This window comes from Pseudovibrio sp. WM33 (genome assembly GCF_001623165.1).
In the GTDB taxonomy this organism is placed as follows: domain Bacteria; phylum Pseudomonadota; class Alphaproteobacteria; order Rhizobiales; family Stappiaceae; genus Pseudovibrio.
Map to the genome: position 1 here is coordinate 1 of NZ_LMCK01000025.1, position 57,671 is coordinate 57,671.

At 50.7% G+C, this 57,671-nt stretch carries 50 protein-coding genes and 1 riboswitch; of the genes, 19 read left to right on the plus strand and 31 right to left on the minus strand.

From position 1 onward, the window contains the following. Positions 1 to 342, plus strand: a 342-nt coding sequence (locus tag PsWM33_RS27285) for a hypothetical protein (protein WP_193778366.1), incomplete at its 5' end; no start/stop codon positions are given. Between the two features lie 163 nt (positions 343 to 505). Here PsWM33_RS27285 and fbaA read toward each other — a convergent pair. Together fbaA and PsWM33_RS06600 are read right to left on the minus strand one after the other, a co-directional pair. Then, positions 506 to 1,576 carry a class II fructose-bisphosphate aldolase gene (gene fbaA, locus PsWM33_RS06595; RefSeq protein WP_063287135.1) on the minus strand — a complete coding sequence of 357 codons (1,071 nt, stop codon included), beginning with the start codon at positions 1,574 to 1,576 and terminating at the stop codon, positions 506 to 508. Positions 1,577 to 1,855: 279 nt separating this feature from the next. Then, positions 1,856 to 2,671: a (Fe-S)-binding protein gene (locus PsWM33_RS06600; RefSeq protein WP_063299630.1), complete on the minus strand. Its 816-nt coding sequence runs from the start codon at positions 2,669 to 2,671 to the stop codon at positions 1,856 to 1,858. Between the two features lie 215 nt (positions 2,672 to 2,886). Here PsWM33_RS06600 and PsWM33_RS06605 point away from each other — a divergent pair, with 215 nt between their 5' ends. The 3 genes from PsWM33_RS06605 (at position 2,887) to PsWM33_RS06615 (ending at position 5,148) form a co-directional block, all read left to right on the plus strand. Further along, positions 2,887 to 3,663 (plus strand): glycoside hydrolase family 16 protein, encoded by a 777-nt coding sequence (locus tag PsWM33_RS06605; RefSeq protein ID WP_063299631.1) that lies wholly within the window; start codon positions 2,887 to 2,889, stop codon positions 3,661 to 3,663. Between the two features lie 194 nt (positions 3,664 to 3,857). Beyond that, a complete protein-coding gene (gene nfsB, locus PsWM33_RS06610; RefSeq protein WP_063299666.1) occupies positions 3,858 to 4,514 on the plus strand; it encodes an oxygen-insensitive NAD(P)H nitroreductase in 657 nt (218 codons plus the stop codon). Positions 4,515 to 4,701: 187 nt separating this feature from the next. Further along, positions 4,702 to 5,148 carry a GNAT family N-acetyltransferase gene (locus tag PsWM33_RS06615; protein WP_063299632.1) on the plus strand — a complete coding sequence of 149 codons (447 nt, stop codon included), beginning with the start codon at positions 4,702 to 4,704 and terminating at the stop codon, positions 5,146 to 5,148. 65 nt (positions 5,149 to 5,213) lie between these two features. On the opposite strand, the gene PsWM33_RS06620 is transcribed toward PsWM33_RS06615, so the two are convergent. After that, positions 5,214 to 5,612, minus strand: a complete 399-nt coding sequence (locus tag PsWM33_RS06620; protein WP_063299633.1) for a c-type cytochrome — start codon at positions 5,610 to 5,612, stop codon at positions 5,214 to 5,216. 340 nt (positions 5,613 to 5,952) lie between these two features. Between PsWM33_RS06620 and PsWM33_RS06625 the strand changes: the two genes are divergently transcribed. The 3 genes from PsWM33_RS06625 to glcF are packed head-to-tail and all read left to right on the plus strand — an operon-like array spanning position 5,953 to position 9,998. Further along, entirely contained in the window at positions 5,953 to 7,449 is a 1,497-nt protein-coding gene (locus PsWM33_RS06625) for an FAD-linked oxidase C-terminal domain-containing protein (protein ID WP_063299634.1), read from the plus strand. Between the two features lie 35 nt (positions 7,450 to 7,484). Next, positions 7,485 to 8,684, plus strand: coding sequence for a glycolate oxidase subunit GlcE (glcE, locus tag PsWM33_RS06630; RefSeq protein ID WP_063295446.1), 1,200 nt, complete (start codon positions 7,485 to 7,487; stop codon positions 8,682 to 8,684). A gap of 3 nt (positions 8,685 to 8,687) precedes the next feature. Next, complete coding sequence (gene glcF, locus PsWM33_RS06635) at positions 8,688 to 9,998, plus strand: glycolate oxidase subunit GlcF (protein WP_063299635.1); 1,311 nt, start codon at positions 8,688 to 8,690, stop codon at positions 9,996 to 9,998. 27 nt (positions 9,999 to 10,025) lie between these two features. On the opposite strand, the gene PsWM33_RS06640 is transcribed toward glcF, so the two are convergent. Both PsWM33_RS06640 and PsWM33_RS06645 read right to left on the minus strand, forming a co-directional pair. Beyond that, on the minus strand, positions 10,026 to 10,796 hold the full coding sequence (locus tag PsWM33_RS06640) for a hypothetical protein (protein WP_063295448.1): 771 nt from the start codon (positions 10,794 to 10,796) through the stop codon (positions 10,026 to 10,028). A 207-nt stretch (positions 10,797 to 11,003) separates the two neighbouring features. Beyond that, a complete protein-coding gene (locus tag PsWM33_RS06645) occupies positions 11,004 to 11,714 on the minus strand; it encodes a L,D-transpeptidase (protein WP_063299636.1) in 711 nt (236 codons plus the stop codon). Positions 11,715 to 12,162: 448 nt separating this feature from the next. On the opposite strand from PsWM33_RS06645, the gene PsWM33_RS06650 reads away from it, so the two are divergent. Then, a complete protein-coding gene (locus PsWM33_RS06650; RefSeq protein ID WP_063287144.1) occupies positions 12,163 to 12,912 on the plus strand; it encodes a protein phosphatase CheZ in 750 nt (249 codons plus the stop codon). 155 nt (positions 12,913 to 13,067) lie between these two features. Beyond that, positions 13,068 to 13,724 (plus strand): DNA-3-methyladenine glycosylase I, encoded by a 657-nt coding sequence (locus PsWM33_RS06655; RefSeq protein ID WP_082826904.1) that lies wholly within the window; start codon positions 13,068 to 13,070, stop codon positions 13,722 to 13,724. Positions 13,725 to 13,790: 66 nt separating this feature from the next. Here the strand turns inward: PsWM33_RS06655 and PsWM33_RS06660 are convergent, their stop codons facing one another. The 7 genes from PsWM33_RS06660 to hisS all read right to left on the minus strand — a co-directional run bounded on the left by PsWM33_RS06660 (position 13,791) and on the right by hisS (position 25,648). After that, a complete protein-coding gene (locus PsWM33_RS06660) occupies positions 13,791 to 14,624 on the minus strand; it encodes a GNAT family N-acetyltransferase (protein ID WP_208994424.1) in 834 nt (277 codons plus the stop codon). Positions 14,625 to 14,831: 207 nt separating this feature from the next. Continuing rightward, positions 14,832 to 16,229 (minus strand): calcium-binding protein, encoded by a 1,398-nt coding sequence (locus tag PsWM33_RS28625; protein WP_063299637.1) that lies wholly within the window; start codon positions 16,227 to 16,229, stop codon positions 14,832 to 14,834. A gap of 313 nt (positions 16,230 to 16,542) precedes the next feature. Further along, complete coding sequence (locus tag PsWM33_RS28630) at positions 16,543 to 20,454, minus strand: calcium-binding protein (protein ID WP_063299638.1); 3,912 nt, start codon at positions 20,452 to 20,454, stop codon at positions 16,543 to 16,545. Continuing rightward, positions 20,403 to 21,782: a calcium-binding protein gene (locus PsWM33_RS28635; RefSeq protein ID WP_082826902.1), complete on the minus strand. Its 1,380-nt coding sequence runs from the start codon at positions 21,780 to 21,782 to the stop codon at positions 20,403 to 20,405. The genes PsWM33_RS28630 and PsWM33_RS28635 overlap by 52 nt, the downstream gene beginning before the upstream one ends. Before the next feature lie 257 nt (positions 21,783 to 22,039). After that, positions 22,040 to 23,005 carry an ATP phosphoribosyltransferase gene (gene hisG / locus PsWM33_RS06680; RefSeq protein ID WP_063299639.1) on the minus strand — a complete coding sequence of 322 codons (966 nt, stop codon included), beginning with the start codon at positions 23,003 to 23,005 and terminating at the stop codon, positions 22,040 to 22,042. Further along, positions 23,005 to 24,102: an ATP phosphoribosyltransferase regulatory subunit gene (locus PsWM33_RS06685; protein WP_063295590.1), complete on the minus strand. Its 1,098-nt coding sequence runs from the start codon at positions 24,100 to 24,102 to the stop codon at positions 23,005 to 23,007. The genes hisG and PsWM33_RS06685 overlap by 1 nt, the downstream gene beginning before the upstream one ends. A gap of 25 nt (positions 24,103 to 24,127) precedes the next feature. Then, complete coding sequence (hisS, locus tag PsWM33_RS06690) at positions 24,128 to 25,648, minus strand: histidine--tRNA ligase (RefSeq protein WP_063299640.1); 1,521 nt, start codon at positions 25,646 to 25,648, stop codon at positions 24,128 to 24,130. 261 nt (positions 25,649 to 25,909) lie between these two features. Here hisS and PsWM33_RS06695 point away from each other — a divergent pair, with 261 nt between their 5' ends. The 7 genes from PsWM33_RS06695 (at position 25,910) to PsWM33_RS06725 (ending at position 31,901) form a co-directional block, all read left to right on the plus strand. Further along, entirely contained in the window at positions 25,910 to 27,058 is a 1,149-nt protein-coding gene (locus PsWM33_RS06695; RefSeq protein ID WP_063299641.1) for a glycosyltransferase, read from the plus strand. An 85-nt stretch (positions 27,059 to 27,143) separates the two neighbouring features. Further along, positions 27,144 to 28,649: an ArnT family glycosyltransferase gene (locus tag PsWM33_RS06700; protein ID WP_063299642.1), complete on the plus strand. Its 1,506-nt coding sequence runs from the start codon at positions 27,144 to 27,146 to the stop codon at positions 28,647 to 28,649. Positions 28,650 to 28,730: 81 nt separating this feature from the next. Further along, positions 28,731 to 29,528: a ChbG/HpnK family deacetylase gene (locus PsWM33_RS06705; RefSeq protein ID WP_208981724.1), complete on the plus strand. Its 798-nt coding sequence runs from the start codon at positions 28,731 to 28,733 to the stop codon at positions 29,526 to 29,528. Positions 29,529 to 29,747: 219 nt separating this feature from the next. Next, the gene (locus PsWM33_RS06710) at positions 29,748 to 30,437 is read left to right on the plus strand and encodes a Crp/Fnr family transcriptional regulator (RefSeq protein WP_063295455.1); all 690 of its coding nucleotides are present in this window, start codon (positions 29,748 to 29,750) and stop codon (positions 30,435 to 30,437) included. A gap of 80 nt (positions 30,438 to 30,517) precedes the next feature. Then, a complete protein-coding gene (locus tag PsWM33_RS06715; protein WP_063299643.1) occupies positions 30,518 to 30,931 on the plus strand; it encodes a group III truncated hemoglobin in 414 nt (137 codons plus the stop codon). A 59-nt stretch (positions 30,932 to 30,990) separates the two neighbouring features. Continuing rightward, complete coding sequence (locus tag PsWM33_RS06720; RefSeq protein ID WP_063299644.1) at positions 30,991 to 31,419, plus strand: acyl-CoA thioesterase; 429 nt, start codon at positions 30,991 to 30,993, stop codon at positions 31,417 to 31,419. A gap of 32 nt (positions 31,420 to 31,451) precedes the next feature. After that, complete coding sequence (locus PsWM33_RS06725) at positions 31,452 to 31,901, plus strand: group III truncated hemoglobin (RefSeq protein ID WP_244276659.1); 450 nt, start codon at positions 31,452 to 31,454, stop codon at positions 31,899 to 31,901. Between the two features lie 29 nt (positions 31,902 to 31,930). Here the strand turns inward: PsWM33_RS06725 and PsWM33_RS06730 are convergent, their stop codons facing one another. Beyond that, positions 31,931 to 32,311 carry a hypothetical protein gene (locus PsWM33_RS06730; protein WP_208860115.1) on the minus strand — a complete coding sequence of 127 codons (381 nt, stop codon included), beginning with the start codon at positions 32,309 to 32,311 and terminating at the stop codon, positions 31,931 to 31,933. Positions 32,312 to 32,358: 47 nt separating this feature from the next. Then, a riboswitch (SAM-I-IV-variant riboswitch) is annotated at positions 32,359 to 32,489 on the minus strand. Between the two features lie 287 nt (positions 32,490 to 32,776). Here PsWM33_RS06730 and PsWM33_RS06735 point away from each other — a divergent pair. Next, positions 32,777 to 34,018 (plus strand): PQQ-dependent sugar dehydrogenase, encoded by a 1,242-nt coding sequence (locus tag PsWM33_RS06735; RefSeq protein WP_063299646.1) that lies wholly within the window; start codon positions 32,777 to 32,779, stop codon positions 34,016 to 34,018. An 85-nt stretch (positions 34,019 to 34,103) separates the two neighbouring features. On the opposite strand, the gene msrA is transcribed toward PsWM33_RS06735, so the two are convergent. Continuing rightward, a complete protein-coding gene (gene msrA / locus PsWM33_RS06740) occupies positions 34,104 to 34,733 on the minus strand; it encodes a peptide-methionine (S)-S-oxide reductase MsrA (protein ID WP_057463732.1) in 630 nt (209 codons plus the stop codon). Positions 34,734 to 34,851: 118 nt separating this feature from the next. After that, the gene (locus PsWM33_RS06745; RefSeq protein ID WP_063299647.1) at positions 34,852 to 35,319 is read right to left on the minus strand and encodes a GNAT family N-acetyltransferase; all 468 of its coding nucleotides are present in this window, start codon (positions 35,317 to 35,319) and stop codon (positions 34,852 to 34,854) included. A gap of 296 nt (positions 35,320 to 35,615) precedes the next feature. On the opposite strand from PsWM33_RS06745, the gene PsWM33_RS06750 reads away from it, so the two are divergent. Beyond that, positions 35,616 to 37,004, plus strand: coding sequence for a sugar porter family MFS transporter (locus PsWM33_RS06750; protein ID WP_063299668.1), 1,389 nt, complete (start codon positions 35,616 to 35,618; stop codon positions 37,002 to 37,004). A 572-nt stretch (positions 37,005 to 37,576) separates the two neighbouring features. On the opposite strand, the gene PsWM33_RS06755 is transcribed toward PsWM33_RS06750, so the two are convergent. From PsWM33_RS06755 to PsWM33_RS06785, 7 genes are all read right to left on the minus strand, one after another. Next, entirely contained in the window at positions 37,577 to 38,170 is a 594-nt protein-coding gene (locus PsWM33_RS06755; RefSeq protein ID WP_063299648.1) for a hypothetical protein, read from the minus strand. Between the two features lie 182 nt (positions 38,171 to 38,352). Beyond that, positions 38,353 to 39,006, minus strand: a complete 654-nt coding sequence (locus PsWM33_RS06760; protein ID WP_063299649.1) for an NAD(P)H-binding protein — start codon at positions 39,004 to 39,006, stop codon at positions 38,353 to 38,355. Positions 39,007 to 39,131: 125 nt separating this feature from the next. Continuing rightward, positions 39,132 to 39,578 (minus strand): DUF4268 domain-containing protein, encoded by a 447-nt coding sequence (locus PsWM33_RS06765; protein WP_063299650.1) that lies wholly within the window; start codon positions 39,576 to 39,578, stop codon positions 39,132 to 39,134. 94 nt (positions 39,579 to 39,672) lie between these two features. Then, positions 39,673 to 41,325: a chaperonin GroEL gene (gene groL, locus PsWM33_RS06770; RefSeq protein ID WP_063299651.1), complete on the minus strand. Its 1,653-nt coding sequence runs from the start codon at positions 41,323 to 41,325 to the stop codon at positions 39,673 to 39,675. A gap of 65 nt (positions 41,326 to 41,390) precedes the next feature. Beyond that, the gene (gene groES, locus PsWM33_RS06775; protein ID WP_057464068.1) at positions 41,391 to 41,678 is read right to left on the minus strand and encodes a co-chaperone GroES; all 288 of its coding nucleotides are present in this window, start codon (positions 41,676 to 41,678) and stop codon (positions 41,391 to 41,393) included. A gap of 377 nt (positions 41,679 to 42,055) precedes the next feature. Beyond that, the gene (locus PsWM33_RS06780; protein WP_063299652.1) at positions 42,056 to 42,631 is read right to left on the minus strand and encodes a hypothetical protein; all 576 of its coding nucleotides are present in this window, start codon (positions 42,629 to 42,631) and stop codon (positions 42,056 to 42,058) included. A gap of 174 nt (positions 42,632 to 42,805) precedes the next feature. Beyond that, entirely contained in the window at positions 42,806 to 44,257 is a 1,452-nt protein-coding gene (locus tag PsWM33_RS06785; protein ID WP_063299653.1) for a sigma-54-dependent transcriptional regulator, read from the minus strand. A 380-nt stretch (positions 44,258 to 44,637) separates the two neighbouring features. Here PsWM33_RS06785 and PsWM33_RS06790 point away from each other — a divergent pair, with 380 nt between their 5' ends. Continuing rightward, positions 44,638 to 46,080: an EAL domain-containing protein gene (locus PsWM33_RS06790; protein ID WP_063299654.1), complete on the plus strand. Its 1,443-nt coding sequence runs from the start codon at positions 44,638 to 44,640 to the stop codon at positions 46,078 to 46,080. A gap of 44 nt (positions 46,081 to 46,124) precedes the next feature. Here PsWM33_RS06790 and PsWM33_RS06795 read toward each other — a convergent pair whose 3' ends face one another. The 9 genes from PsWM33_RS06795 to PsWM33_RS06835 all read right to left on the minus strand — a co-directional run bounded on the left by PsWM33_RS06795 (position 46,125) and on the right by PsWM33_RS06835 (position 57,615). Beyond that, entirely contained in the window at positions 46,125 to 47,480 is a 1,356-nt protein-coding gene (locus PsWM33_RS06795) for a M16 family metallopeptidase (RefSeq protein WP_063299655.1), read from the minus strand. A 13-nt stretch (positions 47,481 to 47,493) separates the two neighbouring features. Continuing rightward, entirely contained in the window at positions 47,494 to 48,903 is a 1,410-nt protein-coding gene (locus PsWM33_RS06800; protein ID WP_063299656.1) for a M16 family metallopeptidase, read from the minus strand. A gap of 186 nt (positions 48,904 to 49,089) precedes the next feature. Next, the gene (locus PsWM33_RS06805) at positions 49,090 to 49,827 is read right to left on the minus strand and encodes a hypothetical protein (RefSeq protein WP_208994426.1); all 738 of its coding nucleotides are present in this window, start codon (positions 49,825 to 49,827) and stop codon (positions 49,090 to 49,092) included. Positions 49,828 to 50,025: 198 nt separating this feature from the next. Next, positions 50,026 to 50,532 (minus strand): signal peptidase II, encoded by a 507-nt coding sequence (lspA, locus tag PsWM33_RS06810; RefSeq protein WP_063299658.1) that lies wholly within the window; start codon positions 50,530 to 50,532, stop codon positions 50,026 to 50,028. A gap of 27 nt (positions 50,533 to 50,559) precedes the next feature. Beyond that, positions 50,560 to 53,493: an isoleucine--tRNA ligase gene (gene ileS / locus PsWM33_RS06815; RefSeq protein ID WP_063299659.1), complete on the minus strand. Its 2,934-nt coding sequence runs from the start codon at positions 53,491 to 53,493 to the stop codon at positions 50,560 to 50,562. Positions 53,494 to 53,832: 339 nt separating this feature from the next. Further along, positions 53,833 to 54,807, minus strand: coding sequence for a DMT family transporter (locus PsWM33_RS06820; protein WP_063299660.1), 975 nt, complete (start codon positions 54,805 to 54,807; stop codon positions 53,833 to 53,835). Between the two features lie 162 nt (positions 54,808 to 54,969). Beyond that, complete coding sequence (locus tag PsWM33_RS06825; RefSeq protein ID WP_063299661.1) at positions 54,970 to 55,908, minus strand: DMT family transporter; 939 nt, start codon at positions 55,906 to 55,908, stop codon at positions 54,970 to 54,972. A gap of 24 nt (positions 55,909 to 55,932) precedes the next feature. Further along, positions 55,933 to 56,934 (minus strand): bifunctional riboflavin kinase/FAD synthetase, encoded by a 1,002-nt coding sequence (locus tag PsWM33_RS06830; protein WP_063299662.1) that lies wholly within the window; start codon positions 56,932 to 56,934, stop codon positions 55,933 to 55,935. A gap of 234 nt (positions 56,935 to 57,168) precedes the next feature. Beyond that, positions 57,169 to 57,615: a MaoC family dehydratase gene (locus tag PsWM33_RS06835; RefSeq protein ID WP_057464057.1), complete on the minus strand. Its 447-nt coding sequence runs from the start codon at positions 57,613 to 57,615 to the stop codon at positions 57,169 to 57,171. Positions 57,616 to 57,671 lie beyond the last annotated feature (56 nt).

A 57,671-nucleotide genomic window follows, 5' to 3' on the forward strand; every position in this document is an offset into this window, starting at 1 on the left:
ATCGTATCAGAAGGCTCTCCAGTTTTCCTGAGCCAGTCCAAGCAGCCCGTCGATGACCTGATGGACAACACCTACTACGCACACAACGAGGTGATTGTCTCATCGAAGGAAGGCGTTCAACATAAACAAGGCGTAGATGCAACTGAGCCCATCAAGATCAAAGGCATCTTTCTCATAGATGCTGAACCCTCACCCGACACCATCGCGTTTCAGGAGTTTGAAGGTAAAAAGGCCCTGACTAAGGAAGAAAAATACCAGATCTTCATGGAACACGTCGAAAAGGTAGCCAAAAACCTCGGCGTACCGATCCTGTTTTTAGATGGCGAGAGCACGATGGCTTAATCTGATCGTTGATTTCCCGGTGAAGGCTCAGCCGTCTCGAGCCGGGTAAACACGATTTTGGAGAGATCTCAGCCTCCAAGGTTCATTTGACAGAGATATACAGGTAAGCAAAAAGCCCGACGCGTCTGCACCGGGCTCTTCAATCTTATAAAATCTAGTCAGCTTACTGGCAGAGGCTCTTGCCAACGCAATTCAGGTCTTCGCAAGCTTCTTTCAGGCGCTCAACAATGCCCAGTTCACCTTCACGCAGCCATTTGCGTGGGTCGTAAGCCTTCTTCGTTGGAGCACCAGTTTCCGGGTCGATCTGGTATTTGAAAGCATTTGCGTTTGCTTCCACATACGCACCAACCTTTTCAGAGAAGGCGAACTGTGTGTCGGTGTCGATGTTCATTTTGAACACGCCGTAGTTCAGGCTCTCTGTGATCTTGGATTTCTCAGAACCGGATCCACCGTGGAACACAAGTGCCAGCGGGTTTGCACCAAGGCTGTGAGTTTCGCTGACCAGCTTCTGGCTTTCACGCAGAATTTCAGGGCGCAGCTTCACGTTGCCTGGCTTGTAAACACCGTGCACGTTTCCGAAGGACGCAGCAACGGAGAAATGGCCAAGCGGGTTCAGACGGTCATAAGCCTGCAGGACATCTTCAGGCTGGGTGTAGAGCTTCGGATTGTCTGCACCAATGTCATCATCAGAACCGATACCGTCTTCTTCGCCACCAGTCACGCCCAGCTCAATCTCAAGGCTCATTTCCAGCGGAGCCATCATCTTCAGCAGGCGTTCGCTCTCAGATAGGTTAAACTCGATGTCTTCTGCAGAAAGATCCAGCATGTGAGAGGAGAACAGTGGCTTGCCATTTGCCTTGTAGAACGCCTCACCGTGTTTGATGAGCTCTTCCAGCCAAGGGATCAGGCTCTTGTCTGCATGGTCGGTGTGCAACACAACGCCAACACCGTAATGTTCTGCCAGAAGGTGCACATGCTGAGCTGCAGCAACTGCCCCAAGCACTTTTGCCTGGAAGCTGTCCTTGATGCCTTTACCGGCATAGAACTGCGCACCACCGTTGGAGAGCTGAACGATAATATCTGTATTGTTTGCAGCTGCTGCTTCAAGAACTGCGTTGATGGAGTCCGTTCCAACAACGTTGACCGCAGGCAAGGCGAACTTACCTTCGCGGCATGCTTCAATCAGGGTTTTATAGTCTTCACCAAAGATGACGCCCGGCTTGAGCTTTCCCATTTTTATAGGCTCCTGTGTAACAGCAGATAGGGGAGACAAAGTGCCTCACACTGTGAACTGGCAACAAAGCCGGACCATGGCCTTGGCCAGTTGCCGCGCACACTACTCAGCAATACGCAGAACTACAACATTTGTAAGGGCATTCTGAGGAATTTAATGGATTTAAGAGGCAAATCACTGGCCTTAAGCAGTAATTCCCGTCATGTAGAATTTGTGTTTTTCACAAGCAGCATCAGGAACCACAATCCCTGCGCAAGTTTCGGCATCGACCTAGGGGAATCAGAGGATGGACTGACCAGCCATCACACGGGCACTCAAGCCAATCGGCATAGACTGGATATCGCCTGCCAGAACCTCTAGAACAGGTCTGAGCTCAATGGCAGACCCATAGCGGCGCAGATGGGTAGAAAGCTCCATCAGAAGCGCCAGATCTGTCGAGACGAGCGTGCCAGCCCCGCATGAGCGCACAGCGTGCAGCAAACCACTCAGATCACCGGCCCCCAGTTCGGGAGAGATCGTCCCCTCTGGAGCGCCTTTCACTTGAGAAGCGCAAATCTGCGGCAGGTCAACAACGCTGACTTGCTCCATCTGACCCAGCAAAGTGCGGGAAGCCACCTGACTGCCAAACAGATTTGGGGCATCTGACACATCCAGAAACGCAACCTTACCTGCAAAACCCTGCAAGCTCTGCCCAAACTCAGGTGCAGCCAGCAGCAAATCAGACACCTCAAAGCATTTGCGCGTAAACTTGGTCGTGATCTTCGCCAGTTCCTCGGACTGCTCTGAGAGGAGAGGCGCATAGGCCCGCTCAAATACCTTGGCACAAAAAGGAGAAAGCACAGCCACATAGTCGTAATGACCAAACTGAGAAATCACCTCCTTCGCCATATCCCGCGCATCACCCAGTTCATTGGAGCGAAGCGACACAAGCCCGCAACAACTCTGAATGCTGGGTGCTTCAACTTCATAACCAGCTCTTTCCAGCAGATGAATTGCAGCTTTTATGAGGGAAGGACGAAAGAGATTGGTAGTGCAGGAAACAAACAAACCGACTAGGGCATCCTTCTTATATTTTGGGCGTCTTTGTCGGGCCATGAAAAGAAAAGTCCTGCAGTCTCGGAGCAATGCATAAATGAAATCGCTCAAACCTGCCTGCCACAATTCGAAGGGGACTTCAATGCATAAAAAGATTGCTTAGGTTTGGGGAAACCACCATAAATTTGCTATCAGAAGTATGGCACGCCGGGTAAGTTCAAAGACCACAATTTAGCATCAGAAATTTCAATTATTCATTATGTGAAGGCATCTGAATGATCCTCCAGTCAAACTCTAAGCTTATCTTTGAAGATAATTTTGATGGTCCTGCTCTCGATATAAATAAATGGTTGCCCAACTACCTCCCTCACTGGAGTTCCTTGGAATTGTCTGCGGCAAGTTATGAGATAACGGACAAAAAGCTCCGTTTGTTCATCTCTGAAAATCAACAATACTGGTCGCCAGAATTCGATGGAGAAAACAAGGTATCGGGTATCCAGACTGGGCATTTTGCAGGCCCCCTCAATAGCCCTCATGGGCAACACAGGTTCCGTGCTGGGCTTACAGTAAAGTCTGAGGTTCCTGAAATGCAGCTGTTCTTGCCACAATATTGTAGGCTGGACATACGTGTTCGTGCAAAATTGAAACCATGGAATTTAGCCGCGCTATGGCTGATCGGCTTTGAAGATCAGCCCGATCATTCTGGAGAAATTACGGTTTTTGAGATTTTTGGCAAGAGTGCGACGGAGAAAGAAGCTCAAGTCGGGCGTGGAATAAAACGAATTAATGATCCACTCCTCAAAGATGAGTTTGATGATAGCGTCTTGCCGATTGATGTCTCTGATTGGCACGTCTATTCAATAGACTGGTCTCCAAATAAGATCGATTTTTTCACTGATGGTGAGCTGGTTACAACAACCACTCAATCTCCAAATTATCCGATGCAGCTCATGTTGAACTTTTATGAGTTCCCTCACAGTGGCCCAAAGACACCAGAACAAGATGCCTGGATGGAAGTAGACTTCATTCGATGCTTTGCGCAATCAGAATAATGTCCATGCTTTTGATCTTGATAGGAGGTAGATAGCGCCTCGGCTAAGTGGAATTACTTTATCAGATGTCGGATACGGAGCCTACAGTATACATCTTGTGCCTATGTGCATTTTATGTGCGTACTTGCTAAGAAAAAACTATTGATTATCTTCCGGTCAGAACATCACTTAAAACAAGAAATCGGAAAATGAACATGAACCTGAAAAACGTCGCACTGAGCCGTTATTCCACCAAGGAATTTGATCCTACAAAGCAGATCTCTGCAGAGCAGTTTGACCACATTAAATCCTTGCTTCGCTTTAGCCCATCCAGCGTCAACTCACAGCCATGGCACTTTATCATCGCCGATACAACGGCAGGGCGCGAGCGCGTTTCGAAGGGAACACAGGGCATGTTCTCCTTCAACAACGGCAAGGTGCTCAACTCCTCCCACGTCATCGTCTTCTGCGTAAGAACAGACATTTCTGATGAATATCTGGACCGTCTACTGGAAGCGGAAGAACAAGACAAACGCTTCGCTGACCCAGCTGTAAAAGAAACAGTAAAAGCAGGCCGTGCCACCTTTGTTGGCATTCATCGTGACCAGTTGAAAGACGCTGACCATTGGATGGAAAAACAGGTCTATCTAAACATGGGAACCATCCTGCTGGGTGCAGGCGCGCTGGGCATTGATGCAGTGCCGATTGAAGGCGTAGATGCACAAGCACTGGACGAAGAGTTCGGCCTCACCGAAAAAGGCTACCGCGCAGTTGCTTTGATTGCCCTCGGCCATCGTCACGAAAGTGACTTCAACGCCTCCCTCCCAAAATCCCGCCTCCCAGAAGGCGAAATCTTCACAGAATTGGCCTAATCCGCTCTGTACTTAACGCCAAAAAAAGGGGTGCTTCATGCATCCCTTTTTACATGAAATGACCGAGTTTTATTCTGCAATTGGACTGTACGACACTACAATCAAAAGCAGGCGCACAAAGTCACCTCAATTGGCTGTCATCAAAATATGAGGGAGTCGAAAAACATATATACTTAGAAAGAGTTGAATGATGATCAGACCGTATCAGGAAGCGGACCTTCCAGCTGTGCTAGATATTTACGCGAAGTCCAAACTTGATGAGTTTGTCTATGAAGATAAGCAGTTTGAATTACTCCCGCTTGATCAGGACCCTAAGCGTTATACGAGTCTAATCACGTCGCAAATCTCAGTTTATGAAGAAGAGAAAATGCTGGCTTATGCAGCTCAGGATGGAGCTGATCTGAGATCATTGTTCGTCCACCCGAAAGGCAGAGGCAAAGGCATTGGCAGAACGCTCATGCAACACATGCTGGATAGGACTGAGGGGGAGGCAACTCTCTATGTCGCTAAATCCAACCTGCCGGCCAAGCGGCTCTATGAGCAATTTGGTTTTGTCATTACCAGTGAGTTCCTCACCGAGTACAATGGCATCCCAATCCTTGCAAACAAGATGGTGCGTAAGGCAGAGGTATGAGCGTACGCCAATAAAAAAGGGCCGCAGAACTGCGACCCCCGATCTTTAGAATCTCTGGAATCCAATTATTTCTTGGAGCCGTCTTTATTGAACTGAGCGAGGTACGCAATAACGTCCTGACGCTGAGTTTCTTTCTTAAGACCAGCGAAAGCCATCTTACCTTTCGGGATAACTTTCTTCGGTTTTGTAAGGTATGCGTCCAGGGTAGCTGCGTCCCAAGCTTTACCTTCTTCTTTACCTGCCAGAAGAGGCTTGGAATACTTGTAGCCTTCGACTTCACCCCAACCAGCATCGATGATGCCATTGAGTTTAGGTCCTACCTTGTTCTTGGCTTTTTCACCAACAGCATGACAAGCCTTACATTTTTTGAAAACTTTTGCGCCCTTAGCAATATCGCCTTCAGCGAAGGCCGCACCAGAACTCAACAGCAATGCAAGCGCTGCAACGACGCCAAACTGCTTCATATTTTATCCTTCCCACTATATCCTAAGAGATAACCGCGAATAGAGAACAACATAGTCTAACTCATGGGGTAGTTCCCACAGATTCGACGTTACCTTCGTATATATTGTTACGGCATATTGTCGCGGACGGAATTGATCATAAGCATAAACGACTGAAAATAACTTGCTTTGAGTCAAACTCACCAAAAACTGAAGCCGTTGTTTTGTGGGCGACAATAGACTTAATGCGGCTTTTATCTTTGCAAAAATTATGAGAGTCTCAGCTATTGTATTCAGTAAGTACGGTTGGGTTGGTGGCTTGGAAATATAGTTTCAAATCACAACTCAGGAGGGAGGCCTGATGGCAGCGATCGCGATGCCAAAACCGTCACAGGAAACACTAAAAAAGCGCTCCAAAATCGTCGCTGATTTGCAAAAAATCGTGCGTGGAGAAGGTGTTATCTGCGATGAAATCGAGATGCGTCCCTATGAGACGGATGCCTTGACGGCATACCGCCAACTGCCGCTTGTGGTGGTCTTGCCTGAGACCGTGGATCAGGTCTCGAGAGTGCTCAAGTACTGCTATGACAATGATGTAAAAGTGGTGCCTCGTGGTGCCGGGACTTCCCTGTCTGGCGGTGCATTGCCGTTGGAAGACGGCGTTTTGCTGTCCATGATGAAATTTAACCGGATTTTGGAAATAGATCTGGAAAACCGGGCAGTTGTGACCCAGCCGGGTGTAACCAACCTGGGGATTACGACGGCTGTTCAGCAGGATGGCTTCTATTATGCTCCTGATCCGTCTTCTCAAATCGCCTGTTCCATTGGCGGTAACATCGCAGAAAACTCCGGCGGCGTGCACTCCCTCAAATACGGTTTGACCACCAACAACCTGTTGGGGCTGGAAATCGTTCTCATCACTGGAGAGGTGATCCGCCTCGGCGGCAAACATCTGGATTCTGAGGCCTACGACTTGCTGGCCCTGCTTACAGGGTCCGAAGGATTGCTTGCCATTGTCACTGAAGTCACTGTCCGCGTTTTACAAAAACCGGAAACAGCACGCGCTGCACTCATCGGCTTCCCAAGCTCGGAAGAAGCAGGCAAATGTGTTGCTGAAATCATCGGAGCGGGCATTATTCCCGGTGGCATGGAGCTTATGGACAAGCTCGCCATTGATGCTGCCGAGGACTTCGTACATGCAGGATATCCGCTGGATGTTGACGCCCTCATGATCGTGGAACTGGATGGACCTGAGGCTGAGGTTGACGATCTGCTCAAGCGCGTCAGTGCAATCGCAGAAAAGAATGGCTCATCTTACCTGCACGTCTCTCAGTCAGAAGAGGAGCGCAATACATTCTGGGCAGGGCGTAAGGCTGCGTTCCCGGCGGTCGGTCGCATCTCGCCGGATTATTTGTGCATGGACGGCACCATCCCACGCGCAGCTCTGCCACAAGTCCTGCAAGAGATGCAGGAGCTGAGCGAAAAACACGGGTTACGCGTCGCTAACGTGTTCCACGCAGGTGATGGAAACTTGCATCCACTCATTCTTTATGACGCTAATATTCCCGGCGAGCTGGCAGCAGCAGAAGCCTTTGGCGCAGATATCCTGCGCCTCTGCGTAAAAGTGGGCGGTGTCCTCACAGGAGAACATGGCGTCGGGATTGAGAAACGCGATCTCATGCCGGAAATGTACTCTGAGGATGACCTGAAACAGCAGCAACGCGTGAAGTGCGCGTTTGATGAGAAGCAGCTTCTCAATCCGGGCAAGATGTTCCCGGTCCTGCATCGCTGTGCGGAGCTTGGCTTCATGCACGTACATCAAGGCCAGTTGCCATTCCCGGATATTCCACGCTTCTAGAGCGTGATCCTAAGACAAGAGAACAGGACGAAACCATGGGAGAGGGTTTCCACCCAACAACAGCTGAGGAGTTGGAGGCGGTCGTCAAATGGGCCGCCGCCGAGCGAACTCCGCTGGAAGTGATCGGCAGTGGCTCCAAACGCAACTGGGGCAGGGCAGTGCAGTCCGCGCATACGCTGCGCGTAGACGGCATTGCTGGCGTGATCGACTATGAACCGGCAGAACTGGTGCTCACGGTCAAGGCGGGCACGTCACTGACGGACGTTCAGACCCTCTTGAAGGAGCATAATCAGGAACTCCCCTTTGAACCGGCAGATCTCAGTGCTGTTTTGGGAGTGCCAGTTCAGGCAGGCACCATCGGCGGTGTTTTGGCAACAAACCTGTCTGGCCCACGTCGCCTCAAAGCCGGTGCGGCGCGCGACCATGTGCTTGGTCTGGAAGCTGTTTCTGGGCGTGGTGAGATCTTCAAGGCAGGTGGGCGCGTAGTGAAAAACGTGACCGGTTATGATCTGTCACGCGGCTTCTGCTCCTCATGGGGCACTCTCGCCGTTGCCACAAGCTTCTCCATCAAAGTCCTCCCACGAGCAGCCAAAGAATGCACCTTCGTATTGCTAGGCCTGACCTCGCAAGAAGCATCCAGTGCCATGTCAGAAGCCATGGGTTCTTCAGCAGAGGTTTCTTCCGCAGCTCATCTGCCCAAAGGCTTCTGCCCGCTTTCACAAGAACATTCCATCACCTTACTCAGACTGGAAGGCATTCCCGTTTCCATCGAATATCGTTTGGATAAGCTTCGTAGCATCCTGAAACGCTTTCCATCGCAGGAGCTCATTGAAGGGCAGGCCTCCCGCAAAACTTGGGGTGATCTGCGTGACCTCATTCCGTTTGCCGGAAGTGACAAGCCGCTCTGGAAGCTTTCGGTCTCCCCGACTGCAGGCCAACAAGTGATTGCTGAGCTGGAAAAACGATTTGCGATCAGATGGATGATGGATTGGGCTGGTGGTCTTGTCTGGGTAGAAATGGAAGGTGAAGGACCTCATGATGTTCCTCTGCGCCGGATCATCACGGAAAACGGAGGTGGACACGCAACGCTCCTGAGAGGGAGTGTTGAACTCCGTGCCAGTGTTGATGTCTTCCAGCCGCAAGCAGAGACGTTAATGGGTCTTTCAAAACGTCTAAAAGCACAGTTTGATCCACACGGAATCCTCAATCCGGGCCGAATGTACGCGGGGATCTAGGTCATGCAAACCAACTTTACACCAGAACAACTCAAAGATAGCGCGACAGCAGTCTCCGAACAGATCCTGCGCAAATGTGTGCACTGCGGGTTTTGTACCGCAAGGTGCCCGACCTTCGCGCTGCTGGGAGATGAGCTGGACAGTCCACGTGGTCGCATCTATCTCATCAAAGAGATGCTGGAAAACGACCGCCCTGCAGATGCCAAAACGGTCAAGCATATCGACCGCTGCCTGTCCTGCTTGTCTTGCATGACCACATGCCCTTCGGGTGTGAACTACATGCATCTGGTGGATCACGCTCGCATCCATATCGAACGCACCTACAAGCGTCCGTTGCAAGACCGGCTGCTCAGAGCAGTGCTACAGGCCATTCTTCCCAAACCGGGCCGTTTCCGTCTTGCCATCGCAGCCGCCTTCTATGGTCGCCCACTTGCTGGGCTCATGAAGAAATGCGGCGGCACGCTTGCAAAGCTGGGTACCCTTCTGGCGCTGGCTCCGACCAAATCTGCAATGCCCTCCCAGTTTGCAGGACAGGAAACCATTGCGCCGAAAGTGCAGAAGAGAGGCCGTGTCGCCATCCTGAAAGGTTGCGCACAAAGCGTCCTTGCCCCGTCGATCAATGATGCAGCTACCCGCTTACTTACCCGCATCGGCTATGAAGTGGTCTTCCCGAAAGGCGAGGGCTGTTGTGGTGCGCTCGTTCATCATATGGGCAAGGAAGAAGCCTCTAACGAACAGGCCAAAGCCAACATTGATGCATGGATGAGAGAGATGGAAGATGAGGGGCTCGATTCTGTTATCATCACCGCGTCTGGCTGTGGTACCACCATCAAAGACTATGGCTTCATGTTGCGCGATGACCCGCAATACGCCGCGAAAGCTCAACAAATCTCGCAGATGTCGAAGGATATCGTTGAGTTTCTGATTGAACAGGATTTGGGCGAAGCACAGCCGCACGAAGAGCTGACCATCGCCTACCACTCTGCCTGCTCCATGCAACATGGCCAGAAGATCACCTGGCAACCGAAGAAGCTGCTACAAAATGCTGGCTTCACAGTCAAAGAACCTCTGGAAGGTCACCTTTGCTGTGGGTCGGCTGGTACCTACAACATCATGCAGCCCAAAATTGCCACTGCTCTGCGAGACCGCAAAGTAAGCAATCTGGAAGCTACCCAGCCAGACCTCGTCGCCACCGGCAACATCGGCTGCATCACCCAAATCTCCAGCGGCACCCAAATCCCGGTCATCCATAGCATCGAGCTTCTGGATTGGGCCTACGGTGGTCCAAAACCGCAACAACTTGCAAGCAACTAATGAAAGGTTGAGGAGGGGCGAGCTCCTCTACTCGACGTGGATGTGGTCTTCAGAGTGGATCCTGCAACTGACTTTCCCGCCAATTTCACCTTCTAACTGGCGAAGCTCCTTGGCTAATTGAGGGGGGAGTTGAACCACTTCAACTGCGCCGGGCGTAACCGCGACGACTTGGGTATGCCAATCTCCAGCAAAAACCAAACCAGTCTCGTGAGCGAGTAGCAACAGGCTCAGCATACTGGCGAAACAGCCAAGCAGGATGGCTGCAAGTGTATACCGATTGAGTGATGGTCCCTGGTCTTTCAGGCAATCCTCCAGAACACCACGGATTTGGGTGATGTCTTCAGAGTTCAAAGGCTCATTCAGCAGCTCAATGGGTGAGCGTTCCTCGCTCGTGTGTTGTGAAGGAGAGGTGTTGCTCTCTTCATCAACTCCGTCAACAACTGGTCGTAGACACTCAAAAACAGGTACATAGCCCATGTCCGGCAACCGGATCTGCATGTGATGGGCATCAGGGTGTGCGTCGTTGTAACCCCGCAGAAGAGACCGCAAGCGCGAGATGTTGACCCGCACAATTGGGTTTTCACGCGGATTAAATCCCTCAGATAAATTGAAGACCCTCTGTCCAATAACTTGCTCTTTGAGGTCTTCTTCCTGTTTGGAGAGTTTACGCTCGACGAGAAATGTCAGGAGGGCAGTTAGTTTCGGGCTTCGCCTGAAGTTGGGGCTGGACAAAATACTGGAAAGAGTTGCGACCACTTCGTCCTTGCTGATGACTAGTCCATTCTTCTTGGTACACATACGCGGCACTCCCAAAACACACAGATGTGGCCTGGGGGAAAAGTCCCTCAATCAGATGGTCAGCAACGGCACATTCACATAATAAGTCTGTTTAAAGACAGACCTTTATTTTTTGATGCTTTGCCGTTAACTGGGGTACGGCAAGCAACTTGAAGTTGTTACATTATCATAGGTTCCTGTACCCAGGATTGCAACAAACGTGCATGTCTAGCGCACATAGACCTTTGCGCCAACCGGAACCATATTATACAGCTCCGCCACATCTTCGTTTCTCATACGAATGCAGCCGGAAGAAACTGCTTGGCCAATCGTCCATGGTTCATTCGAGCCATGAATACGGTAAAGCGTTGAGCCCAGATAAAGTGCACGCGCGCCCAATGGGTTACGCGGTCCGCCTGGCATGTAACGGGGAAGGCTTGGTTGCCGTTTCAGCATCTCTGAAGGTGGCCGCCAGTCTGGCCACTCACGCTTACGGGTAACTTTGTGAACGCCAGCCCATTCAAAACCTGGACGGCCAACGCCCACGCCATAACGGCGGGCCTTGCCATTGCTTTGCACCAGGTAAAGATATCGTGATGTCGTATCGATCACGACAGATCCGGGTGAATACGAGGTGTTGTAGCTCACTGTCGTCGGCAAGAATTGTTTGGGAACACGGCGATCGTACCGCTTTGATGTCGTACGCGACCGTCTTGCTTGCTTTGCAGATCCACGAAGGTTCTGGACAGCCTTGGCTTGGGATCGCGGGATTTGCACAACCCACGGATTTGCAAGATCAGGGCTAAGGACAAGTGGAGGTGCAGAGGCGCGCGGCTTGTACTCTGCTTGCGCAGCAGTACCAAACGCACAAACTAAGCTACCCACGCCGAACAAAGTAACAAACCAGTTTGCTTTGCTTTTTGCCGTTGCTCCAAACATTCCACACTCCTCTGGACCTTGCCAATGACCCGATGTCCTCGGGAAAACTAGGAGTTGCAGTTCTAATAATCGTTAAAATTATCAATGTAATTAATGCTAGTTCAAACTAAGGTTAACCAATTGTTACTGGGTTATGCGGCCAATCGTCGAATTTATCCTTAAAAATCAATGGTGATAAATCTAAGGTAATAATTAACACTCTAAGAAGTATGTGAGTAGTGACCGGCGTGCAGGAGTGCGAATCGTGCCCATCTTACTTATGGGTGCATGGACGCGTCTTGTGACCGGGATTGCTATTTAAAACCTGTAATTGAGAGCCTGTCTTCGTAAGCCTGTGCCAGTTTGCGAAGAAAGGGCGGAAAACAAAAGAGGGTGCATCGCCGGACAGGAGTAGCGACGGTGTGGTCCTCATTAGGAAGCGTATTAGCTTCATGAGTTCGGGGTTGGGATGTCAGTTGTAAGAAAAACCTTTCGTGCAGAGGCTCAGTTCGGAGTGCGTAGCAAACGCACCGAAGTAAGCACTCCGATTCAGGACAATGGTGAAGAGTTGCGTCACCAGCAGATCATGGAAGAAATTGCCAGCTTGAAAGAGTTGGTAGGATCTCCAGCAACTGACCCACAAGAACTGTCCCGACGCGTCGCAGAAGAACTGCGTGAGGAAATCGGCGAGGCCGCAAAGCTCAAGGGTGAGCTGGATGCGATTTATCAGGCAATCGCTGAGACCAAGAATGAAATTGCTGCTCTTCACAACAAGGCAAGCGTAGACAATGACGAGCGTGGCCGCGTGACATTGGAGCTGGGCGCGATTGTATCCGGCACCGAAGGGGCGACTGAACAAATCCTGACCGCAGCTGAAGTCATCGACCAGAGCGCGGCAACCGTCATGCCAATGGTCCCAAGTGAGCATGAAGGCCTTGTCACTGACATTCATGAGCAGGTGGTGTCGATCTTTGAAGCCTGTAACTTCCAGGATTTGACTGGCCAGCGCATCAGCAAGGTAGTGAACACCTTGTCATTCGTCGAAGAGCGCATCATCCGTATGATTGAGATCTGGGGCGGTATTGAAAGCTTCAAGGAGATCAGTGATCGTATTGCCTCTGATAAAGAGGGCGATGATTCCGCACTGCTTCACGGTCCGGCTTTGGATGTGGAAGCTGGTACCGTGACACAGGATGACATTGACGCTTTGTTCGATTGATCTTTCCGAAAAGTGATATGCAGATGGCTTGCTATTTTGGCAAGCCAATGCTTTATAAGAGAACATAACATAAACATTTTGAGCGGGTTAGTGAGGGTGACTGATGGTCGCCCAACAAGAACCTGCAAAGACAATTGACCAAGAAGGGCAAGGCAATGGACCAGAACTCAACACCGATTGCTGAAGGACTGATCCGCGGAGAAGATGGCAAAGACCGCTGCTGGTGGCATGGCGGAGATCCGTTCTATCAGGCCTATCATGACGATGAGTGGGGGCATCCGGTCACCAACGACATCCGCCTTTTTGAAAAGATCTGTCTCGAAGGTTTCCAGTCCGGCCTGTCCTGGATCACTATCCTGCGAAAGCGTGAGAACTTCCGCGCTGGCTTTGCAGGTTTTGATTTTGAGAAGGTCGCAAAGTTCACACAAAATGACATCGAGCGCCTTGTTCAGGATGCCGGCATCATCCGTCACCGCGGCAAGATCAATTCCACCATCAACAACGCCAATCGGGCACTGGAAATGCGTGAGGAGTTCGGCTCACTCGCAGCTTACTTCTGGAAGTGGGAACCAGCCCCGGATCAACGCCCTGAGACCTGTGATTACGCCAACCTGAAGACACTCGGCAAAACCGAAATCTCCACGGCCATTTCCAAAGATCTCAAAAAACGCGGATGGTCCTTCGTCGGCCCAACCACCGTCTACGCCTTCATGCAAGCTATGGGCATGGTCAATGATCACCTCGAAGGCTGCTGTTGCCGGGACATCGTTGAGGCCAAACGCGAGGCTTTGGTGCGCCCTGTGAAGAGCTAGTAGAAGTTCTGCTGAAATGGATGACGAGGTGAGGGGGCTTAATGCACCAGTCACCTCGTACGATTGCTATGCAGTGTCAGCCGGACGCTCAAAGGTGCCTTGGGGTGGAAGGATCGCAAGAACAAGCGTTTCGCGATGCTCAAAGCCACAACGCCGATAGATCCGGCCTGCCGGGCCGTCACTGTGAGCTTGTAAGACAGGTATGGTAGCAGGTGCCTGCGCCTTAGCCCAGTCGACACCAGCGGTAACGAGAGCCGCGCATATGCCGCGCTTGCGATGGCTGGGCCGTGTCTCAACTTCCTGAAAACGCGAAACCGCTGCATCGGTATAGATTCCCAGATCTGCAACCAAGAGATCCCCATCAAAAGCGCCAAACCAGTTCGCCAATCCTGCTTTAACCTGGCGGCGACGGCTCTCAAAGCGTCTCCGCGCGTAGTTCCCGAAACTGTCTCGGTCATAGTCCTGATCAACAGCAGTGTCGATTTGGAGCGCGATGACTTGCTCCCAGTCTTCATCAGTCTGAACAGGACGGATATCGATCCCATCAGGCACCGGAGCACGGTTCAAAGGCCCGGTCAGGCTTAGCACATCGATTTGTTCCAACTTGTATCCAAGATCAGATAAAGGCGTATGTGCAGCCCCAATCGTCATGTCAGGCGTATCCCAACCGAACATTGTGTGTGCAGCCTTTGGAAGGTCCTGACGAAACTGCGCAATTTGCTTTTCTGGTTCAACCTTGTCACCCCGGAAGAACACCATGTTGCCAGCCCAGTAATGAGGCTCTTCCGGTATGCGCAAAATGATCCGGTCTGGATGAACCTCAACCTCACTAACGCTCCGTTCCACAAGAAGATCACTGCGTACCCCCAGCGTCTTCGCTATTTCCTGCTCGTTGCCCACACCGCGTCCTTCAAGTCACCCTGCTTTCAATCAGCATGAAGCTATTGAAAATAATCAACGCCCACAAGGGCAACACACCCCATCAAAGCAGAACCAAGCGTCCTGTCACTCATCCGCTATTGTCAAACGTTAGATCAGCAGGGCGAAATATAAAAAAGCCCCGGCGAATACACGCCGAGGCCTCATATTAGTCTAATTCACCACCACTTAAACGAATGCAAAATCATCAGCATGGAGATCAGCTACAGAAATATTCTGCAGGGTGATTGAAGTGTCATCATTCACATAGATAACAGTATCCGCACCAACATCACTTGCCGCAGCAAGGACATCTGCAACGCTATCGAATGTAGCAGCGAACTGGATCACATCCTCAGAACCGGCACCAGCAGTGAAGTCTGTAATGATGTCGTTGCCGAAGTCTGATCTGAAGAAGAATGCATCGTCCCCAGCACCACCTTCAACCACATCATTACCATCACCTGCGATAACGGTATCATCACCAGCTCCAGCGAAGATGGTGTCATCGCCACCGTATCCATGGATCTTGTTGGCATTAGCATCACCAGTTAAGTGGTCGCTATGCTTGTCAGTGCCCATAATGTTTTCGATAGAGACATAAACATCTCCAGCAGCATCACCTGTGTTGTTGGACTGATCTGTCAGATCCACTGTGACAGCAGAGCTGGACCAACGGTAACGGACAGTATCATTGCCTTCACCACCATCGAGATAGTCGGAACCATCGGCATACGCATTCAGCTCATCGTCTCCTGCACCGCCTTCCAGATGGTCGTTACCGGCTTGAGCAAATAAATAGTTGTCATTGTCATCACCGATGAGAACATCGTCATACCAACTACCAATAATGGCATCAATATTGGTAAGTTGATCACCTTCAGCGAAACCACCAGTCATCACGCCTGTATCGAGGTTCACTGACACACCTTCAGTTGAAAGAAGGTAGTTCACAATATTATGGCCCTCTTTACCATCAATTGTGTCCGCACCAGCACTGCCATAAATTTCATCTCTGCCAGTACTACCGATGAAATTATCATCTCCGGCAGTGCCATAATGTTTCGCACGTCCATCTTCTTTAAGTGCGATGTTAGAGAGGGTCGTGCCATCCGCAAACTTAAACTGCATTGATGGAGAGGTATCGAGCGCTCCGTTTCGGATTGTTAGAATATCGGTAATCTCATCGAGCGGTTTATCCGGATTTTCTGGATCAATGAGGTAGATTAAGAGGTCCTGATTTTCAGAACCGCCTGCGACAACTCTAATATGATCCAATGTAATATCTGAGCCAAACTGAACGGTATCATCACCCGAAGTGTCGGTAATAACGTCTTTGTCATAGCCTCTGTCGAAGAAGTAAGCATTGTGCCCGGCACCACCAGACAAAATGTCATCCCCAGTGCCACCATCCAGGTAATCATCACCTTCTCCACCACTTAGGCTGTCATTCCCAGCTTCTCCGTAGAGCCGATCATCGCCTGCAGCAGTTATAATAGTGTCGTTGCCTGCACCGGCTAAAACAAGGTGGTCTTCAGAACTAGTAGTAGTATAGTTCTCATTGCCACTTCCGAGTTGGATATTCATGGCCACAATCCTCGAGTTTTATAAATTTTTATAATTGTGCAGATTGCACGTAATATTTATGCAGCTCATGATTGCGTGTGGCTGACCCAAAGTGAGGTAAGAAATACAAATGCTCGGTCTTGTTGATTCGAAGAAATATTAAAATCCACAATAACTTACAGATAAGTTTCTTTTACAAGGTGCATCGCAGTTTAGGATGTAAAGTTTATTCAAAACGGCTGGAGAGGTTTTCGTCATAACTTTCAGTATGTGGTTACGAAAAAGCCCCGGCACAGTAGTGCCGAGGCTTCGAAGTTAGTGCTATACGCAAAAGTTAAGAGACAAAACTAAAATCATCAGCATGTAAATCAGAAACCTCGACAAACTGCAGAGTGATTGAGTTGTTTTCATCAAGTTGAATGATCGTATCAGAGCCTTCCTCGCGAGCTGCGGATATCACATCCTCGAAGGTCTCAAATACACCATCTGAGAATTGTATAGTGTCGATGAAACCTTGGTTTGCATGAAAATCGATGATTGTATCATTGCCAAAGCTCTCGCCAAAAATGATTGTATCACGGTGATCGCCGCAGGTAATTGTATCGTCTCCAGCACCTCCAGAAATCTGATTATCTCCGTTTACGGCAACAATAACATCATCTCCGCCAAAGCCGTTGATGACGTCATCACCATTCGTGCCCCAAAGGATGTCGGCATTATCACTTGCATTTTTCAGAAGCTTTTCGTGGATGTCTTCCCAGTTCCAGACAGTACCGTCTGCGAACTGAATCTCACCAAAGGCCAGTCGGCCTACTGTTGATGAGAATGCGTCCACAATCAGTAGCGAACCTCCGTCTTTGAAGTGATACTGAAGGTCAGAAGAGCTACTGTTTCCAGCGGAGCGTTCAATGCTGACATCATCTGGAGTGATTCCTTCACCAAATACGATCTTGCTTTCTGCAGTCCATAAGTGCTTGGTATGGATGATGTCTTTCCCGTCACCCAAGCCATAATGGAACACAACTTCACCACCAGAGTAATGAAGAGTATCGTTGCCACTTCCACCTTCAATAGTTGTAATGACGTCGCTTGTAGGAGTAGCCAGGCTGTAGAAACTATCGTTTCCATTACCTCCAAGGAGTGTGTTGTTTCCTAGTGTACTACCGGACATGACATCATCACCATTTCCTCCTTCAAGAATGTTATCACCTGTGCCGCCGCCTAGTAGATCGTCCCCGTCTCCACCATACAAGTGATCATTGCCGTTACCTCCATAGAGTTCGTCGTTCCCGTCTCCACCAAACATCTGGTCGTCACCATCACCGCCGTGCAGCTTGTCGTCGCCCGCTTCACCGTAAATGTGGTCATTTCCTGCATCACCACTCAGGACGTCACTTCCATCTCCTCCTTTGATGGTGTCATTTCCATCGCCGCCAAAGATGAAGTCTCTGCCGTTCCCACCGTCGACAACATCATCACCTGCAAGGCTCTTGATAATGTCACCGTCAACAGTACCCGTTATCGTATCATTCCCAGCTCTGGCTCCATGATCAAAGGCGTGAGCTGCTGCGCTGTCGATGAGCTTTTGATTGATGTCTTCCCAGGTCCAGACCGTTCCATCGGAAAAGTGAACTTCGTTGAATAACATCTTTTTACCTGAAGGGAAGAAGCCATCATCCAGACGTAACGTACCACCGTCTGCAAAGGTAAACTCAAGTGAACCACTCACGAGAACTTCGTCAGGAGTGATGGCTGCGTTAAAGATAAGTTTATTGGATGGACGACCTGCCTTGCCATTTGCATGAATAATATCGTGACCATCCCCAAGACCATAGTGAACTGTGATATCGCCACCGTAGTAGTGAAGGATATCATCGTCCTTTCCACCTTCAATGTGAGATGCGCCATGGAAGACATAGAGGGTGTCGTTTCCACTGCCGCCTAGCAGCTGAATTGCATGCGGCGTACCGGCATGGAGAGTGTCATTGCCATTCCCACCATCAAGGATATCATCGCCTCCAAAACCTGCCTCAAGCAAATCATCACCATCTCCGCCTTTGAGGATATCATTTCCCTCTCCGCCAATCAGGTGGTCATCACCGTCTTCGCCATAAATGGTGTCATTCCCGCCGAGTCCCCTGATCACATCATCACCAGTGGTACCACCTAAGAGGTCGTCCCCGTCACTCACATTCTCAAGCAGCTTCTGGTTGATGTTCTCCCAGGTCCACACAGTGCCATCAGCAAACTCAATCTCTCCAAGGATGAACCGCAAGCTGTGAGGGTCCATCACTCCGCTGAGGAGCAGAGTTCCGCCGTCTTTAAAGGTGAGTATGATGTTGTTCGGATTAGATGATGTTCTTGCAACCGTGACTTCATCAGGCAAGACGTCAGGACCCAAAATTATTTTGTTATTTTTGTCTTTAAAATCTTCAGGCTCCCAAAACTCTACTAAATCATCGCCATCGCCCAAGTTGTAATGGATGGTGACTTCAGCACCCCGTGTCACATAGGTTGTGTCGTTGTCTGCTCCACCTGTTATTATTGCAGTGTCGCGATAGACCCATGTAGTATCATCACCGGCTCCTCCTGCAACAATCGAAGTGCCGTGGTAGGCATGTATAGTATCGTTGCCATCTCCTCCAATAACCTGATTTTCTCCTTCAGTCCCGCTGTTGATGGTGTCGTCGCCTTCTCCGCCATCAAGAATATTGTTGCCTTGAACTGCAGTGAGCCTGTCGTTGCCAGCACCTCCTTCAAGGTGATTATCTCCGTCGTTGTCTTTGAGAGTGTCGTTTCCTTCGCCACCTATGAGGTGATCATTTCCCAAGAGACCTTCGATCCTGTCATCGCCGCCAAAGCCATAAATAACGTCATCACCCAAAGTACCCGCGAGCACGTCATCGTCACCACTTGCATTTTCAAAGCAGAACCGATTGATGTCTTCCCAGTTCCAGACCGTGCCATCTGCGAAATGAAATTCACTGAACGTGTACGCGGTAGGATAAATGTAAAAGGCGTTTTTGATGAGCAACGTGCCGCCATCTTTAAACGTTAGAAGCAGATCAAGGTCGTCACGAAGATATCCTTGTTGGTCTATGCCTTCGCCCACTTGTGTTACAGTGATTTCGTTGGGTGAGATACCAGCACCAAATACAACTTTTTCATTGTTTATCGTCGCATCCTCTGAATGATTGACATGAATGATGTCGTTGCCATCGCCAAGGTCATATCGGAAGGTGGTGATACCATTACCATAATAGAACTCATCATCACCGGTGCCGCCTTCTAGCGTATCATTTCCATTCCCTGCTTTCAGGATGTCATTGCCGGCACCGCCAATGAGGGTATCGTCACCATCACCACCGTCTAGCAGGTCATTGCCAGTTCTACCTTTCAATGTGTCATTGCCAGCTTGCCCGTAGAGACTGTCGTCACCTGCGCCAGTTTCAATGCTATCATCACCTCCACCAGCGTGAATGATATGGTCGTTTAAGGCATTGGTAGAGAAGTTGTCGACGCTGTCTGGAAATGTAAGTCGGGTAGCAGGCTCACCTTCGCCAGTACTGTCTGCAAGCTTCTCGTTGATAGCTTCCCAGTTCCAAACAGTGCCATTAGAGAACTCAATTTCACCAAAGGAAAAGCGGTTGGTTGTCTGGTCAAAAGCATTTCCAATCCGGAGTGTTCCACCGTCCTTGAAAGTGAGCAGCACCTGTGTTGTAGAGCCAACTGGATGTGAAACTGTGACTTCATCGGGAGAGATATCTTCGCCAAGTATCAGCTTGTGATTGCCCTTAAAATCACTAGCTCTGATCGGTGCAATGACGTCATTGCCGTCACCCAGGTTGTAGCGGACAGTAAGGTCTGTTCCTGAAAAGGAAACTGTGTCGTCACCAGTGCCACCAGTTACATCGGCAGTTCCCCACATAACTTGTATAGTATCATCACCGCTACCACCGAGGACTACATTCCCGTCACCGCTCGCACTGACGATTACATCGTTCCCAGCTCCTCCATCAAGAATATCGCTGCCTATTCGGCCGAAAAGTTCATCGTTGCCATCACCGCCTTCAACGAGATCATCACCTTCTCCACCTTGAAGCTTATCGTTGCCTTCACCGCCAATTATATGGTCATCTCCAGCAAGACCATCAATGTCATCATCGCCGCCAAGGCCATTGATGGTGTCATCACTCAGAGTACCATCAAGAATATCTTCTCCATCACTTGCCTTTTCGAAACGCATTTGTTGAAGCTCTCCCAGTTCCAGACAGTGCCGTCTGAAAAGTGGAACTCGCCAAAAGTGAGGGGATTAGCCCCCAAAAAGAATGCATCTTTTATAAGTATGCTGCCGCCATCTTTGAATGTCAGCAGGAGGTCAAGATCATTGCGTTCGGTGCCATATTTATCTGTGCCTTCTCCCTGGCGAGTTACCGTGATCTCATCAGGGGAGATGCCTGGGCCAAAGACGATTTTGTCATTGTAGGAAGAATCTACATCGTGGTTGACATGAATGGTGTCGTTGCCATCACCAAGGTCATAGCAGAAGGTGGTGACGCCTTCACCATAATGGAACTCATCGTCTCCGGCTCCGCCTTCAAGGATATCAATTCCGTTACCGGCTTTGAGGATATCATTGCCCTTGCCACCGAGCAGAGTGTCATTACCGTCGCCACCGTCCAGGGTGTCATTGCCACCGTAACCCCAAAGTTTGTTATTATCGGCATCGCCTGTGATGTGGTCATCGTAACTGTTGCTGCCCATAACGTTTTCAATGGAGACAAGGGTATCTCCGTCCGCATCACCTTCATTCTTTGTCTGATCAACGAGATTTACTGTGACAGCGGACTTGGACCAGCGATAGCGAACTGTATCGTTGCCTGTGCCTCCATCGAGATAATTGTCTCCAGAGCCATAAGCGTTGAGCCAATCATCGCCAGCTCCGCCTTCCAGATGATCGTCACCGTCAAGAGCATAGAGACCGTTATTGCTGTCATCGCCAATAATCACGTCATCATGATTTGATCCGAAAACTGTTTTGATGTTCGAAAGCTGATCGCCTTCCGCGTCACCACCAGACATTGCTCCTGTGTCCAGATTCACAGATACGCCTTCTGTGGAATTGCTGTACCGGATGACATTGTTACCGCCGCCACCGTCAATTATATCAGCACCGGCACTGCCATAGATTTCTTCGCCAGCAGACGTGCCATTAAAGATATCGTTTCCATCTGTGCCGTAGTACTTGACATAACCACTGCTTGAAACCGTCAGGTTGGAGAAAACCGTCCCATCAGCAAATTCAAATCGTTCGATGCCGTGATCACCAGCAATCCAATTATCAAAGTAAAAAACGTCAGCAATCTCATTAAGCGGCTGGTTCGGGTTAGCCGGGTCGATCAGATAGAATACCAGATCGCCACCTTCGAGGCGGATTTTGAAATCGCTTAGTGTGAGGTCACCATCAAAACGAATGGTAGTGATTCCAGGCGCTCCTCCAAAATAGTCGATGCCTATTCCACGCTTGAAACCGTAGCTGTTATCGCCTTCAAGAGGCATTTTATCTGCAGTCATCTGTTTTCCTCGAATTTCATAAATATTTTAATATATGCATTGAGCACATATAATAAATACACTTCAAGGTTGTGTCTAGGTGACTCAGAGAAATCGCTAAATTTACATAAATTAGATGGATAAGTATTTTGAAGTTACTGCAGGTATGTCATAGATACATAAACGCGCAGAAATCTCACAAGTAACGCAAATCAACGCAATAAAAAACGCACCCCGAGTAGAGGTGCGTTCAAAAATTTTTCTCAGTGGTTTTAGTCTTAGCCTGCGACTTTTTGTGCCAGAGGCTCAAACAACGGGTTTGCTGTGTGGAACACATACTCCAGCGGCGTCACAGTCACCATTTGTGCTCCTTCTTCGCGCAGCATGTCTGCACATTCAGGCACTCTGGCAGCAGGGCAATGCAGGACTAAAGAAGAACCTTCAATGCCAAACGGGGCAACACAGCCAAGAGCAGCAACCTTCTCCAGTACACCTGCAGGATTTGCGACAACAGTACGCATCTCTTTGAAATTGTGAGCGTTATCCTGCGCCGTGATCCGGTCCAGCATCAAGCGGGCGGCCTGCAAAGCACTCTCATTCCAGTTGGCTGTTCTGGACGCCACCAGGTGTGCCTGAGACCTGGCGATCACACCATCCTCAGGGATCTTCAGATTGTTGGCTTTCAGCGTAGAACCAGTCGAGGTGATGTCCACCACCAACTCAGCAGAACCAGCAGCAGGTGCACCTTCAGTCGCGCCAGCACTCTCAACAATGCGGTAATCCGCAATGCCTTTTTCTGCAAAGAACTGCCGAGTATAGTTCACATACTTAGTCGCAATGCGCAGGCGACGACCATGCCGCGCCCGAAAATCTGAAGCAACGTCAGCAAGATCGGACATAGTGGACACATCAATCCACGCCGTTGGAACCGCAATCACAACGTCCGCATGGCCAAAGCCAAGAGCGGTGATGATATGCGTCTTCTCCTCGGGGCGGTCGATGTTCTCGTTGACTAGATCCGTTCCGGTGATACCGAAGTGAACAGTACCAGCCGCAATCTCACGCGCGATCTCAGAGGCAGAAAGGAACGCGATTTCAACGCCGTCCACGCCCTTTAAGGTTCCACGGTAATTGCGATCACCACCCGGACGCTTCACCTTCAAACCGGCACGCGCAAAGAATGCATGGGTCATTTCCTGAAGGCGGCCTTTGGACGGTATCGCAAGAATAAGATTAGAGCTCATCAGCTTGCTCCCTCAAAAGCGCGGTCCAGCCAGATTGTAAAGCCAACAGCAGGAACAGTACTTGGCGCACCAAGACGTTCCACCAGCTTGTTGTAGCGACCACCACCGATCACTTGTCCAAGATGCTCACTGGATTCATGATGAATTTCAAAGACAAAGTCGGTGTAGTAATCGAGACGGCGACCAAAATCACCGGAGTACTCCAGCTTTGAAATATCAATACCACGCGCTGCCATCAGGTCGGTACGCTTCGCCAAACGCTCAATGGAAGCATCCAGATTAAGCCCGGTCTCTTTGGCGAACCCATGCAAGGTCTCAACCGCTTTCGCAGGTGGAGGACCAGACACGTTGAGATACTCACTCAATCGCGAGATCACATCCTTGTCCACGCCTGATCCAGCAGAAAGGGCGGCTTGCTCCATGAAGCGCTCAGCAATTTCGTGAGCTGTACGTCCACCAACAGCAGAAATGCCCGCAAGTGAAAGCACATCTTCAACAACAGCCACAGCTGCTTCTGGGTCCCGACCCTCAAGAGCAGCAAGAAAGCCCAGCTTCGCATCTGGTTTGGCCTCAACACCACTCATTCGGGTGATAACCTGATCCAGCCGGTCACGCTCACCAAACACATCACGCAGACGACGCTGCCAAACCTTTGGAATCTCAAGAGCTTGCAGAACAGCTGTAAACAGGCCTTCATCACCCACTCGAATGCGAGGGGAGGACAAGCCAAGCTTATCAGCAGTCTCTAGAGCAAGCGCCAGCATATCCGCATCAGCTTGTTCTTCATCCTCGCGGCCAATGGATTCAACACCGGCCTGCATGGTTTCACCCAGTTGCCCAGGTCGATGTCGGAAAACTTGCCCAACATAGGAGAATGCCGCAGTACGACCCGCGATACCTGTTTCCAGATAATGTCGGGCAATCGGAATAGTAAAATCTGGACGCAAGCAAAGCTCTTGTCCATCTTCTCCTGTCGTCAGGAAAAGGCGCCGCCGGAGATCTTCACCAGCCAGATCTAAAAAGATATCGGCTGGCTGTAAGATTGGCGGGGTTGCCTCTTCATAACCTGCATCCCGAAAAAGCTGGCTCAAAGCCACGCTGCGGTTATCCCCCAATGTCATATTAGTTCTCGCTTTGGTTTTTGCGATCGTCTTCCTGTGCGGCCAGAAGCTTTTTCACTTCTGCAACAAGATCATCCCGTTTCACAGCAAACTGTGCAGGACGGCTCTCACGCCAGGTTTTGTTATCTTCAATCTCGGCAGAAAGGCGTTTGCCTTCAATGAGATCTTTGATTTGAATTTCGCCTTCTTCACGCTCTTGCGAGCCTTGAATGATGGCACAAGGTGAGTTGCGGCGGTCAGCGTACTGAAGCTGCTTGCCAAACTGCTTTGGGTTGCCCTGATACATTTCTGAGCGGATACCAGCAGTGCGAAGCTCCTGAACCATGGCTTGGTAATGTGCAAGGGAGTCAACGTCCTTGTCCATCACACATACAACCACTGGGCCTGCAACTTCTTCCTGCCCAAGCTTGCCGAGCATAGTGAGTGCTGACATCAGACGGGAAACACCAACAGAGAAGCCGGTAGAAGGCACAGGCTGGCTCATGAAGCGGGAAACGAGGCCGTCGTAACGGCCGCCACCACCAACAGAGCCAAAGCGCACAGGGCGGCCTTTATCGTCTTTCACTTCAAAGGTCAGCTCAGCTTCATAAACAGGGCCGGTGTAGTATTCCAGACCGCGCACAACGGATGGATCAATCAGAACACGGCCATCAGTGTAGCCTGCTGCATCAAACAGCTTGCCCATGGTTGCCAGTTCTTCAACGCCTTCCGCACCAGTTTTGCTGTCTGCGATCAAACCACGAAGGTTCTCAATGGTCTGGTCGGTGGTCTCACCACCAGCTTCCACAAAGGCAAGAACCTTTTCCGCTTCAGCTTCACCAAGTCCAGCACCCTTGGTAAAGTCGCCGGAAGCATCTTTACGGCCTTCACCCAAAAGCAGCTTAACGCCTTCAACACCAAGACGATCCAGTTTATCGACAGCGCGTAGAACGGTCAGACGGGTATCAGCGTGTTCGTCACCGGAAAGGCCGATCACTTCCATCACACCGTCCAAAACCTTGCGGTTGTTCACGCGGATCACGTAGTCACCACGAGCAATGCCGAGGCGCTCCATCGTGTCGGACGCCATCATGCAGATTTCAGCATCAGCAGGGACAGAAGGCGCACCAATCGTATCCGCATCAAACTGCATGAACTGGCGGAAACGACCCGGTCCTGGCTTCTCATTCCGGAATACATAACCAGCGCGGTAGCTGCGGTAAGGCTTTGGCAGGCTTTCGAAATTCTCGGCCACATGACGGGCGAGGGGCGCGGTCAGATCGTACCGCAGGCTCATCCATTGCTCGTCATCATCTTGTAGCGAAAACACACCAGCGTTCGGACGGTCCTGATCTGGCAAGAACTTGCCAAGCGCATCAGTGTACTCGAACATTGGAGTTTCCACGGGCTCAAAGCCGTAAAGCTCATAAGTCTGCTTGATAACGGAGAGCATCTGCTCCATCGCCTGCAGTTCAGCTGGACCGCGATCTACAAATCCACGCGGTAAACGAGCTTTGAGCTTGGCACTTTTCTTTTTTGCCATGAGGCCGTCTCATCCATGAAATAAAAGGGTTGTTGCAAACGCTTCCCGCAATAAGTCCCCAGAACGCACCAAGGGAAGCATGCTGTTGTCTGTCTCCTAGCCCATTGAGCAGGGGAGGGCAAGGCGCGAAGCGGGTGCAATCCGGCGCAAATTTCCCAATCAATACTTGCAATAGCGTCAAGAGAAGCTAAGGTCGCCCCAAAAAAATGGAAGGACCATTCCCTTACGCATGCAAAGGAAGGTCTGCACACTGGAGAAATCATGGTGTCAAACACCAACTACGAACCAACTGAAATCAGCAAATCCGAAGGTCGCGTTACAGGTCCGGCAGAGTTAACTGTTGTATTGCCGACTTATAACGAAAGCAAAAACGTTCCCATCGTGGTTGAGCTGCTGGATAAAGCGCTCGCTGGTGTAGCTTGGGAAGTTATTGTTGTTGATGATAATTCTCCAGATGGAACCTCTAAAGTCACTGCTGACATTGCGCAGCAAGACCCTCGTGTTCGCATTGTTCAGCGTATTGGTCGTCGTGGTTTGTCCGGCGCATGCATTGAAGGCATGCTGGCCTCCAGCTCCAAATTTGTAGCTGTGATGGATGCTGACCTTCAGCACGATGAGAGCCTGTTGCCCAAGATGCTCGAAGCACTTCGTTCTGAAAGCTACGACATATGCGTTGCTTCCCGCCATGTGGAAGGTGGAGATGTTGGGACAGGTCTTTCTTCAATCCGTGCATGGGGCTCCAACCTTGCCAACAATCTGGCACGTAAGTTCCTTAAAGTAGAACTATCCGATCCAATGAGCGGTTTCTTTATGCTGCGTCGTGACAGGTTTGTTGAGCTGGCTCCGCGTTTGTCTTCTCAAGGCTTCAAAATCATGCTCGATATTGTCGCCAGCGGAAAAGGCGCTCTGCGTGTGAAAGAACTACCTTTCGTTTTTCGTGAGCGTCAGCATGGTGAAAGTAAGTTAGATACACTGGTGACCATGGATTACCTCGGTCTGCTGGTTTCCAAAATCTTCGATGATAAGATTTCAGTCCGTTTTCTTATGTACTCCATGGTCGGTGGAACAGGTGTCGTCGTTCACCTTATCGCACTGAAGATCTTCCTTGCCGCCTTCGGCATGCCATTTGGCCTCTCTCAGTTGGTTGCGACCTTTGTGGCCATGTCCTCGAACTTTTTCCTCAACAACCGCCTGACCTATCGCGACCGTCGTTTGACAGGGCTTGCATGGGTCAAAGGTCTGCTCACATTCTATGTGATCTGTAGCTTTGGTATTTTGGCAAATGTTGGTGTGGCAGAGTTGATCTACACGAACAAACCAATCTGGTGGTTTGCTGGTGCTGCTGGTGCCGTTATGGGCGCGGTTTGGAACTACGTCGTTTCCAACGCTCTGACATGGCGCAAAGGCTAAAGCGTTTCTTCGAATAGTGAGAGCCGCTTTTCAGAAGAAGAAACGCAGAAAACCAAAGTTAAAGCACTTTGAGGAAAGCATTTAAATGCAGGACAATCCCGCAGGAAAGCCGCTGAGCTTTTGGTTGCGCCCGACCAATCTGATCCTGATTGTAGCCGTGCTGTCTTTGGCACGGCTGGCAACTGGTATGAATGTCGATCTGGTTGAGGATGAAGCCTACTATCGTTTGTGGGGGCTGTATCCTGCATTGGGTTATTACGACCACCCGCCAATGGTCGCTTATTGGATCTGGCTTGGTCAATCCTTGTTCGGTGACACGGCTCTTGGCGTTCGCTTCATCAGTATCCTGTCTGCTGCAATTGGTTCCCTCGCGCTCTGGCGAACTGCAAAAATTCTATATGACGCCCATGTCGCTGGCTGGACAGTCCTGTTCTTCAACGCAAGTTTGCTGATTGGTGTCGGCTCTTTGTTAGCAACACCTGATGCTCCCTCTGTTTTCTTCTGGGGCCTGGCTTTGTGGGCCATGGCAGAGCTGACGGTATCCAAAAATGCGAACTGGTGGATTCTGGCTGGCATCTTCGCGGGATTAGGCCTTCTTTCAAAATACTCCGTGCTGTTCTTGGGGGTAGGGATTATTCTCTGGCTGGTGTGGGTGCCGGAGAACCGTAGATACTTCCTATCCTGGCAGTTGTGGCTCGGCGGTGCGCTGGCAATCGCGATCTTCTCTCCTGTACTCTACTGGAACTCACAGCATGAGTGGATTTCTTTCGTAAAGCAGTTTGGGCGTTCTGTACCAGAAGGGTATTCCGTTAAATACATAGGCGAGTTCATCGGCGCCGTCGCAGGCCTACTGAACCCACTCGTCTTCATTATTGCGATGGTTGGTGCATGGCGCGTCATTCGCAAAATGATAAGGCAAGACAATACGGCCAGCCTGCTGGTTTTGACTGTCCTGCCGTTCCTGGTCTATCTGACTTTCCATTCACTCCATTCGCGTGTTCAGGGCAACTGGCCAGCTCCGATGTACCCGACGATGGCCCTGTTCGCTGGTATTGCAGCAGCTTATCCGCCTGCTAATGTTGGCCGCTGGTTCAAAGTGCTTGCCCCGACTGCGGTCGGTCTGGGTGTCGTTGTAGCTGGCTTGGTTTATATCCACGCCTACACTCCGCTCAACACATCTTTGGGCCGCAAAGATCCAACGCACCAGATGCGCGGCTGGCAAGACATTGGCGATGAATTGACCGAGTTGGCAGACGCGAATGACATCAATTGGATTGGCACAACCAGCTATGGTTTGACGGGCCAAATGTCGAATGCGCTCAAGAAGACAGACCTCAAAGTCTATGGGATTCCTGAGCGAATGCGCTATGCAATGATTCCCGATAATCTCCAAAATCCCGAAAATAGTGACATGCTGTACGTCACCGAGGAAAGAAGAGACCGCTCTCAAAAGCTGAAAGCCAACTTCAATCAGGTTGAGCTGCTAAAGACCATCCCCCGAGAGAATAAGGGATTATTCGGAAAAACAGCTATTGAAAATGTACGGGTCTACCGATTATCAGACCCCAAACAGCCCCTGAAATCCAACTGAAACAGCTGAGATTCCGTTGCGTTAAATTTGCAGGCTTTGTTAAATGTACTCCTGAACCTTTTGGATTGGGAGATCCGCGCGATGAAGCGCATCCTCTTGACGAGTCTCGAATTTGGGCAAAGCTACGGTGTTGACCGAGCGATCTGCGATCTTATCATCGCAGGTCGGCTTTCTGCCGTAGGCTGTGTTGTCACTGGCAAGATGTGGTCGAGGGAGTTCTACCAGCTTCGTGACGTGGTTGCCTGGGCCGAACATGAAACCATGGTCGGCCTGACAGTCACACTGACAAAACCCGCCGGACCACTCACTGATTTTGGTCGGACGGTATTCGGAGAGACGTTCCCCGCGCCGTGGTGGTACGCAATGCGCAGCCCGATGAAGATGCTGCCGGAAGAGGCGATCGCCGCTGAGATCGCCGCTCAGGTGGATCTGTTCGAAGAAGTCTATGCTCGTCCGCCAGCCTTTGTTGCCATTCAGGGAAACCTCGCAAAGCATCCTGCTGTGCATTCAGCGCTCATCACGGTGCTTAGCATGATGACAGGACGAGAGCCTGCACTGGTATTGCCTGCTGGTGTTAGTCGATCGAGCAATTCCATTTCCAAGCGCGCAACCAAAGCCGGATTAGAAACTATATTCTCAGGTCCAGATCTGCCAATGGCAGATGAGGACACGGATCTGCGAGATTTCTTCTGGCACGGAATCAATGAGGCGCAGGATTCGGCGATGGTCCTATGTCGGCCATCCTATCCTGAAGAGCAGGCCCAACCCGTCAAAAAGAAAAACGTGCGCCAGAGCTCATCTCGTGAGAACCAGCTGAAGTTCCTGATAAGTGAGGAATTTCCGTTTCTTTTGATGGAAAAAGATATCTTCTTGTTCTAAGAACGATCTCTTCCTGCGGTTGAAGAGATCGTTCCTTTTGAATTTGCCATAAACGTTGGGGTATTTATGAACACCCCTAATTTGCCTAAAACTAAAGAATATCTCTGTGACTCCGGTCACAAAATGGCCGCATGATAGACCTAATTAAAATCATCAATTATATTGATGCAGCTTAAACTAAAAAACTGAATCTACGGCGCGTCAGGATCTTGTGGCAAGATGACAAAGTTCAAAGAACTCCTTCAAAACAGCTTTTCACTGTCGGGTTTGGCTGAGGAACACGCACACGGTCTCTCTGAGATAGCTCAGCCTATGTCATTGAAATCCGGCGCAGTTCTCTTCAAGGCCGGAGATCCGGGCAATGGTTGTTACGCAATCATCGAAGGCAGCATGAAAGTCTCCGTCGTCTCACTGGATGGCAGTGAGCAGTTGCTCGCAGTTCTCGGGCAAGGTTCTCTGGTAGGTGAAATTGCTTTGCTTGATGGCAGTGAACGATCTGCTACCGTAACGGCACTTAAGCCGAGCCAGCTTGCATTTATCTCCAAAGCTGCATTTTATCGTTATGCTGATGAGAACCCCGCTGTTTACCGTCACATGCTGCAGATCGTAGCCACGCGTCTGCGTCGTTCAAACGATGCTCTCGCCGCACGGTCCTTCTTGCCACTCAATGGACGCGTTGCGCAGACACTGCTGCAACTCTCTGAAACATTTGGCAAAAAAGTCGATAGCAGCAAAATCCTCGTTCACTATAAGATCTCTCAGGCTGAAATCGCCAATATGGCTGGTGGTGCCCGTGAGAACGTCAGCCGCGTACTCAATGTCTGGAAGAGAGAAGGCGTTATCAGCCGCCTCTCTGGATATTACTGCCTCGAAAAGCCAGAGGTGCTACGAGCTGCCGCAGAGCTTTAAACTCGGTATTTGAGTAAAAGTGACCCGAACTAACAAAAAGGGCATGGGCCTTGTCCCAACAAGGCTCCTGAAACATCGAGATGACCTATCAGCATTTTCACATTCGCCCACAGGACGAGTGCACACCAATCCATCCTGACCTGACGCATTCTCAAGTGCGTGCTTTGGTTGCCAGACATTCAGAAAAGCTCCGCCATAATGGCGAGCTGGCATCGGTCTACCAGAATAGCATGAAGTGCGATTGGGAGGATTACGAAGCTCAGGCCGTGCGTTTCTGGTGCTCCGCTCTCATGAAAGACAGAAGCTATTCTGGCCGTCCTCTTGGCAAGTATCGCGGTGCTGCAAAGCAGGTATGCAGCGATGATATTGCCAGCTGGTTGAAATTATTCGAGAATGCAGTAGATGAATGCGTTGCTGAAACCGCTCGGGCCAACACCAAGAAATGTGCGACCCAGGTTGTTGATTGCTTCCATATGGCGATGATCCCTGCTTGAGTAGTTGAGCTTCGCCATGCATAGCATTTCGCTTGATGGATCTACGGAGCTTTAGAACTATGAATGATACAAGAGACGCTGTCGAAGAAGAGCAGCCGATTGGGGAGCTGACCACGCGCACAATGGCGATGCCGGCAGACACCAATGCTTCTGGCGATATCTTCGGCGGTTGGGTCGTCTCTCAAATGGATATTGCCGCCGGTATTGCAGCAAGCCAGTGCGCCATGGAGCGCGTTGTGACTGTTGCTATCGACAGCATGACCTTTATCCGCCCAGTTAAAGTGGGCGATGTAATGTGTGTCTACTCCAATGTGCTCCGTGTTGGCAGAACTTCTGTAACGCTTGCCATCGAGGCTTGGGCTTTGCGTCACCGCTTTGGCTATCGTGAGAAGGTTACGAATGCTCAGTTCACCTTTGTTGCTGTTGACGATAACGGCAAGCCGATTGTGATCTCTGAAGAGCAACGTGCTAAGTACAACAAAGCTTAAGCGGATCGCGGATCAGGAATAGGAAACAAGCTGTGTCATCAAAAATTCCCGTTATGTCAGCGCGTGAACGGACACCGCTTGATCCTTCCATAACACCTGCCCAGATCAATCATCTGGTTGAGAGTTTTTATGGCAAGATCCGCCAGCATGAAACGCTTGGTCCCATTTTCCTAAGGGAGATGGGGGAGGATTGGGGGCCGCATCTGCACAAGATGAAGCACTTTTGGGCATCAGTTCTGCTAAAAACTGGGTCGTACAAGGGCAAACCAGTTCCGGCTCATGCTAGAATTCAAGGTGTCACCACTGAGAACTTCCATGAGTGGATGGACCTGTTTGAAGATGAGGTCTACGGGATTTTCTCGCCAGAAGCAGCACCGCTTCTTCTGGCAACTGCACAGCGCATCGCACAGAGCCTGTGGCTTGCAATGTTCGCAGACCCGTTTGCTACGCCCCCTGCAAAATTCGGCAGCCGCGCAGCTTAAAAATCAGTTTGTATTGTAGTGCAGCTTACCTAGCTCGGGAATTTCTTTCTCGAGCGCAATGCGTTTTGCCTGAAGTACTCGCGTAATGCTTCCAGTTCTTCAGGACGACGGCGTGCAGTATCTGCAAATAGACGCTCATCAACAACCGTATGGCATCCTTCTGCCCAAAGGCGAAGCAACATAGCAAACCGGTCAGAGCGTTCGTCAGTGGTCAGCGGCGTGTTTGGCTGTCGTGTTGAGTTGGAGAGCAGCCGACTGCGCAGCCCTTTTTCCAGAATCAGACAATCCAGCAAATAGGCAGCAGTAAACTCGTCGGCAAGGTGTGCGACGGCTTCCCTCAAAGATTGAGGCACATATTCAGATACATACGATTGCCATGCAGACTGTGGCTGACCAGCAATATCAAACATTAAATCCTCCATCGGTTTCCCGAGGAGGACTGGCGCAAAATCCATTGAAACTACCGCTTGGTTGTTACGAATGATGAAGACAGCGTCCTCACTTCGAAACCACATCCCTTTTGGCGGAGACCACCTTGCCCGGTTAGGCAGGTTGGCGAGGGCGCCAGCCCTTCTCTTGATGATGCGTAGGATTTGGCACGAAAATGAGGCAATTGCAAGTGGGCACCTTTCCTTTGTTCTTTGTCCACACTTTCAAATTTACGTCATGTCGTATTCTAGCACCACAAAACGCAACTTCCGCTAAGTGAATATCTTCAATTTTTGTGGTTCTATAAACCGAATTCCCGTCATATCTGAGTATTCTCCTCAGACTTTGAATGAGCGCATAGTGGCAGCTCAAAAAGGCAGAGCATTCCAAATATTCCGATCAATTTTCTCAGTCAAATTTCTAGGCCCTTCAGGAAGGAAAAAACGATGTGCACCACAAAGCCCGTTCTCTTTGGAGTCCTGACAGGGTGCGCCTACGCCTTGCTGCTAACCACATCTCTGGCAGCAACGACCACCAAAATGGTCGATGGTGTCAAAACGGAGTTTGTGGAGCAGGTCTCTGAAGAGCAGAAAACTCTGGCTCGCAACACTGAAGTTGTGGTCATGCCCAAAGGCTTCCATATCGAACCTTACGCTGCCGTTCCTGACGCCCGCCATATGGCAGTCGCAGCTGATGGTAAAACTGTCTTTGTAGGGACGACTACGGACAGAGTCTGGGTCGTTACTCCGGATGAAGAGGGCAAGAAAGCTGCAGAAGTTCGCCAGTTCGCTCCAGATCAGTCCTTCATCATCCCTAATGGTGTGTGCTTCACAAAAGATGGCTCATTGGTCCTTGCAGAGCAAAACCGCGTTCTGAGTTTTCCGAATGCATTGGAAAACAAAGAGCAGGGCAAGCTAGCGGTGAAGGTGCTGGTCGGCAAGGGTATGCTTATCCCTCCCTCTGAAGAAAGCTACAATCACTCCTCCCGTGTGTGTGATCAGGGTCCGGATGACCGCATCTACATCTCTCTTGGCCAGCCTTACAACGTTCCGCCCAAGATGAAGCTGAAACTCTATGACAGCCTCGGCATCGGCGGCATTATCTCCATCACGGCAGATGGTATGGACCGTCAGGTCTACGCGACAGGGATCAGAAACTCTGTGGGCTTGGAGTTTCATCCAAACTCCGGCAATCTCTGGTTTACCGACAATCAGGTGGACGGCATGGGAGATGACATCCCTCCTGAAGAGCTGAACAAAGGCACCGAGCCGGGCAAGAACTACGGCTTCCCATGGTATGGCGGTGGAACGGTCCGGACCCCGCATTACATCGATGAGCCTGTTCCAAGTGGCGTTGTGAACCCGGAAGTTGAGCTGGACGCCCATGCCGCAAGTTTGGGCATGACATTCTATCAGGGCGATATGTTCCCTGAAGAATACAAGAGCGGCGTCTTCATCGCGCAGCACGGCTCATGGGACCGCTCAGTGCCAATTGGCGCACGTGTGGTGTTTGTGCCCATCAACGAGAAAGAAGAAGCTGGCGCCCCAAGTATTGTCGCAACAGGCTGGATTGATGCCAGCGGCGATTATCTGGGCCGTCCGGTAGACGTGGTCGAGCTTGGCGACGGGTCTTTGTTGATCTCCGATGACTCTGCCGGAGGGATCTATCGCATGTACTACGAAGACTAGGGATCTCCTCTGACCTGCGACAACACCCCTAAAAGTAAAAGACCAGAGCAGTGCCTCTGGTCTTCTTGAGTTCTATACTAAGCCCTTAGTGCTCGCCGGGGATACCTTTGTAAGCATTTGGACCCCAGACCTGCTTGACGCGCTGATCACGACCACAGCGATAGCGGTAGAACTTGTAGCGGATCGGGTTCTTCTCATAGTAGTTCTGATGATAATCTTCAGCATCATAGAACGGAGCTGCAGTGCGGATCGGTGTTACAATCGGGCGGTTCACTTCACCTGACTTTCCAAGCGCTTTCTTGGAGGCTTTTGCAGCCTTCAGCTGCGCAGGAGAGGTCGCAAAGATGGTTGTCTGATAGCTCTCACCACGATCACAAAACTGACCACCGGCATCAGTTGGATCAACGGAATGCCAGAAGGCTGTCAGCAGCTCTTCATATGACACCTTGGCCGGATCAAACTTCACTTCCAACGCTTCAATGTGACCTGTGCCACCAGCAGAAACCTGCTTGTAGGTCGGGTTTGCACTGCGGCCACCCGTGTAACCAGATGTGGTCTCAAGGACGCCCTCGATCTTGTCAAAGTCGGACTCGATACACCAGAAGCAACCACCAGCAAAAATAGCGGTTTCCGTCTCAGCAGCCTGTGCAGGCTGGCTCACAGCATAAAGCAAGGGAAGAACGGCAAGGGCTTTTGCAGCTTTGCGTGCAATCATCTCAGATCCTTAAATCAGGTCATGCATTGGAATTTCCAAAACCCTAGCAGCCACCAGCCCACAACGGAAATGAAGTCACTTCAACAAAATGTCAATCAGCGAGAGCATGGTTCGCGCTTCAAACCTCGCAGGACATATTCCAGCCTGTTACGTTAAAACCAGCCTTGTAATAGGTGCGTATGGCACCGTGATTGTCGGGGGCAACACGCAGTCCAATCCGCGTCAGGCCATCTTTCTTGAACGTCGCCTTCAACGCCTCAAGAGCTTTGGAGGCATACCCCTTGCCACGGTGCTCTGAGTAAACCAGAAAATCCATGATGAAGGCAGACGCATCGTCCTGAAGGGAGTACCAGAGAAAACCAACTTCCACTTCGCCAGCCTTCGTCTTGTTGACGATGCTCAGTAGCTTATTGTGTTCGTTGCTCTTCCCCTCTGGAAAGGCCTTTGACAAGCCTTCCTCGGCTTTCTTCAGTGCGGCCTGTTCCTCCATTCTGCGATTATCCATCAGGTCCTGAGCGTATTCAGAGACGGAAATAATCTGAAACTCATCAAAACGAGCTGCGGGGAAATCCTGAAGAACAATCATGGTAAGTCCTGGTTGGCAAAGGTTGAAGCGCTTGGGAAGGTCTTGCGTTGATCATGCGACGGGAAGCTTAATTGAAGACAAAGGCCGCGAAAAGCTCAATGCTATAATTCCCAACAGGTGCGACTTTAAGCCACCGGATCACCATGGAGACACTGAAACGATCCATGTTGTCTTTCCTGCATATGATCAAACATTATTGGGGTCTTGCGATAAACCACACAATTCAGGGCTGTGTGTCCTCCGGATGGTTAGAGACCTCCGCCTATACTTTCCCTTGGTCTTTAAAGGGATTGCGCATGATTATCCTCCTGGCATGTATCGCCGTACTTTGTGGTTTGCTCTATGGCTACAACGAAGGCGTCATCGCCGGCGCTTATGAGCCCATCAAAGCAGAGTTTGAATTCTCTGCGTATTGGGGAGGGCTTCTGGTCGCTTCCTTGTCCATCGGCGGTTTGATCGGAGCCTACCTGAGCGCTTATCTCAGCGATAAATTTGGCAGACGATCAACGGTCATCATTGCAGCCCTGTTCTTTATCACCGGGGCTGTTTTATCCAGTGTTGCACAAGACCTTTTCATCCTCACATTTGCCCGTTCTCTCATCGGAATGGGGATTGGCCTGTCCTCAATGGCGGGCCCCCAATATGTCTCCGAAATTGCACCGCGCAAGATCAGAGGCCGTATGCTTGGCGCGTTCCAGTTTATGATCTCCTTTGGTGTCTTGATTGGCTACCTCTCCAATCTGATCACACTTGATCTCGGCTACAGCGCAGAAGCCATCAATCGCTGGCAGTTCATGTTCCTCCTTTCCGCAATCCCTGCAGCGTTTCTGCTCTTTGGAATCTGGAGTGCCCCCGAAAGCCCGCGCTGGCTTGTTATGGCAAAGCGCTCGGCAGAGGCAGAGGCCGTCTTTGAAAAGATTGAGCCAACCCGATCTGTGGCGTGGGTCAAAGGCAATGTGAAGCGGATTGAGGAAGACCTCGCCGAAGTGGCAGACCAAAAGGGGGGATGGCTGGACCTCATCAATCCACGAAACCGGCCTATCACCAGTTTCTGCGTCTTCACCTTCCTGTTCCAGCAGCTCAGCGGCATCAATGCGGTCATACTCTATGCGCCAGAACTTTTCGGCGACCTGGGCTTTTCCGAGGAAGCCAGCCGCCTGTCTGCAACGGTCGGTCTTGGTGCAGCCCTCGCTCTCGCCGCAGCTGCCAGCTTGCTCCTCATTGACCGCGTTGGCCGCAGACCCCTGATGGTCTACGGACTGCCAGCCTGCGCACTCTCTCAATTCCTGATCGTGGGAGGATTTCTCATGGGGGACGGGATTGGGACAGCTCTTTCTGTCTCAGGTCTTTGCCTCTACGTGACCTCCTATTCCCTCTCCATGGGGCCGCTGCCATGGGTCTATATGTCAGAGGTGTTCCCAAATTACCTGAGAGCCAAAGGAATGGTCGTGGCGGTAACCGTCAACTGGGTCTTCACATTCCTTGTGGTGTTTGGTTTCCCCAAATTGAACCAGCTCTTCACGATCACCGAGATCTTCCTGTTCTTCGCCATATGCTGTTGCATCGGAACCGTCTACGCCATCCGCCGCGCACCAGAGACCAAAGGTGTTTCTCTGGAGGATATCTACGAGTTGTTCCACAAAGGTGGTAGCAAGACGGCTGAAGGGCCCGTCGCTGGCGAATAGGGCCTGCAAACACCAATGGCACCACATGGATTCCCATGCAGTGGTGGAGCTTAGGTTCCCAGGATGCGGGATGAGCAAGGCGAGCAGGCAGTGCCTGCGCTACCTGTTAAATTAGTTTCTTCGGCATTGGCTGCTCGCCTCGCCCGGGCGTTTTTGTATGAAACAAGGTCTCCACCGAAAGGCATTGGGAGCAGGTGCCTACCCATCACTATGAGCCCTCACAAAACACAAGGCTTTGTTTCAGGTCTCACAGTCAGGGCAGTTGCTGTAAAGGACAGTTTGACTTGTCCCTGACAGCTGCAGCTGCCAGTGTAGACGCCCATCGGGTGACCAGCTTCCGCTTGGTCCCTGCACTAAAGACTTTCAAGGGGTGTTTCAACGGACCCGCCGGAGGATGCGTTATTTCTCCCGGTAGCCCCGCCCAGCCCACGCCACACTGACGGTCGCTCCGCCAGCTGCCCGTGTATGTGGACATGAGATTAGTATGGAGTGTGTTAGGGAGAGGGGGATAAGATTTATAACTCAAATTGCGCATTAGGTGGTGAGTTCTGACGGCGAAAGGCGATTTTCTGCTACTTTTCCAGAATAGGTAAAACAGGCAAACTTGCACGTTCTGCTATAAGGTCTGCTAAGCGCTTGGCGTCAAACTCAAGATTATCTTCTAAAATAACAATATGAAACCCATGTTGACTCAAGTTGTATTCTTCAAGTGGTGTGAGTTTGAAATTGTCGCTGGGTTTCTTTTCAATGCCGACTGCGTTTTTTCTTGTGGTAATGCCTTGTGCAACGAAGCTCACCTTACCAAAACAGATTCTTTTAATCTCATCCATAGGTAAAGTAATTCTATGTCTGGAAGAAACTAGGCTGTTTATAATAATTTGGCTGTTGTCGATGAGCAGAAACGGTTGTCTTCTATGCATGATCCGGGTGATGCTAAAGTAAAGAAAGAGAGCATCAATCACGGCTAGTATTAGAAGGGCTATCGCTATTTTTGGTGCTTCTTCACTTATACGCCCGAAGTCCAACTGAAAAACTTCTGGAAATTGAGCGAGACAATAGAACCCAAAGAAGTTCATGAGAGCAATGAACCAATTATTTGAAATGGCTCTTGCAATGCTTATATGCGGGATCGAGATTATTTCACTCGGTTTATAATGATTGATCATAAATTAGCTTGCTTAGTGCGTGTATTGGAAACAGTTTGAAACGTAAAACTTCGCGCTTAATTCAGCACTAGGTCGATGTGTTCTTTTCTGCAAGGCAAAAAAAGGCACCCCCGAGAGGCCCCGTTGACATTGACACAGGGTTCGCATGGGGTGGAGTGAGGAGCGCGGGTAAGAGTTTTCGCTCAGCCGGCCAACTTTGCAATCTCGTCACCTTCCAGAACGCGAAATCCATTCCCACCTTCAAGGGCCCCGGAAACCAATGCACGTGCAACTGCTGTTCCCTCGATTGGACGATACTTCCGCAAAGGGCCTTGGAAGAGAAACGAGAGGTGTGGCAGAACCGATCCAGCTAGTCCTTCCGCAAAGCGTTGTTCCTGACGCTCACCAAGCAACAAAGACGGTCGGAACACTTTTGTGCAAGGATAAGACAACCCACGAACCGCCTCCTCCAGTTCCCCTTTGACCTTCAGATAGTAGTTGGAACTGCTCGCTGCAGCACCAATCGAAGAAACCATGAGAAACTGCTCTGCACCTGCCTCACGTGCCAGATCAAAGGCAAGTTGGAAGTCAATCGCGTAAAATGCTTCTTTTGAGCCAGCTTTCTTCTGCGTGGTGCCCAGACAGCAAAACACATCCCTCACGTTTGTTGGTAGTTGAAGGGAGGAAAGATCGCTGAAATCGGTCAGCTGCACATGAAGCTTTTCATTCTCAATACTCAGCTCTTTGCGAGCAACAGCATGAACTTCGCCATACGCCTCACTGGCAAGCAACCGCCGAACCACCTCAGAACCAATCAGGCCTGTTGAACCAAAAACCAAAGCCACGCGATTTTTCATATAAGACTCTTTCGATTGTCAGCTGAAGCAGATTGTTAGATCAGGTTGAGTGTTTAAAGGTCGAACAAGTTGAAGCGTAATGCAAAAAAATAAGAGCACCACTTAAGGTGCTTTCATTTCGATTGCTATTTGGGAATTGCAGAGAGCAGAGGGAAGAATGCCATGTGGAAGTTTCCGAGCCAGGTTACATACCAATCTGCAAGCTCAGGCATTGTCGTGTTGGTGCCAAGATCAACATCTCTTTTCCATAAAACTATGCTGCAATATCGAGCATGTTCAGCAGGGTCCCAATCAAGGGATGCGCCGATCTCGGTCTCAACATGTTCTTTTTGGCGTAGCAGTTCTTTGAAGTAGGCTTCGCCGCGCTCATTCCTAAAGTTGATCATAACTTTCGCGCAGTTTTCTTGATCCAGATAATGGAGACTTAGATAAGCGTTCGGTATGCCAAACTTGATGTCGTAGTAACTTCCGTCGGGAACATTATTTCTCAGTTTAATCGGAAGTTTAGTGTCAGACATCTGGTCTTTGACTGCTTGCCAAATATCATGATGCTTTTGTTTTAGTTCACTCATGAGTTGTTATTTCCTAGCTGAAGCTGTTTGTGACAATGCAAAAAAGGGCACCCCGAAGGATGCCCTAATTCGTTTAAGCGTTGGTTGGCTTGGCTTAGAAGCCCATGCCGCCCATGCCGCCCATGCCGCCGTCCATTGGAGGCATTGCTGGGCCGGAGTCTTTCTTAGGCAGTTCAGCAACCATTGCCTCAGTAGTGATCAGCAGACCAGCTACAGATGCAGCATCCTGAAGAGCAGTACGAACAACCTTAGTTGGATCGATGATGCCAGCTTCAATCATGTTGACGTATTCTTCGGTCTGAGCATTGAAGCCGAAGGTCTCATCCGCAATGTTGTCCTGGATTTTGCCAACAACGATAGAACCTTCAACACCAGAGTTTTCAGAGATCTGGCGAAGCGGAGCTTCAAGAGCGCGCAGAACGATCTTGATACCAGCTTCAATGTCAACGTTCTCGGAAGATACTTTCTCAACAGCAGCTTTTGCACGAAGAAGAGCACAACCACCACCTGGTACGATACCTTCTTCAACAGCAGCGCGTGTTGCGTTCAGGGCATCGTCGATGCGGTCTTTTTTCTCTTTAACTTCAACTTCGGTTGCACCACCAACGCGGATAACTGCAACACCACCAGCAAGCTTAGCAAGACGTTCCTGCAGCTTCTCGCGATCGTAGTCAGAAGAAGTTTCTTCAATCTGAGCTTTGATCTGGGAAACGCGTGCTTCGATGTCAGCTTTTTCGCCAGCACCATCAACAATGGTAGTGGTTTCCTTGGTGATATTCACCTTGTCAGCAGTGCCGAGCATGTCGATGGTTACGTTTTCCAGCTTGATGCCCAGATCGTCAGAGATCACGGTACCACCAGTCAGGATAGCGATGTCTTCGAGCATTGCTTTACGACGGTCGCCGAAGCCAGGAGCCTTTACAGCAGCAATCTTCAGGCCACCACGCAGTTTGTTAACTACGAGAGTTGCCAGTGCTTCACCTTCAACATCTTCAGCGATGATGATGAGTGGGCGGGAAGACTGAACAGCGCTTTCAAGGATTGGAAGCATTGGCTGCAGGTTGGAAAGCTTTTTCTCGTGAAGGAGAATAAGTGGCTTTTCCAAGTCAGCAATCATCTTTTCAGCGTTGGTGACGAAGTATGGAGAAAGGTAACCGCGGTCGAACTGCATACCTTCAACAACTTCAAGCTCGGTCTCAAGAGACTTAGCTTCTTCAACGGTGATAACACCTTCGTTGCCAACGCGCTGCATTGCTTCAGCAATGTCTTCACCGATCTGAGTGTCGCCGTTAGCAGAGATAGTGCCAACCTGTGCAACTTCGTCAGTAGAAGAGATAGACTTGGAACGTGCGGTCAGGTCTGCAACAGCAGCAGCAGTTGCCATGTCAACGCCGCGCTTCAGGTCCATTGGGTTCATGCCAGCAGCAACGAACTTTGCACCTTCTTTAACGATAGCCTGCGCCAGAACTGTCGCAGTTGTTGTACCGTCACCAGCAATGTCGTTGGTTTTGGAAGCAACTTCACGCACCATCTGTGCGCCCATGTTTTCGAACTTGTCGTCCAGTTCGATTTCCTTCGCAACAGAAACACCGTCTTTGGTGATGCGTGGTGCGCCGAATGCTTTATCCAGAACAACGTTACGACCTTTAGGGCCGAGGGTAACTTTTACAGCGTTTGCAAGGATGTCGACGCCTTTAAGCATCTTGTCGCGGGCATCGGAGCCGAATTTGACTTCTTTAGCAGCCATGGTTTTGTCTCACTTAAATTCTTGAATAACAGAAGGGATCGTAGGGTCTCAACAATGGCCTGGAATTAAGCCAGGATACCCATGATGTCGGATTCCTTCATGATCAGCAGGTCTTCACCGTCGATCTTAACTTCAGTACCGGACCATTTGCCGAACAGAACGCGGTCACCGGCTTTAACGTCGATAGCGATCAGCTCACCGTTGTCCTTACGTGCGCCAGCGCCAACAGCGATAACTTCGCCTTCCTGTGGCTTTTCTTTTGCAGTGTCAGGGATGATGATGCCACCAGCTGTTTTTTCTTCAGACTCAATGCGGCGAACGACAACACGGTCGTGTAGCGGACGAAACTTCATAATTGGCTCTTCCTCTCATACGCGAGCGCCCCTTTTAGGCAGCGCCCGGACGCGAAGGTTAAAAACTTTGAGAGTGGGTGAAACCTTGCGGGCCCACAGTGATTAGCACTCCCAAAGGCAGAGTGCTAACAACCGTGAAATGATGTAGTTTCACCCTCTGGTATAGTCAAGGAGAGAGCAGCAAAAAAATATTCTGGAGCGCAAAAAATATAGGAATACTGCGAGAAATTGGGGGCAATTTGGGAACAGTCTCAACTCACCCTAGACGAATGGACTGTCTGTGCTGCCTGCACGGGAATTTCCGGAATCAGCGCAAAAGAAAAGCCGGCTTTAAGATTAAAGCCAGCTTTTGAACTTTAACAGGAAGCTTTCAGGTCTTAATTCTGAAGAGGCGCGTCCTTCATGGAAAACGGAAGCTCAAAGCTGCCGGACTTTTCCGAGTTCTCGTCGTTAAACTGTACCTTCAGCACATACTCACCAGCTTGCAGCCCTGTAAGGTTGAAACTCAAAGATGTTTGATATTCACGGATTTGGTTTAAGCTTGCGGAGTGCAAGGCGGTGAACCCGTCCTGAGAAGCAAGCACCTGACCAGTGGTGTTGCGCAGTTCAAAATCAACGCTCAGATCAATCGCATATGTGCTGCCCATCTCTTTGTAAGAGAAGCCAACAGGCTCAGCATAAACGGTCAATGGATCACCGCTCTGGAACTCTGCCGTCTCCAGAGGCGTGTAAGCTCCATAACTCTCAGCTGGTAGTGCGATGAATTTTGCTGCCGTAAAAGCGAGTGGCTGCTGCTGCCAGGCAATGGTGTAGGCGTCCTGAACAGCTTTAAAGCCAGCGCTCGGCGCACTCTTGTCTTCAGCAGATGCAGCGCTACCCAACAAAGCAACCGCAAAAATAGAACAGGCTGCAGCTTTTGCGTAAGCTGACATCCCTCTCACTGTAAATGGCATTGTTAGCCCCCTAGAGCCAGCAGAACACAATATCTGCGGCACTCACCTGATTCTTGGCGGTGGTATAGCTCTTATATCTAAGGGAGACAATACGGCCTCATTTGTTGAGGCAGCTTAGATATGCGTCACGAAGACATTCCTCATGCGATGGTTAAGCAATTACCACGCATTTGATCAGGCACTGGCCCGTTCAGCCCAGGATTGCTTCTTCCGGTAGATGGTCGAGGGGCTGATTTCCAAGGCGGCAGCTGCAAGGGCAATGTTGCCGTCAAAAGTTTCAAGCGTGGTCTCGATAATCTGCTTTTCCTGAAACCACAGCGGTTCGATTGATCGCCCCATGGAAGGCATCGGTTCGCTTGTGCTGAAGGCAATCTCAGAAAGAACAGGAACAGCCTGGTCACGCAGCAAAGGAGAGAGCATGAGTTCAGTGACTTCATCACCGTCATTCATGACCACAAGCTGGCGAATGACATTCTCCAGTTCGCGCACGTTACCCGGCCAGCTGTGCTGCAACAAAAGAGCCTCTGCGTAGGTCGAAAAACGCTGAAATCTGCGATTTTCTTCTGCAGCATACTTCTTCAGGAATGTTTGAGCGAGGGACGGTATGTCCTCGCGGCGCTCACGAAGAGCGGGCAGACGGATCGGCAGCACGTGGAGACGATAGAACAGGTCTTCACGGAAGCGACCAGCAGTGATCTCTGTTTTCGGGTCTCTGTTGGTTGCGCAGATAACGCGCAGATCCAGCGAGCGTGGTTTATGCTCTCCAACCCGTTGAATGGAGCCAGTCTGAAGGAAGCGCAAAAGCTTGCTCTGCAGGCAGAGTTCCATTTCACCGATCTCATCAAGGAACAAAGTTCCCCCATCGGCAAGCTCTGCTGCACCAGCTCTGGCTTCATCTGCTCCGGTAAAGGCGCCGCGTGCATGACCGAAGATCTCGGACTCCATCAGATTGGCCGGAATCGCTCCACAGTTGATTGCGACAAAAGGCCCGCCTTTGCGTGCTGATCTGGCATGCAGCGCCTGTGCACACAGTTCCTTGCCTGTACCTGATTCTCCGGTAATGAAGGCTGGTGCGCTGGATGTAGCCATCCGGTTGATCTGCGCATAAACGCTTTGCATGCGGTTGGAAGCGCCAACAAACCCTTCAAACTGAGCAGCTGTTCCAGACGTGTCGCTGGAGACAATCGCCTCAGAGCCAGTCGCGGTTGAAAGTGAAGGTGAGGGTGCCGCTCTCTTGAAGACACCCAGATGTGCTTCAAGTTTCTCCAAAAGCATTTCGCTTGTGTAGGGTTTGGTCAAAAAGTCATGGGCGCCATTGCACATGGCATTCATGGCCCGGCTCACAGACCCCTTGGCACTGACCGCAATCATAACCGCGCGCGGCGCAGCAGCGACAATCTCGGAAAGCTCGGCTTCTCCGCCGATGCATTCAAGATCGACAATAACGATATTGATTGGGGTATGTCGCAAGAAGGCGACAGCATGTTCTTTGCTCGCAAGAACATGCGCAGGTTGTCCGCTGGTAACATGCTTCGACAAAGCACTACTGGTTTTACGAGCCTCTGCACGATTAGTGTCGACGACACAGGCGTTCAAAAACCTATTGGTAGCTTTGGGGGATCCCATTGGCAGGCAACCTCAAAAATCAATACATCAGGTCGAAAATCATTCGACACCCTGAGTTTGTGCAAACAGGGTAAACAAACCCTTTTCGTTTTCGAGGTTGATTGCATTATGCAGTTAATTTCTTTCACGCAGAACGCTTCGAGCAACTTTCTTACCCGATAAATATCGTTGTTCGCCAGAATCGCGCGCCGAAGTTCAGCTCGGGATTGTGACGAAAATCGTATGCGCTGATGATATATGTAGCTCTATTGTCATTCTTGCGGGGACAACACGGGTTTTCCCTAGAAATATAATGGGTATAGGGTTCGAACGACCTCAGTAAATGCGGCAAAATTCAGGTATGTATTTTGTGATTCGGACCAACAGGTACTCTTGAGGATATGACGCGCTTGGCGAACATTTCCATTTTGTTTTCTATTTCAGCCATTGCGGCCTCTTGTGGCACTGTGATGGTCTACCTTTTTGCGCGTCCGGTTGGCGAGGCCATCACCGTTGCCTTCACGGCGATGTGCACCATGATCTTCATCCATTTCATGTTGACCCGCTCTCAGGAAAAATCTGCGGTATCTGACGCTGTCAATCGCTTGGAAGAGCGGATTGCAGTCATCGATGATGATGTCGGAAACCTCGAAGGCCGCCTCACTGGCGTCGAGCACAACATTCCGCGTCGCACACGGGAAGAGATCGACCCGCTGTTTGCTGAAGTGGAGGTAATCGGTTCTCTGGTGAAGCAGATGGCCGAAGCCATGGCCGACATGGAAACCCGGATCGAAGATCAGGGCATTGCCATCGAGGACCAGCGCACCAAGCAAGCACAGCTTCAGCCTCAACCAGCTCAGCGCCTGGCCGCTCCGCAGGCCGCGGTGAGAGAACCATCTGTTGATCTGGCCAGTCAGGCAGCTGCTGCATTTGCGAGCGCAGCAGGCCAACCAATGGCTGCAAGCCAACCGATGGGTGCGGTGCAGGAACCGTTTGCTGAGACGCGCGCACCAGAGATGAAGCGCCCGGCAGCTCCGCGCATGCACCATCCTAATGCTGCTCTTGCCGAAGAAATTCGCGCAAGCATCGAAGCGGGTAGGGTGGACCTCTACCTTCAGCCTATCGTGACATTACCGCAGCGCCGTGTTCGCTATTACGAAGCCCTGACGCGTCTGCGCAAAGCCAATGGCGACACGCTGGAGCCAATAGAGTTTCTTCAGGAAGCGGACCGTACCGGCCAAATGCCTGCGATCGACAACATTTTGTTGTTCCGGTCCCTTCAGATCCTGAAACGTCTGGCAACCCGCAACAGAGAAGCAGGCTTGTTCTGTAACCTGTCTCCAAGCACGCTCATGGATGAAAACTTCTTCCCGGGCTTTCTGGAGTTCGTGCGTGCCAACGACACATACTCAGATCTGTTGATCTTCGAATTCTCGCAGGCTGATGTGGCTGTGATGAGCGCGATTGAGTACGAAAGCCTCGCTGCTCTGGCTGAGCTAGGGTTCCGATTCTCTGTAGACCGCATCACCGATCTGCGTATGGACTTCCGCACTCTGGCTGATCGCGGCTTCCGCTTTGCAAAGCTACATGCATCGCGCCTGTTGTTGCATGAAGATGATCTGGCCAAAAGCAACATCCATCCGGCTGATTTTGGTAGTTTGCTGCAACGCTATGGCATTGAGCTGATCGTGGATCACGTGGAGAGCGAAGGCGCCGTGCTGGAGCTTCTGGAAATGGACATCCGCTGTGCGCAGGGCTTCCTGTTCTCACCGCCACGTCCTGTCCGTGCAGACGTTCTGCAAGGCGCGCCAAACCCGCGGTCACTAAAGAAAGAGGCGAGCTGATTTTCATCAACTCGCCTGCTCGTTTTTCATGTTTTGGATAAGAGTTAGTTCAGCGGTTTACCAACCGTAATAAAGGTTGGCTCAATGCCATCAAACATGTCCTGAGCAACCTCACGAACACCTTCCAGTGTCACCGCTTCAACCATCTCATTGCGCTTGTCGATGTAATTGATGCCCAGCTCTTGGGTCTGAATGCCTGTCAGCTGACGGGCAATGCTGCTGGAGCTGTCAAAGTTGAGAGCGTAATTGCCAGTCAGATAAGACTTCGCTTCTGCAAGTTCTGCCGGAGTAGGGCCAGTCTGCGCCATACGCACCATCTGCTTCTTGATGATATCAATGGCTTCACCAGCTTTATCCGGACGCGTACCTGTGGAGCCCATCAGCAGGGCTGCATGCTTGTAAGGAACCAGATAAGAGCCAACGGAGTAAGCCAGACCACGTTGTTCACGGATTTCGTCATAGAGCCATGAGGAGAATGATCCACCACCCAGAATGTGGTTCATCACGAAGGCAGACATGAACTTCGGATCATGACGTTCATAACCCGGCAGAGCAAACTGAATGGAGGTCTGTGGGCTTTCAAAGTCAACGTGAACACTCTTGTCCGTCACAGGCTCCACATTTGGGATTTCAACCAGATCACTGTTTTCAGGCAAGTCGGCAAAGACTTTGTCCAGAACGCTGGCCAGCTCATCAGCACTAATGGCTCCCACAACACCAATCTTCAAAGAGCCTTTTGCAAAGATCTTTGCACGCTGTGTTTTCAAATCATCAGAAGTCAGCTTGGCAACCGTATTCTCTGTTCCTCGGCTTGGGCGGCCATAAGGGTGATCCGGGAAGATGGTCTTGGACAAATTCAGACCAGCCAAAGCATCTGGGCGCTTTAGGCTGCGACGAATGCCAGAGATCGTCTGTGCTTTCATCCGCTCAAGCGGATCATTATCAAAACGTGGCTCGTTCACAGCCAGACGAAGCATCTCGAAGGTGTGATCTTTATTGGCCTGCAAGCTCTGGAAAGACCCATAGAAGAAGTCGCGGCCAGAACTGAAGGACAGACTCATAGTCAAATCTTCAAGGCGTCCCTGAAAGGCCTGAGAATCCAGATCACCAGCCCCTTCATCAAGCATGGTGCTCAAGAGGTTAGTCACACCCAGTTTGGCATCTGGATCCTGAGAATTACCACCTGCAAACGCAAAGTTCAGCGCGATGATCGGAACAGTATAGTCTTCCACCAACCAGGCTGTGATACCTTCTGGGCTTTTAACCTCTTGGATTTCGATGGCCTGACTGTTCTGCACAAAGGTAGCGACGAACATGAATGACAAGGCCAGCAATGCAAACAAACTTGCCGTCATGCGGGAAGCGGAGGCAGAAGCCGCCATAAGAACTTTAGCTTTCATCGAGCGTCCCCTCTCACTCTGCATTTTCAGGTTTTGCAGCAGGCATCAGATAGCTCGCCACACTGGTTTCACTAAGGTACTTCTGCGCAACTGCCTGAACCTGTTCAGGTGTCACTTTGGCAATGCGAGCAGGCCAGGTCTGAACCTTCTCAACAGAACCGCCTGTGGTCAGAGCTGTCCCAAAGATGCGCGCCAGAACGTCTTGCTTGTCTTGAGCGTAAATGGCAGAGGCCAGCATAGAGCGTTTAGAACGTTCCACTTCTTCAGCCGTCACACCGTTCTCAAGAACATCATTCACGATTGCTAGAGCACGCTTCTCCAGTTCTTCCAGCTCAACACCATCTTTGGGAGAGGTGTAAAGAATGAAGCGGGTGTCATCCAAAGCGGTAGACTGGTACCAGGCTCCAGCACTGGTCGCGACTTCGCCTTCAATCACCAGTGCTTTGTAAAGCCGGCTGTTAGCGCCACCACCTAAAATGTCTGAAAGCACTTCAAGAGCTTCAGAATCGCTTGGCTCTGCAGTGGTCGAGCTTGGTACGATCCAGCCATGTTGCAGGCTTGGCTGCGCAACCTGATCACTCTGCAGGCTGACTTCGCGATTACCTGGCACGATCTGGACATGCGGTCGATCACGTGGTCCCGGGTCTGCACGTTGCTCAACCTTGCCATAGGTCTTCTTGGCGAGGGCCAGAACGTCTTCCGAGGTGACATCACCGGCAACAATCAGGATTGCATTGTTTGGTGTGTAGTACTTGTCGTAAAAGGCGATAGCATCGTCTTTGTTCAGCGCTTGAATTTCGTCTTTCCAGCCAATCACTGGAATACCGTAGGGGCTGTTCGGAAACAGGACTTGATCGAATGTCTCAGATAGTCTGGCAGCAGGACTGCGGTCCACACGTTGGGAACGCTCTTCGAGCACCACATCCCGTTCCGGATCAACCTGCTTTTCAGTCAGGATCAGGTTGGACATGCGATCAGCCTCATAGCCCATCACCATTTCCAGATGCTCTTTGGCAACCTGCTGATAATAGGCCGTGTAGTCTTGAGAGGTGAAGGCGTTTTCCTGACCACCTACCTGAGCAACTTTTTTGGAGAACTCACCCTCTGGTGTATTCTTGGTTCCCTTGAACATGAGATGTTCAAGAAAATGCGCGATGCCGGATTTACCGGGTTTTTCATCTGCTCCGCCAACGCGGTACCACACCATGTGGGTCACAATCGGGGCGCGTCGGTCAGGGATGACAACCACCTGAAGGCCATTGTCGAGAGTGGTTTGGGAAACATCGGTTCCGCCGATGTGTATTTTTGAAAAGTCTTCGATTGAAGCTTTCCCTGTCGTATCCGCAGCCACGGGCAATACTGGGCTTGCGAAAACAACCAGACTCAAAGCGAGGGCTTTAAGCGCGAGAGATCGACCAGTCACGTAGGGGGCTCCCTTTAAAATGAGCAGGACACAGCTGTCCTACCTATACCGTGATTGTGGTTAATCTCCTCGTGAATTATTCGTAATCTATTGCAGCTATAATGAAAAAAGCGCGAACATCGTCGCGCTTGCTTCATAGTTTATTCAGGCTTTCAGTAAGACTTGAACTCTCTGTTAGAGAAGTTCTTACTGCTTGCTCATATCGATACGAGCGCCGTCTTCAATTGCTGCTGCTTCACGCTTTTTGCGAACTTCTTCGCTTTCGTCCACTTCCGGGGTCGCAAAAGCAACGCCTGCAACAGGAGTGGAGTAAGCCACTGGAGGCTCGGTCAGGTATTTGCGTGTCGGCGTACAACTTGGGTCGCCAGGTGCGCAAATCGGTGCTTCCACATCTTTGCCACCAAGCTGTTTTTTGGCAGCCTGATATTGCTTGCCAAGAGCTGCAAGTTCAGTCGGGCTCAGCTTGTCACCATCAAGAAGCTGCTGCTGACGTTTCTCAGCTGCGAAATCGCGAGGGCGAGCCGCTGCTTTCTCCAACGCAGGGTGGCCGCGCATTTGCTCAATGCTCAAAGGCTCACCTGGCTCTACCTTGTAGAACGCGCGGATCTCTTCAAGTTCTTCCTTGGAGCGGTCAACCGGCCAGTTGCTAGCAACTTCAGAAAGCTTGCGGGAATCTGGCCGCGGAAGGTTGCCAGCCTGTGTCGGCATAACAAGCGGAGCGCGCTCTTTGTACTTGATGTCAGTGTTTTTCTGAGACTCAAGACCAACGGCGCTCAAGACACCAGTCATCAAACTCAAATCGGTGGTTTCAGTGCCATCATCGAAGTCACCATTACCTGTCATACAGGCGGATAGTGCGAGAGAGAGCCCGCAAACAAAAGTGGCCCGAACAACGAATTTTTTGCTACGGCTTTGCAATTTCATTACCCTTGTTTCCCGATCACCATCAAAACGGCGTTTGACAGGCATCACGGGTCAAATGACAGCCTGCGAAATCTGTAGTCCTCATAATCCAGTGATGCCACCTTAAAACAGGAATCACGAAACCATGAAGGCCCTAAGTGTGTAGTTATGCCCAGAAGCACCCGATATTCCCCACATATAATTGAGAATTAGGCAGTTTTAGGGCTGGCTATCCTTATTTTTGCCAATAAATAAGGTGTCGAGCAGCAAACCAGCAGCGCCAATAACAATCCATGCATCGGCAAGATTGAAGACGTACCAGGAAAATTCCCCAACATGGAAATAGAGGTAATCGACGACTTTGCCATAATAGAGGCGGTCAAAACCATTGCTCAGGGCGCCGGAGAGAACCAGCCCGAGGCAGAAACCTTCCAGCCGGTTACTTGCGCGCGCACTCCAGAACCAGATGAAAACTGAGGCAACAACCGTAAAGGCTGCCAATCCCCAGCGGCCAAGCTCTGTCGTTTGCTGGAAAAATCCGTAGGAAACGCCTTTGTTCCAGACCAGAACCAGATCCAGAAAAGGGCCTACCGGGATTGTAGGAATGCCACCACCTGAGAAATGAGCGACAGCCCAGAACTTGGCAATCTGATCAACAACCAGACCAGCTATGGCAAGGAGGAGGACGAGGGAACTGTGATGTCCCCAAAACTTCAGTTTCTTCAAGGTTAATTCCCTCGTCACATCGTTTGCTTAAACAGTCGTGCCATCCAGCTCGCGCATTGCATCCGCATCGCGCAGTGTCAGCTCAGGATACTCAGCGTCTGCACCAACTTCTGGCAGGATCTTCCAGGAGCGGGCACACTTGTTGCCCTCAGCAAGACCTGGCACAACGCCAACACCAGCAGTGTCTTCCAACGTGAACGCACCTTCAGGAGCGCTGTCAGAGGACAGGTTCAGCTGGGATGTGATCGCGATTTCTGCAGCGTCCAGCCCGTCCAGAGCAGCCATCAGGTCTGCATCTGAGATGTAAACGGTTGGATGTGCTTCCAAAGAAGAACCGATCCGCTTTTCACGGCGCTCAATTTCCAATGCACCAGTGATCACACGGCGCACCGCACGAACCTTCTCCCATTTCGCAGCCAGTTCATCGTTTCTCCACGCAGAAGAAACAGCAGGGAACTGCTGCAGGTGCACAGAAGTTGTCGCTTCACCGTAACGGTAGATCCAGCTCTCTTCCATGGTGAATGGCAGGATTGGTGCCAGCCACATTGTCAGGTGACGGAACAGCTGCTCAATCACATAAAGAGAGGCTTTGCGCTTCGTGGAAGATGGGGCATCGCAATACAGCGCATCTTTGCGGATATCGAAGTAGAACGCGGAGAGCTCAACAGTCATGAAGTTGAACAGAGCAGAGAACACGCGCTTGCTGTCGAACGCCTGATAAGCATCACGAACCAGCACATCCAGCTCGGCCAGACGGTGCAGCATCAGCAGCTCAAGCTCACTCATGTCGGCAAGAGCAATCTCCTCGCCGTTATAGTGACCAAGAGTACCAAGCATGAAGCGCAGGGTGTTACGCATCTTGCGGTAAGCATCAACGTTGGTCTTGATGATCTCAGGACCAAGGCGCTGATCTTCTGCGTAATCAACAGAACCAACCCACAGACGCAGGATATCAGCACCGTACTGCTTGATGACATCCTGAGGCGCAACCGTGTTACCTAAAGACTTGGACATCTTGCGGCCCTGCGCGTCCATGGTCATACCATGGGTCAACACAGCATCATATGGCGCATGACCACGGGTACCACAGCTTTCCAGGAGGGAAGAGTGGAACCAGCCGCGGTGCTGATCGGTACCTTCAAGGTACAGAACGTAGTCATCACCACCCAGACCCTTACGGTTCGGGTTCAGGTCTTCACGACGTTCCATGCAGAAGGCGTGAGTTGAACCGGAGTCGAACCATACGTCGAGGATGTCCTCGACTTTCTCGAAGTCCTCAGCATCATATGCATCGCCAAGGAAGCGCTGTGTTGCGCCTTCTTCAAACCATGCATCCGCACCTTCATTCTGGAAAGCCTCAAAAATACGTGCGTTGACCGCTTCGTCCTTCAAAACTTCACCAGTTTCCTTGTTTACAAGCACGGTGATCGGCACGCCCCAGGCACGCTGACGGGAAAGAACCCAGTCAGGCCGCGCTTCGACCATTGGCTGCAGACGGTTCTTACTGGTTGCAGGCACAAATCGTGTCTCAGAGATTGCCTTCAGCGCTCGGGCGCGCAGAGTGTCACCTTTGGCTTCCTCAGAAAGTTCCTTGTCCATGTAAACAAACCACTGCGGCGTGTTACGGAAGATCAGCGGGGCTTTAGAGCGCCAGGAATGCGGATAGGAGTGCTTTACACGGCCACGAGCCATCAGTCCGCCAACTTCAACAAGCTTTTCAATAACAGCTGTGTTGGTGGAGCCTTCTTTACCTTTACGGTCAAGGATGTATTTGCCTTCAAACAGCGGCACATGCGGATAGTAAGACCCATCCGGCTGAACGGTCATTGGAACCTGTTCAGTACCAGCTTTTGCAAAGGCTTCCCGGTTGTCCAGGAACATCTGGAAATCTTCCTGACCATGACCAGGAGCCGTGTGGACGAAGCCAGTACCAGCATCATCGGTGACATGCTCACCGGCAAGCATCGGCACGTTGAAGTCGAAATAGTCGCCAGCGCCTTCTGCACCACGTAGCGGATGCGCGCAGTATTCGATGGTGCTCACATCAACATCGGAAACACGCTCATAGGCATCAACGCGGGAGGCTTCAAAAACAGTTTCAGCAAGCTTGTCTGCAATAATGAACTCTTCGCCAACCTTCGCCCAGTTGTCTTCAGCAGCCTCAGTCACCTTGTAGATGCCATAGCTGATGTCGTTAGAGAACGAGATCGCGCGGTTCGCAGGGATGGTCCATGGAGTGGTTGTCCAGATAACCACTTTCTTGCCGATCAGCGCTTCATTACCAGACACAATCGGGAAGGTTACCCAGATGGTGTGAGAGATATGGTCTTCATACTCCACTTCCGCTTCAGCAAGAGCAGTCTTCTCAACAATGGACCACATTACAGGCTTAGAGCCACGGTACAGCTGGCCGGATGTTGCGAACTTCATCAGTTCTTTCGCAATCACAGCTTCACTGTCGTAGCGCATGGTCAGATATGGGTTGTCCCAGTCTGCTTCAATGCCAAGGCGCTTGAATTCTTCGCGCTGAACATCAATCCACTTGTCCGCAAATTCACGGCATTCCTTACGGAATTCGTTGATCGGCACAGCGTCTTTGTTTTTGCCTTTTTTGCGATACTGCTCTTCGATCTTCCATTCGATCGGCAGACCATGACAATCCCAGCCAGGCACGTAGTTCGCATCAAAGCCCTGCATCTGCATGGAGCGATTGATGATGTCCTTCAGGGTCTTGTTCAGCGCATGACCAATATGGATGTTGCCGTTCGCATAAGGAGGGCCATCATGCAGGATGAACTTAGGGCGACCCGCGGATTGATCGCGCATCACCTTGTAAAGGTCCTTGTCCAACCATTTGGCGAGGATCTTGGGTTCATTCTTTGGAAGGCCTGCCCGCATTGGGAAATCAGTTTTAGGCAGGTTGAGCGTGTCCGAATAATCGCGGCTCGGTGTATCGGTCATTTGGCAGTCCGCTTATGTGGGCATTTGTTTGCCCATAGGCATTTGGTAAAGCGCAGGAATTTGCGCAAGTTTGAAAATCCCGCCGTCTCTGTGACGGTTGGAGGTCTCCCGGTACTTCAGGGCGCCAGCGGGCGTCTCAACTGAAGGCCGGGCCAATAATTCGAAATTGGCACACCTTGAGTAAGGTCAAAGGAGTAGTCCTGTTATCTTCAAACTCGGCTAACATAATGAGTGCTTTTAGCAGCGCTTATCCTAGGAATAAAGAGCCTCTAACAACAAAGCTCAATATTCTCAAGACCAAGGGCAATTTTCCTGAAGGCCGGAGCTGCCGCACTGAAGTCAGTAATGGCGCTTGGGTGAACTGTCGACAAGCTCTTCGCTCTCCGCCTGACGCTTCGCAGCTGTCCGTTCACGGTGTGCAATGTAAAGCCCGCCGCCTGAGATCAAAGCCACACCCAGCCAGACAAACATGTCAGGAATGTCCCCAAACAGCACGAAGCCCACAATTGTTGCACTGATGATCTCTGTATAGCTGAGCGGTGCAAGAACGGAGGCAGGGGCTCGGTCAAACGCAAGCACAATACACCCGTGGGAGGCAAATGAGATAATGCCCATCAACACGAACAGCGGTAGGTGAGTGAGGTCTGGTTTCGTCCACGCGGCTGCTTCAAACCCAAGCAGGCTTGCGATGATAACAAGCGGTGTAAGCGTCAAAACGCCAGCAACACCCGTCGCGAACTGAATGCCAAGCAAAGAGGCACTCCCTGCCAGTTTGCGTGTCAGAACAAGATAAACTGCAAAGGAGGTCGCTGCTGCAAGGGGCAACAGAGATGGCCAACCCAAAGCGCTGGATCCTGGACGGATAATGATCAGAGCCCCGATCATGCCAACCACAACGGCTGCCCAACGGCGCACGCCTACTTTTTCCTTTAAAACAACAGCCGAAAGTACAGTCAGGATCATCGGCTGCACAAAGAAGATCGCAATCGCATCCGCCAAAGGCATGTACTTAAGAGAAGTGAAAAAGAAGATGGAGCAAATCGCGAGACAAGCGCCGCGCACCAGCTGAATACGATTGACCTCCTTCATCAAAGAGCCGAACGAACGACCCATGAACCCCGCAATCACAAGAACAATAATTGCCTGACACAAAAAGCGACCAAGCGACACCTCAACCGGTGAGATAAACGCGCTAAGATACTTGGCTGTGCCATCCATCAGCGGCGCCAGTGACATTCCGGCGACCATAAACAAAATGCCATGTAGCCCGGCATTAGAGGTATGACTATCTGTCGAGGCGGTTGTTGTTGTCATGTTGCTCTCGGATAATGGGGATACGCTGACATATCAAAGCCAGCGCAGAGGGTAAGGGCCTATATTGACGCACCAGCTATTCCTTTGCGCAACCAAAAGAAAGTGCCGGTAGCGGGCTATTCAGTGCAGTTATCTAAAGAGTATCTGTTCCGCCCCTCAATATTATGAGGGAGGGGGTTTTCTCTCTGTATTTGCAAGTATCAGTCCGCTGCAGATGAGCATACCAACGCCAACCCAGACAAACTCGTCTGGGATTTCATTGAAGACCAGGTAACCGATTGTAGTTGCGGAGAAAATCTCAACGTAATTGATTGGAGCCAACACGGATGCCGGTGCTCTCTCAAAGGCTTTGACCAGCAGAACATGCGCGATCAGGCCAGTGGCACCAAGACAGAACAACAGGATTGTTGGCAAAGTAAAGTTGGCCTCCTGATTGACAATCACCAGATCTCCACCAAAACCAGTCAGCCAAGCATAAATGATGATCGGCAAAATAAAGAGACTGCCAGCAAAGCCAGTCGCGAACTGTATGGCGAGCTGAGAGGATTGCCCGGAGAGCTTGCGTGTCAGCATCAGATAGCAGGCAAATGTAAAAGCAGCAGCTAAAACGAGAAGGCTCGCCGGTTGAAAGACGCCAGTACCAGGGCGCATGATCACAAGCACACCAGCAAACCCAATCAATACCGCCAGCCAACGTTTTGGCCCAACTCTCTCCTTCAGAAAGACTGAGGACAGAACAACAAGAATAACCGGCTGCACAAAGAAAATTGCCGTCGCATCTGTCAATGGCAAGTACTTCAACCCAAACACAATGAACACCGAGCCGACCGCAAGCAGCAAGCCACGGCAGAACAAGGGCAGGGTGGTCTCTCTCAAAAGACTGAGCCAGCTCCGTTTTCGAAAAGTAGCAATCGCCAGAATTATGGCGAGCTGCACGGCAAAGCGGAAGAACGCTACCGTCAAAGGAGAGAAAAACTCTGAGAGGTATTTCACCACGCCATCGGTGCTCGAAAGAATGAGCAACCCGCACATCATCAGCAGCACGCCATGCAACACATTATCAGAGCTGGCAGTGCCAGCTCTCGTAGCCGCTGATGTCATGAACTATCTTTCTAAAGGGGGTGACTACCCGTCGGCATTGAGCATTTGGTCCAGATGAGAGAGCGGGCGCATGGAGGCAATCATTGCCCGTGCCTCAGCACTATCCTGATCCATTTGGCTAATTAAGGCTTCAATACCGTCAAATTTAAGTTCGGCACGGATAAATCCGACGAAGCAGACTGTGACTTGCTTTTCATATAGGTCACCAGTGAAGTCAAACACATGCACTTCAAGCAGCGGTGCGCCATCATCAAATGTTGGACGACGGCCAAAACTGGCCACACCATTATGCATCACGCCGTCAATTTTGATCTGAACGGCATAAACGCCTTCTTTCAGCTCACAATTATCGGCAAGCTTCAGGTTCGCAGTTGGGTATCCCAACTCGCGGCCACGCTTCTCACCGTGTTGAACGGTCGCTTCAACAAAATAACGATATCCAAGCAAGCCGTTCGCCACTGCCAACTCGCCTTCAGCAAGAGCGGCACGAATACGGCTGGAAGAGATGATCTCTCCCCCCTCATCACCTTCTGCGCCAACGATGGTCACAGCAAATCCATGGGCTTCACCAGCTTGCTCAAGAAATTCAGGAGTTCCTTGACGCCCCTTCCCAAAGTGGAAGTCATAGCCAGTGATGCTCTGGGAAATGCCAAGGCGCCCAACCAGAATGTCCTTCACAAAATCTTCAGCGGCCATACCGCCAAACTCTTTTGTAAAGGGCAGTTCGATCACGCCATCCAGATGTTCCGCTTCAAAGATCTCTGCTTTGACATGTGAAGGCGTCAAACGAAACACAGGCTGATCAGGCCGGAAAAAGGTGCGTGGGTGTGGTTCAAAAGTCATGGCGAGGGCCGGAACACCACGCTTTGCAGCTTCATCACGCGCTAAATCAAGGACAGCCCGATGTCCGCGATGAACACCATCAAAATTCCCAATAGCAACAACGCCGCCGCGCAGTTTGTCGGGAAACTGCACAAGGTCGGTAATATGCTGAAAAGAATGCGCCTGTTTGATTGGCTCACCCATGAACTGTACTTCCCGCTTGAGCGTATTACCGAAAAGTGGCTCCGGTTTTCGGATTAAAATACGCGTGAATAGAGAGTTTCAGAGTCTGACGCGCGAATGCGTAGAGCGCAGCATACTCCAAACATCTGGAATTTTGCGAGACGGTGCCGTGAGAAGTCCGCCCCGTCAAGCTCTTGAGATGGAGTTTGCCGGGCCGGACACAAGAAACTTCAGGTCCTGTGCAGGAATTTCATCTTAAAGCGGAATATCCATATCGGCGCGGGCAGGGACTTTGACCATCGCTTCCCCCTCCAAAACCACCTTGCCTTCGACCAGACATTGGCAATCTAACCGGGCGCGATTGCCCTTGTCGATCAGCTCTGCAACGCTCACGCGCACCTCAATATCGTCGCCGATATACACAGGCGCGCGAAAATTTAAAGATTGAGACAAATAAATTGCACCTGGGCCCGGTAATCGCGTTCCAAGTACGGCTGAGATAAGGCTCGCAGTGTAAAGACCGTGCGCAATACGAGTTTTGAAAGGGGTCTTTGCTGCAAAATGCTCCGACAAATGGATTGGGTTTCTGTCACCGGAAACCTCTGCGAATCCTACGATGTCTTGAGAGCTGACGTGCTTTACGAAAACTTCGGTCATGCCGACTGAAAGGTCTTCATAAGCGAGTGGACGAAGGCTGAGCATAGTGTTTCCTCGAATTAACCACAGGCAATATTGCCGGTAAAACGCGCGGAAACGCT

Coding starts and splice junctions, on each gene's coding strand:
- fbaA (WP_063287135.1), bottom strand. CDS start 1,576: ATGGGAAAGCTCAAGCCGGGCGTCATCTTTGGTGAAGACTATAAAACC.
- PsWM33_RS06600 (WP_063299630.1), bottom strand. CDS start 2,671: ATGGCCCGACAAAGACGCCCAAAATATAAGAAGGATGCCCTAGTCGGT.
- PsWM33_RS06605 (WP_063299631.1), top strand. CDS start 2,887: ATGATCCTCCAGTCAAACTCTAAGCTTATCTTTGAAGATAATTTTGAT.
- nfsB (WP_063299666.1), top strand. CDS start 3,858: ATGAACCTGAAAAACGTCGCACTGAGCCGTTATTCCACCAAGGAATTT.
- PsWM33_RS06615 (WP_063299632.1), top strand. CDS start 4,702: ATGATGATCAGACCGTATCAGGAAGCGGACCTTCCAGCTGTGCTAGAT.
- PsWM33_RS06620 (WP_063299633.1), bottom strand. CDS start 5,612: ATGAAGCAGTTTGGCGTCGTTGCAGCGCTTGCATTGCTGTTGAGTTCT.
- PsWM33_RS06625 (WP_063299634.1), top strand. CDS start 5,953: ATGGCAGCGATCGCGATGCCAAAACCGTCACAGGAAACACTAAAAAAG.
- glcE (WP_063295446.1), top strand. CDS start 7,485: ATGGGAGAGGGTTTCCACCCAACAACAGCTGAGGAGTTGGAGGCGGTC.
- glcF (WP_063299635.1), top strand. CDS start 8,688: ATGCAAACCAACTTTACACCAGAACAACTCAAAGATAGCGCGACAGCA.
- PsWM33_RS06640 (WP_063295448.1), bottom strand. CDS start 10,796: ATGTGTACCAAGAAGAATGGACTAGTCATCAGCAAGGACGAAGTGGTC.
- PsWM33_RS06645 (WP_063299636.1), bottom strand. CDS start 11,714: ATGTTTGGAGCAACGGCAAAAAGCAAAGCAAACTGGTTTGTTACTTTG.
- PsWM33_RS06650 (WP_063287144.1), top strand. CDS start 12,163: ATGTCAGTTGTAAGAAAAACCTTTCGTGCAGAGGCTCAGTTCGGAGTG.
- PsWM33_RS06655 (WP_082826904.1), top strand. CDS start 13,068: ATGGACCAGAACTCAACACCGATTGCTGAAGGACTGATCCGCGGAGAA.
- PsWM33_RS28625 (WP_063299637.1), bottom strand. CDS start 16,229: ATGAATATCCAACTCGGAAGTGGCAATGAGAACTATACTACTACTAGT.
- PsWM33_RS28630 (WP_063299638.1), bottom strand. CDS start 20,454: ATGCGTTTCGAAAAGGCAAGTGATGGAGAAGATATTCTTGATGGTACT.
- PsWM33_RS28635 (WP_082826902.1), bottom strand. CDS start 21,782: ATGACTGCAGATAAAATGCCTCTTGAAGGCGATAACAGCTACGGTTTC.
- hisG (WP_063299639.1), bottom strand. CDS start 23,005: ATGAGCTCTAATCTTATTCTTGCGATACCGTCCAAAGGCCGCCTTCAG.
- hisS (WP_063299640.1), bottom strand. CDS start 25,648: ATGGCAAAAAAGAAAAGTGCCAAGCTCAAAGCTCGTTTACCGCGTGGA.
- PsWM33_RS06695 (WP_063299641.1), top strand. CDS start 25,910: ATGGTGTCAAACACCAACTACGAACCAACTGAAATCAGCAAATCCGAA.
- PsWM33_RS06700 (WP_063299642.1), top strand. CDS start 27,144: ATGCAGGACAATCCCGCAGGAAAGCCGCTGAGCTTTTGGTTGCGCCCG.
- PsWM33_RS06705 (WP_208981724.1), top strand. CDS start 28,731: ATGAAGCGCATCCTCTTGACGAGTCTCGAATTTGGGCAAAGCTACGGT.
- PsWM33_RS06710 (WP_063295455.1), top strand. CDS start 29,748: ATGACAAAGTTCAAAGAACTCCTTCAAAACAGCTTTTCACTGTCGGGT.
- PsWM33_RS06715 (WP_063299643.1), top strand. CDS start 30,518: ATGACCTATCAGCATTTTCACATTCGCCCACAGGACGAGTGCACACCA.
- PsWM33_RS06720 (WP_063299644.1), top strand. CDS start 30,991: ATGAATGATACAAGAGACGCTGTCGAAGAAGAGCAGCCGATTGGGGAG.
- PsWM33_RS06730 (WP_208860115.1), bottom strand. CDS start 32,311: ATGTTTGATATTGCTGGTCAGCCACAGTCTGCATGGCAATCGTATGTA.
- PsWM33_RS06735 (WP_063299646.1), top strand. CDS start 32,777: ATGTGCACCACAAAGCCCGTTCTCTTTGGAGTCCTGACAGGGTGCGCC.
- msrA (WP_057463732.1), bottom strand. CDS start 34,733: ATGATTGCACGCAAAGCTGCAAAAGCCCTTGCCGTTCTTCCCTTGCTT.
- PsWM33_RS06745 (WP_063299647.1), bottom strand. CDS start 35,319: ATGATTGTTCTTCAGGATTTCCCCGCAGCTCGTTTTGATGAGTTTCAG.
- PsWM33_RS06750 (WP_063299668.1), top strand. CDS start 35,616: ATGATTATCCTCCTGGCATGTATCGCCGTACTTTGTGGTTTGCTCTAT.
- PsWM33_RS06755 (WP_063299648.1), bottom strand. CDS start 38,170: ATGATCAATCATTATAAACCGAGTGAAATAATCTCGATCCCGCATATA.
- PsWM33_RS06760 (WP_063299649.1), bottom strand. CDS start 39,006: ATGAAAAATCGCGTGGCTTTGGTTTTTGGTTCAACAGGCCTGATTGGT.
- PsWM33_RS06765 (WP_063299650.1), bottom strand. CDS start 39,578: ATGAGTGAACTAAAACAAAAGCATCATGATATTTGGCAAGCAGTCAAA.
- groL (WP_063299651.1), bottom strand. CDS start 41,325: ATGGCTGCTAAAGAAGTCAAATTCGGCTCCGATGCCCGCGACAAGATG.
- groES (WP_057464068.1), bottom strand. CDS start 41,678: ATGAAGTTTCGTCCGCTACACGACCGTGTTGTCGTTCGCCGCATTGAG.
- PsWM33_RS06780 (WP_063299652.1), bottom strand. CDS start 42,631: ATGCCATTTACAGTGAGAGGGATGTCAGCTTACGCAAAAGCTGCAGCC.
- PsWM33_RS06785 (WP_063299653.1), bottom strand. CDS start 44,257: ATGGGATCCCCCAAAGCTACCAATAGGTTTTTGAACGCCTGTGTCGTC.
- PsWM33_RS06790 (WP_063299654.1), top strand. CDS start 44,638: ATGACGCGCTTGGCGAACATTTCCATTTTGTTTTCTATTTCAGCCATT.
- PsWM33_RS06795 (WP_063299655.1), bottom strand. CDS start 47,480: ATGAAAGCTAAAGTTCTTATGGCGGCTTCTGCCTCCGCTTCCCGCATG.
- PsWM33_RS06805 (WP_208994426.1), bottom strand. CDS start 49,827: ATGAAATTGCAAAGCCGTAGCAAAAAATTCGTTGTTCGGGCCACTTTT.
- ileS (WP_063299659.1), bottom strand. CDS start 53,493: ATGACCGATACACCGAGCCGCGATTATTCGGACACGCTCAACCTGCCT.
- PsWM33_RS06820 (WP_063299660.1), bottom strand. CDS start 54,807: ATGACAACAACAACCGCCTCGACAGATAGTCATACCTCTAATGCCGGG.
- PsWM33_RS06825 (WP_063299661.1), bottom strand. CDS start 55,908: ATGACATCAGCGGCTACGAGAGCTGGCACTGCCAGCTCTGATAATGTG.
- PsWM33_RS06830 (WP_063299662.1), bottom strand. CDS start 56,934: ATGGGTGAGCCAATCAAACAGGCGCATTCTTTTCAGCATATTACCGAC.
- PsWM33_RS06835 (WP_057464057.1), bottom strand. CDS start 57,615: ATGCTCAGCCTTCGTCCACTCGCTTATGAAGACCTTTCAGTCGGCATG.